This window comes from Pseudomonas sp. DWP2-2 (genome assembly GCF_049897065.1).
Taxonomy (GTDB): Bacteria; Pseudomonadota; Gammaproteobacteria; order Pseudomonadales; family Pseudomonadaceae; genus Aquipseudomonas; species Aquipseudomonas paracarnis.
Window position 1 is genome coordinate 56,212 of record NZ_JAFCVN010000014.1, and the last position, 56,867, is coordinate 113,078.

Below are 56,867 nucleotides of genomic sequence, written 5' to 3' on the forward strand. Positions count from 1 at the left end.
GCGAGCCGCCCATAGTCCAGGCGCCGGTAGATGCGCATGTCCGGCCCCTTCGGCACGCTGCTGGCACGCAGGGGCATGTGTTCGTAAAACGCCTGGTACGCCGCGGCCCGTTGCTTGAGAAACTGCGCCACCGCCACCTTCGGGTCCTGGGACCAGCGGTTGGCGTAGTCATTCTGTACTTCGTGATCGTCCCAGGTTACGACGCTGGGAGCCGCGGCGTGCAGGGCCTGCAGGTCTGGATCAGTCTTGTACAGTGCGTAGCGGTTGCGGTAATCACTCAGGCTTTGCGCATTGCCGCTGCCGTGAGAACGAAACACCTTGCCCGAATCCGCAGCATAGGAACTGTCGTAAATATAATCACCGAGGAAAAACACCAGGTCCGGCTGCTCGGCGGCAAGGTGTCGGTAGGCGCTGAAGTAACCGCGCTCCCAGTGCGAGCAGGACACAAACCCCAGCCGGGCCGAGGCCATGGCCTGCAGCGGCGGCATCGTGCGCGACTGGCCCACCGGGCTCTGCGCACCGAGCCCTTCAAACTGGTACCAATACGGCCGATCCGCCGCCAGCCCCGCCACTTCGACATGCACTGCGTGAGCAAAACGGGGCGTCGCCAGTACTTCGCCCTGCTTCACAATGCGCGTCATCGCCGCATCGCTGGCCACCCGCCAACGCAGCGGCACCGAGCGACTCAGGCCGCCACGGCCATCCGCGGCGTTGAACAACGGCGCCAGGCGCGTCCAGATCACAAAGCCATCTGGCAACGGGTCACCGGAAGCCACGCCGAGGGTGAACGGATAATCCACCCCGGCACTGCGCGCAAACGGGCTGAGAATCGAAAACGCGGTAGCGACCGCCAGCCCGCCAAGGACCCGGCGCCGGCCGTGGTCCACTTCGCCGCTCACAGGCAGCGCTCCCAGACATCACGCACGGTGGCAAACCCGAGCATGTCCTCATACACGCCGTTCTTTAAAAACGCCTGGCGCATGCAGCCTTCATAACGCAGGCCGATCTTCTCCATGACCCGCGCCGATTCCTTGTTGCGCGCGAAACACTGGCTGCCCACGCGCTGCAACCCTAGCGCCTCGAACCCGAAGTCCATCACCGCGCTCGCCGCTTCAGCCGCATATCCCTGGTTACGGCAGTGCGCCGCCACCCAGCCACCCAAGTGCCCATAGTGATGGCGAGCATTGATGCGCAGGCTGACCATGCCGACCAATTCGTCGGTGCCGCGCACATGCATCCCCAGGTTCAGCAGCTCACCGGTGCGGTACTTGTCAGCGATCCCCGCAATAAAATCCTGCGCGGTTTCCAAGGTGTAGGGCGATGGAATGTTCGCCGTGTTGTCGGCAATTTTCGGCCCGTTGGCAAGCGTGAAAAGCACCTGCGCCTGATGCATTTGCAGGGTGCGCAACAGCAGTCGCGGGGTCGTCAATTGAGGCAATGCAGTAGGCATGGAGGCCGGCTCTCAAGATAAATTTCTCAAGCATGGATGCCCCGAGTGTCAGTTTCATTACGCCCGAAAACTGACCGGTAAGTTTTCTGAAAGACGCGTCCTAGAGCCTCTAAACGGTCAATTAAAGTTAACCAATCGGTCATTTTTGGCTGTTAGCGTTTTGCCCCTAATTCAATGACGGGGTAACGGAATGAGAACCTGGGACGAACCCAAGAAACGCAAGGCGCACATCGAGCTGATCCCGATGATCGACGTGATGATGTTCCTGCTGGTGTTTTTCGTACTGGTGAGCCTGAACGTGATTCCCGCGCTCGGCATGAAGACCCAATTGCCCAGCGCCAGCAGTTCGCAGCAGCTCAAGCCGCAAAACAAATTCATCCTCACCCTGGGCCTGGAAGGCCAGTTGCAACTGGACGGCAAGGACCTGACGGTGGAGGCCCTGGTGCCGGCGCTGAAGGCGGCCGAAAAGCCCGATACCAAGTCGACGATCATCGTCAACAGCGACAAAGGCGTGGAGGTTTCGCGCCTGGTGGAAGTGATGGACACCCTGCGCCTGGGTGGCTTCACCTCCGTGTCCATCGCCACGCGTAAGTCCTGATCATGTACGTTCTGTTTCGTGCGCGTCAGCTGCTGGGCAGTGTTCCGGCCCTGATCGCCCTGGTGCTGATTGCACTGGGTATCCAGTCCCAGACGTTGAAGGTCGAGCCGGTGTATGACGAGTCGGCGGTCGAATTGGCCTTGGTTGAGCCGGAACCGGAAGTCATACCGGAACCGGTGGTGGAGCAAGAACCGCCACCGCCGGTGATCGAAGAGGAAGAGGCCGAGCCGGCGCCCCCGCCGCCACCGCCCAAGCCGCTGCCAAAACCCGAACCCAAGCCAAAGCCAAAACCTGTGCCCAAGCCTGCGCCCGTGGTCGCCAAGCCCGTGCCGACGCCGCCACCGGTGGCCGCCAAGCCAGCCCCGGCCGCCGTCACCCAAGCGGCACCGACGCCAGCCCCACCGGCGCCACCGAAGGTCGATGGCCAGGCCCTGGAAAGCGGTTACCTCAAAGGCTTGCGCAACGAACTGGACACCTACAAGCAGTACCCCACCGGGCGCCAGGCGTCCCTCGAACGCCCGAGCGGCGAGGTGGTGGTGTGGCTGCTGGTAGACCGTCAGGGCCGCGTCCTCGACTCAGGTCTACAAACCCAGGCCTCGAGCATGTTGCTCAACCGGGCAGCCACCAACAGCTTGCGTCGCATCAAGCAAGTCAAACCGTTCCCCGAGCAAGCCTTCGGGGGGCGAAATGAGCAGCGCTTCACCGCCACCTTCAACTACAGCGTGCAATAAGCACCCGACACCAGGACGACAGTGATGAAGTTCACCCGTATTCATCTGGCACTTGTGGCCGCGACCAGCATGAGCCAGGGACTGGTCATGGCAGAGACCAGCGACAGTGATGTCGGCACCATTGGGGTACAAGGCAAGGCGACCGCCGGGGGCGGTTACATGGTGCCGGAGGAAAGCATCAAGGGCCGCTCCACAGTGACCAAGGAAGCACTGGATAAACAGGCGGCCACCGGCAATGCCATCGACAAACTCAAGTACACCCCAGGCTTGAACATCTCCAGTGAAGACAACACCGGCCTGTCGGGCTTTCGCTTCACCATGCGCGGCATGAACTCCGACCAGGTGGGCATGTCGGTGGACGGCATGCCGATCAACGACTCCGGCAACTACGCGCTGTATTCCAACCTGCTGGGCGACCCGGAAAACATCGACCAGATCTTCGTCACCCAGGGCGCTTCGGAATCCGACGGCCCGCACATTGGTTCCAGCGGCGGCAACATTGGCATCGTGACCATTCGCCCGACCAAGGAAACCGGCGCCTTCGTCAAACAGGTCGTCGGCAGCAATGCCACGCGCAAGACCTTTGCCCGCCTCAATACCGGCGAAATCAACGGCCTGAGCAACTGGCTGTCGGTGTCCCATACCGAAGGTGAGATGTGGCGCGGTTCGGGCGCGGTACGCGCGGACAAGGTGGAGTGGAACAGCTTTTTCGACGCTGGCAATGGCAACACCGCCAACCTGATCCTCAAGTACCACGAGCAGGACAACAACAGTTACAGCCAGTTGACCAAGGCGCAGTTCCAGCAATATGGCCGCAAGTACGACCCTTATCCGGCAACACCCAGCGTGGGCAGCAACGGCAAGTACAACAGCTATTACGCCCTGGCGCAGAACCCGTTCCAGACATTCACCGCCGTGCTCAACACCCAGTTCAAACTGGCCGATAACCTCGCACTGTCGGTGATCCCGTATTACTACTGGGGCAATGGCAGCGGCGTCGGTTCATCCAGCTATGCCCTCAACCGTGGCTCCAACCAGGGCGGTGTGTTCGACCTCGGCAACCTGCCCACGGCCGCCCAATACAACGCCGACGGCACACCCAACAGCGGCGTGTACTACCGCCCTTCACGCACGCAAACCTGGCGTCCGGGCATCACCACCAAACTGACCTGGGACCTTGGCGACCACAGCCTGCAATTCGGTTACTGGTACGAGCGCGCACGCCAGAGCCAGACCCAGCCGTTCATTCCGCTCAAGAGCAACGGCAAGCCAGTGGATACCTGGCCAGATTCCAACAGCGCCATCGTCGATGCCAACGGCAACACCGTGCAGGGTCGCGACCGTTTCACCGTGACGCCAGCGCAAAAGGTCTGGGCCCAGGACACCTGGTACATCAACCCGGACTGGACCCTCATCGCAGGCCTGGCCTACATGAACGTCGAGCGTGAAGGCACCAACCACGGCAGCCTCAACGAACGCCCGGAAAAACGTAACCAGACCTACAACAAACTGCTGCCCAACGCCGGCCTGAAATACCAGCTGGACGAGCGTGACCAGTTGTTCTACAGCCTGTCGCGCAACATGCGGGTACCGCAGAACTACGTGCTCTACGACAAAGGCGCCGGCTCGATCGAAGCCGAACCGGAAACCAGTTGGAACCATGAACTGGGCTGGCGCTACAGCGGCGACGACATGAACCTGGCCGCCACCCTGTTCTACATGGACTTCAAGAACCGCCAGGTTTCGTCCCGGGACATCAACGGTGACTTTGCCGACATCAACGCCGGCTCCGTGGTCAACAAAGGCCTGGAGCTGGAGTGGAGCGGCCAGTTGCCCCACCACTTCAATTACTACACCTCCTACACCTACACCAAGGCCGAGCAGCAGGATGACCTGACCGTCTACAACGCCGGCAAACCCATCGTGCTGCCCACCAGTGGCAAGCAGTTCGCCAACGTGCCCAAGAACATGCTGGCGGCCAACATCGGGTATGACGATGGGCGCTTCTACGGCACCTTCGGTGGCAAGTACACCAGCAAGCTCTACGGCGACCTGACCAACGACGAGGCGATTTCCGGTCGCACCGTGTTCAACCTCGGCGCCGGTATTTACCTGCCGGTGGACAAGAAAGTGGTCAAGGACGCGACCCTGCGCCTGAACGTCGACAACCTGTTCGACAAGAAATACCTGGACGGCGTGTACACCACCAAGACCAACGCGGCCAGCTACAGCGGTTTCCGCGATGGCGACCCCGCGTACATCGTCGGCCTGGACCGTACCGTCACGGTTTCGCTGGAAGCGAATTTCTAAGACTCACCCCAAGAGGAACACCATCATGGATATGAACCTGCTCCACGACGTCACTTTCTATGTGATGTACGCGGCGATGGCCATTGCGATCTTCATCGCCATCGAACGCGGCATCTACTTCGCCTACGTACGCCGCCAGGCACGCGCATTGATCGACGCCCTGGGCGCCAATGTGCACGGCGAGCGTGACCTGCCGGACAACCTGACCCGTCGCGACAGCCTGCCGCTGAACATGATCTTGCCGGTGCTGGCCCAGAAGGCGACCCACGGTTCGCGCAAGGACCTGGACGACGAAATCGATACCCAATACCTGAAGACCCGCGCCCCACTGGCCCGCAGCCTGTGGATCATCGAGACCATCACCACCGCCGCCCCACTGCTGGGCCTGCTGGGCACCATTCTCGGCATCATCGACACCTTCAAGGCGCTGGCCACCGCGGGCGTATCGGACCCAGGGCAGATTTCCGGTGGTATCGGGACGGCCTTGTTTGCCACGGGATTAGGTATCGCCATCGCGCTTTTTTGCGTGGTGTTCCACAACTTCTTCCAGGACAGCCTGGAGCGCATCAACGACCAGTTGAAGATCCTGTTGATCCGCGCCGCCACCGGCGCCCGCGCACAGGATGAAGTGACTCATCGCGTGCCCACCCCGCTGCACAGCCGCACAGCCTGACCTGCAGGGCGGGCGCCTTGGGCGCTCGCCTTTACCTTTGGTGCGATGAGACGCTTATGTCCCTTTCGATAAAGTTGCGTATTGCCGGCCTGACCGGCTTGCTCCTCAGTCCGCTGGCCCAGGCGGACTTTTCCATTCCAGGTTTTGAATTGGTGCATACCGTGCCTGTGGACACCGCCCTGGGCACCGACGATTTGCGCCAGCCCGGCCCGGTATGGATCGAGCTGTTCGACGGCGCCAAAAGCCACATTGATATCGGCCAGTTCTACGCCGCGGACCACCCTGGCTCGGTGATGAACAGCGTGCTTGAACACCTGGAAGCCGCCGGCAAACGCGGCGTGAAGATTCGTTTCCTGCTCGAAGAAAAAGGCATCAAGCTGTCGGATGCCGCCACCCTGGAACGCTTGCACGCCATTCCCAACCTGACCTTGCGCGTGCTGCCCTACGGGCAACTGAGCGGCGGCATCATCCACGCCAAGTACCTGCTGGTGGATGGCAAGCAGGCGTTTGTCGGCAGTCAGAATTTCGACTGGCGCGCCTTGGAACATATCCACGAAACCGGGCTGCGGATCACTGACGAAACGGTGGTGGGCCAGGTGCAGGCGATCTTCGAGCAAGACTGGCAAGCCCAGGCAGCGCTGGAGGGTAAACAACCGGTGCCGCTACCCGCCAGCGGCCCGGCACCCGCACGTACCGGCAACTACCTGGTGGCCAGCCCGCAACGCTACAACCCGCCCGGCGTGGGCGACTCACAGCTGGAACTGCCGCGCCTGCTGGGCGAAGCCCAAAAAGAGGTGCGCGTGCAATTGCTCGACTACGCGCCGCTGTCCTACGGACCGGATCGAACCCGGCCGTACTACGCGGTGATCGACAACGCCGTGCGCGCCGCCGCAGCCCGTGGCGTGTCGATCAAACTGATGGTGTCCAACTGGAATACCGACCCGCTGGAACTGCCCTATCTCAAGAGCCTGGTGGTGCTGCCCAATATTGAGATCAAGATCGTCACCCTGCCCGAAGCCAAGCAAGGCTTTATCCCTTATGCGCGGGTGATACACAGCAAAACCATGGAGATCGACGGGCAAGTGGCGTGGGTCGGCACCAGCAATTGGTTGGGCGGCTACCTGGATAATTCGCGCAATCTGGAGGTGGTGATGCGCAGTGAGGCGATGGCCAGGCGTGTAGGCCAGTTGCATGAACAACTGTGGGATGGGCCTTACGCTAGAGCCTTGAGCGTGACGCAAGAGTATCCCGCGCCCCACCCTGGCCAGCATTGACCTTGGGCACCTGAGTAATGGTAGTGTGTGGAAATGTTTCTGTCTCTTCCGTCAGAAATCTCCTACTCACTACCTGCAAAGGAATGCCTTCAACCATGCACTTTCCACTTAAGCAATTGGCGGTTGCCACCCTGTTCGCCGCCAGCCTTTCGGCCGTCGCCACGCCCGCATTCGCCAACATCAGCGCGGACCAGAGCACGGCAATCCTGAAGCAGTTCAACGAGACCTCGGTTACCGATTTCCGCGGTTTCCTCGGCACTCTGGCCCAGGGCGAGCTGGGCAAAGCGGCCGACACCGGCCCGGCTATCAGCGCGTTTGTGGGCAACAAACCCCTGAGCGCCGAGCAACAGAACGAGATCAATCGCCTGCTGGGCATTTACACCCGCGTTAAATATGGCAAAGCCGCGCTCGAAACCTTGCGTGAACTGGTGGAAGTCCCGACGTTCAACGTAGACGGTCTGCCACAGTACAAAAACCCGGAATTCCTCAAGATTGCCGCAAAGATCGAGGCCCTGGCCAAGTCCTTCAACCTGAACTTCCGTAACGTCGACAACCGCGTGTACGAAATTTCCCTGGAAGGCAGCGGTGATGAAGTCGTGGGTGTGCACGCCCATGCCGATGTGGTGCCCGTTACCCCGGAAAACTGGGTGCTGCAAGACGGTACCAAACTCGACCCGTTCAAGGTCACGCTGATTGGCGACCGCATGTATGGCCGCGGTACCGAGGATGACAAGAACGGCATCGTGGTGGCGATGTACGCCATGAAAGTGATCAAGGAAGAAAAACTGCCACTGGCGCGCACGTTCAAACTGCTGGTAGACACCACTGAAGAAACCGCCGGTGATGCCATTCCTTACTACTTCGAACGCAACCCCGTGCCGCAATACAACCTGGCGCTGGATGGCGGTTACCCGGTGGTGATCGCCGAAAAAGGCTCGGGTACCGTGATGGCCACCTTCCCGGTGCGCAAGGGCGAAGGCAAAGGCGCAGAAATCATCGCGATGACCGGCGGCAAGGCGAACAACCAGATTCCATCGGCCTCGGTGGCCACGCTGGTCAGCGACACCCCCGCCGAACTGGCCGCCAGCCTGCAACAGGCCGGTGCCGACTATGCCAAGCGCAACGGTGGCGACTTCCAAGTGACGGCCAAGGTCGATGGCAAGGATGTCAAACTCACGGTTACCGGCGTATCCGCTCACTCTTCCGAGCCTGAAACCGGGGTCAACCCGGTGGCGCGCATGCTGGACCTGATCCACAGCCTCGACGGCAAGGTCGCCCTCCAGCACAACCACATCACCGATGCCGCGCGCTATGCCGCCGACAACTGGGGCCTGGATTACCTGGGCGGCAAATTGGGTGTGGGCTACGCGGATGATTTCATGGGGCCGTTGACCACCTCGCTGACGTTTGTGGGGCAGGATGACAAAGCCTTCAAACTGGCCGTGAACCTGCGCGCACCGAAAGGTAAAACCCCGGAGGCGCTCAAGGCGCAAATCGAGCAGAAGCTGAACGCCTGGGACAAGAACGCCAAGGTCAACGTGAGCTTCACTTACTCGCTGGACACGCCGATGTACCGCAACCCTGAAGGCGAATGGGTAAAAGCCTTGCTGGCAGTGGCCACTGAAAACCTGGGCATGGCGCACAAATTCGGCACCTCGGCCGGCGCAACCTCGGTGCACGACCTGCCCAACGGCGTGCAATTCGGCCTGGCCCGCCCGGAAGAGAAGTACACCGGGCACACCGACAGCGAATTCAAAACCGTCGACCAGTTCCTGCTGGACCTGCAGATCGTCACCGAAATGATGGGCCGCGTCGGGCAGTTGCCGAAGCTCTGACCCATCTGGTACCCAAGCGAGGCGGCGAAGGCAACGGCACAGGCACCCTCTTCAGCGCCTGAACCACCGCTTTCGCAGCCTCGCTAAAGCTCGACAGCTCCCACAGGGGATCGGCGGCGCTGGGTTGATGTCGGTTCACAGGGCTATCGCGCCAAATACAACTTCCGACAACAACACCGCCCAAATGTGGGAGCTGTCGAGCCCGGGCGAGGCTGCGATGGCGGCGGTACAGGCAAAATCTTCAGCGCCTGAGCCACCGCTTTCGCAGCCTCGCTGAAGCTCGACAGCTCCCACAGGGGATCGGCGGCGCTGGGTTGATCTCGATTCGCAGGGCTATCGCGCCGAATACAACTTCCGACAACAACACCGCCCCAATGTGGGAGCTGTCGAGCCCCGGCGAGGCTGCGATGGCGGCGGTACAGGCAATATCTTCAGCGCCTGAACCACCGCTTTCGCAGCCTCGCTAAAGCTCGACAGCTCCTACAGGGGATCGGCGGCGCTGGGTTGATCTCGGTTCACAGGGCTATCTCGCCGAATACAACTTCCGACAACAACACCGCCCAAATGTGGGAGCTGTCGAGCCCCAGCGAGGCTGCGATGGCGGCGGTACAGGCAAAATCTTCAGCGCCTGAGCCACCGCTTTCGCAGCCTCGCTAAAGCTCGACAGCTCCTACAGGGGATCGGCGGTGTGGGTGAGATCTCGCTTTGCAGGGGCCATCGCGTCAAACACAACTCGGCAACAATGACAGCTCTTTAGCCTTGCAACATCAGCATGTCTTCAAAGAACCCACCCACCGGCTCAGTGGGATGGCACAGCTGGATCTCCAATACCCAGGCCATTTCACTCGGTGGGATCTCCAGGTCAGCCAACTCCTTGCTTTCGAACAATGCATGGGGAAAATCCGCAAGGCGGTGCCCCGCCAGGTTGCGCGCCAGCCTCCAGCCCTTTGACGCAGCGCTGTGCTCGGCGAAGTCGTAGAGCTCACGCCCGGTCAGACCACGCAGCCACGCCTGGCGTGTTTCATCGAAGACTTCATGCAAGGCCGTCGTACAGGCCTGGTGCAACGGCCCATCGCCAAACACAAACGTATCGCCATAGTCGCCTTCGTAGCCATCCCACACCGGGCCAAGATCGACCACGGCAATGTCATTAGCGCGCAGCCTGCGCTGACGATCAATACCCTCGCGCGGTGGGCGCACAGTGTCGGCGCCAAAACGAATGTAGGTCGGATGCCAAGTGTGCGAAGCGCCCATGGCCTGCAGTTGCCTCGCGGCCATCTCAAGGGCCTCGCCGGTGGTCATGCCGACTTTCAACTGGCTGGCAATCGCCGCCAGGGCACGTATGGATTTTTCCCGCGCCGCCAGCATGCCGTCCAAGGAATAACGCGGGCCGACTTTCTCCCACACCGGGTCAAACGATAGGGAGACTGCTCCAGCACTCGACCGACCACTGGCGACAAACGCCTCCGCGATAAACCGGTGGCTGGGCAACCCCGCTTCAAGGCAGTGGATGCGTACCTGGCCGAGCATTGCACCGTTGCCGCACGCATAGACCTGGGCCTGTTCCCACTGATGCCCATGACTCATTGCAACCTCCTGAACCCTGCCCTCGGAGGACCGCACGGGATGCCAGCGAAAACGGGGATGCTCAAGCATCAGGTGGTCGAGGAAAGCGCTGTCATAAAAGTCCGCCGATTGCGCGCCGCCCCAATACAACGTCACGTCGACATCGCGCTTGAGCGCGGTCAGCAAGATAGGCTTGATGCCCGCGTAACCAGTACCCGTAGCGAATAGCACCACGGGCGCCGCCTCATCGTCCTGCCAGGTACAGGCACCAAACGGCCCTTCCACGTGCAGACGCTCACCCACGGCGAGACCACCCAGGATACCCTCGGAAAAATACCCGCCACTCACCCGGCGAATCTGGAAGACCAAGCGCCCATCGTCCTCATCGGGCAGGTTGGCAATCGAGAAGCAGCGCGTGTCACCGTCCGCCAGGTGAAACTTGAGGTATTGGCCAGCCCGAACCGCCACTGGGGTTTCGGGCATCAATACCAACTCGATCACATCGGGGCCCAGCGCATGCTTGCTGTGAACCTGCGCCGACACTACCAGCGCGGGCGTATCCAGCGACCAGCCGGGAATATGCAGGCGCATGTCGCCACAGGCGTGGCTCTGGCATAACAACATCTCATTGGCTGCCAAAGGATAAGAAGGCTGCGACGCACCCGGCACCAGGCGTTTGGCCCGGTACGCACCTTCGGCGACCACCACCTTGCACGAACCGCAGGCGCCACGGCGGCAGGAGAACGGCACGGCCAGGCCACTGGCGAGCATGGCGTCGAGCAACAATTCGTCACCAGCCTCAAAGGTTTTCCCCGAGGGCGACAGTTCGATGACATGACGTGTATTCATAACAACCTCGGGCTAAGTAAGGCTTGATTGTTGCGCTAGACTAGGCCCATTAAAACCTCCAGATTTGGATACTTCAGATGGTCCAGATGCGTAAATGGCGTCCACTGCTCCGGCTTGAAGAAGGTGCAAGCCAGGCGACTTACCGCAAGATCGCCGAAGGCTTGGTCAATGCCATCCTCGAAGGCCGCCTGCCGCCCGGGACGTTACTGCCGGGCACGCGGGAAATGGCACACTTGCTCGACGTCAACCGCAAGACGGTGATCCTGGCCTACGAAGAAGCCATGACCAAGGGCTGGCTGACCAGCGAGCCGCGCCGTGGCACCTTCGTCAATGTAAAGCTGACACTCAAACACCTGCCCAGCGTTACGCAACCGTCATTCGCGCCGCCGTTACTGGAGCAACCGCTGGTACCCTATTTCACCCATAATGCCCAAGTGGTCGCTCTACAGCATCGGCGCGATGCGCTGTTTTTCGACAACGGCACCAGCGACCACCGCCTGCTGCCCCAGGCAGTTCTGCACCGTTACTATCGCCATGCACTGCGCAACAGCTTTGCCTCCAATACCGTGCGCTACGGCAGCGAAGGCACCGGCTATCACTTGCGCTGCGCCCTGGCCGAAATGCTGCGCAACAACCGTGGGCTGACGGTCACTGCCGAAAATATCTGCCTGACCCAGGGCACCCAGATGTCCCTGTTCCTGAGCGCCAGCCTGCTGCTCAAGCCCGGCGACGTGGTCCTGGTGGAACGTCTGAGCTACCCACCGGCATGGGAAATTTTCCGCAAGCTCGGGGCGAAGTTGGTCACGGTCGACATTGATGATGAAGGTTGCCGCACAGACCAGATCGAGCGCTTATGCCGTGAGCACAAGGTGCGCATGATTTACCTCACGCCTCATCACCAATTCCCCACCACCGTGAGCTTGCACGCTGCACGCCGGCAGCACTTGCTGACGTTGGCCGCGCTGCATGACTTCTGCATTATCGAAGAGGACTACGACCACGAATACCATTTCAGTGGCCGCCCTTACCTGCCGCTGGCCAGTGACCGCGCCCAACGCCATGTGCTCTACATCGGCTCGTTGTCCAAGGTGCTGGGCTCGACGTTCCGCTGCAGCTATATCGTGGCGCCCACCTCTGTGATTGAAGCCCTGCAACGCAATGCCGCGCTGATGCTGGGCGATACCGACGCGGTCGCTCAAGCCATGCTGGCAGACCTGATCAATGAGGGGGAGTTGAAGAAGCATTTGCGCCGCGTGTCGAAAGAATATCGGGCGCGCCGCACGGTATTGCAAGATTGCCTGGATCAGGCGTTTGGTGCTCGCATACAAGTGCGCGAGCCCGAGGGTGGTTTGGCGCTATGGGTACGTTTCGAGGAAGAAATAGACGTCGATAAGTTGGCAAGCACTGCACTGGACCACGGCGTTGTGGTGCGCAGTGGTCGTCAGTTTTCCCCCAACGACCAACCGGTAAACGCGCTGCGCCTGGGCTTTGCCTCCCTCGACCGGGACGAAATCCAGCAAGCCACTCAGCGCCTGGCCCGGGCGATGAACGCCATGGGCAGGCGCTGAAAAACTTACCCTGCGGCCCCTAGAAATGGCAGCGCCAGGTACAACTTGATCACCACCGCGTTAGCGATATCGATGAAGAACGCGCCCACCATCGGCACCACCAGAAACGCGATCTGCGAAGGCCCGAAGCGCTGCGTCACCGCCTGCATATTGGCAATCGCCGTAGGCGTGGCGCCTAGCCCGAAGCCGCAATGGCCTGCCGCCAGCACCGCCGCATCGTAGTTGCGGCCCATCACCCGGAACGTCACGAAAATCGCGAACAGCGCCATCAGCAATGCCTGTGCGGCCAGCAGAACGACAATCGGCAAAGCCAGTGCCGCCAAGTCCCAGAGCTTGAGTGACATCAGCGCCATCGCCAGGAACAACGACAAACTGACATTGCCCAGCACCGAGACTTCGCGTTCGAACACCTGATGCCAGCCGAGCATCGACAGCCCATTGCGCAGCACCACACCGACGAACAATACGCACACGAACGTCGGCAATTCGAAAGCGGTGCCTTGGATGGCGGCATTCAACAAGTTGCCGCCCTGCAGGCTGATCGCCACCAGCGCCAGGGTCTCGATAAACGAAAACGCGGTGATCAGGCGCTCTTCGTTCGGTTGCTCGAACCCCTTGGCCAGGCTCGATTGCGGTTGCCCAATACCTGGAACCTCGACCCGCTTGATCAGAAAACGCGCCACGGGCCCGCCGATCAGGCCACCGAGCACCAGGCCAAAGGTCGCCGAGGCAATCGCCAATTCAGACGCAGACGCCACGCCATACTGCTCACTGAACACCGCGCCCCAGGCCGCACCGGTGCCATGCCCACCGGACAAGGTCACCGAGCCCGCGAGCAGGCCCATCAATGGGTCAAGGCCGAGCGCCGAGGCCAGCGCGATACCCATGGCGTTTTGCACCACCAGCAAGCCCGTTACCACCAGCAGAAACACCGCCAGGATCCGCCCGCCTTTCTTCAGGCTGGCAAAATCGGCGTTCAAACCGATAGTGGCAAAGAACGCCAGCATCAACGGGGTTTGCAATGAAGGATCGAAGCGTACTTCGATATCGGCAAACGCGCGCAACGCCAGGAGCAGCATGGCGACCAACAGGCCACCGGCTACTGGTTCCGGAATGTTGTAGGTACGTAAGAAGCCGATGCGAGCCACAAGCCCGCGCCCCAGCAATAGCACCAGTGAAGCGGCAACGAGGGTTGAATAGAAATCGAGTTGAAGCATCCGGTCAGTTCTCTGAAGTGGACAAGGAGAATGGGTGGCCAGAGTAGAGAGCACAGGGCGAAAAGGTATCGCCCCCACAAAAAACACAGACTTTCCCTACAAGCCTCACAATAATAACCTACAACCGCCTGCACCTCGCCCCTCCAGAGATACGCAGAGTAGACTTACCGACGACGCCTTCGCAGCAGAGGCCAGTTGGAGGCGATCTCCCCCGGCTCAGCGTCACGCCCTGCGATTCGCAGCAGGTCTGGAAACTCAAGCAACAGGGCACGATTGCCCCGGCCAATGTGCTCCATCACGGCCAGGGTAATGTTTTCACGCACCATGCCCGTCGAAACGTAATACATGGCCCAGGCTTGCTCTGGCGTACAGAGGCCGATCTGTTCTTCAATCTCTTTGTAGGCCTTGTAGTCGTCCGACTCTAAATAACGCTGATCACGACCCTGGCGCATGCTGTCTCCCTCCCCGACCCCGTCACGTACCGCTTTTGACCTTGGTCCAGACCCGTGTGCGAATGCGCTCCGCCTTCAGCGGCAAGGGCTCAAGCGGAACCAGTGTGGCCATGGTCTTTTTATCGGGATAAATCCAAGGGTTATCCCGCAACTTTTGCTCGACGAACTCAGTGGCATCTTTGTTGGCGTTGGGATAGAGCATGTAGTTGGACGTCTTGGCTATCACCTGCGGCTGCAGCATGTAGTTGATGAACGCCAGAGCGGCCTTTGGGTGGCGAGCATCCTTGAGCAACACCCAGTTTTCAGACCAGACCAAGGCGCCTTCGCGCGGCAGGCTGTAGGCAATCTTGCGGCCGCTGTTGGACTTTTCATTAATCGCCTGAGCGGCCAGCGCACCATTGGCCCAGCCGACGACTGCACAGATATTGCCGTCCGCCAGGTCGGCGTCGATTCTGGACGAGTCGAAATAGAGCACATAGGGACGGATTTTCAACAGCAGCGCCTGGGCCTTCTGGTAATCCTCTGGATCGGTACTGTTACTGGGCAACCCCAGGTAGTGCAAGGCGATCGAAATGATTTCGCTGGGGGAGTCGAGCATGGCTACGCCACAAGACTTGAGCTTGCTGATGTTTTCTTCTTTGAAGATCAGGTCCCAACTGTCCACCGGGGCGTCATCGCCCAGCGCCGCCTTGACTTTATCCACGTCGTAGCCAATGCCAGTGGTACCCCAGACATAGGGCACGGCGTAGCGATTGCCTGGGTCATTGACCGCCAGCAGGGAGAGGATGTCAGGGTCGATGTGCGAAACGTTACTCAACTGCGCGCGATCCAGCGGCTGCAGCACCCCAGCCTTGATCAAGCCGGGTAATACATTGGAGGTGGCCACGACCAGGTCATAGCCGGTGCGCCCAGCCATGACCTTGCTCTGCATGATTTCGGCGCTGTCGAAAGCATCCATATGCAGCTTGATGCCGGTCTCCTGCTGGAATTGCCTGGGCGTCTGCGGTTCAAGAAACCCGAACCAGTTATACAGATACACCGAAGATTCAGCGGCGGCTGCGGGCGTGCTGGTTGCAGCCCCCAGGAGCGAAGCTAAAAAAATAGCTCGCAAGTGTGCTCGACTCATATGACTATCCCTGTCCACACGACACGCCTTCATGGCTATCGTAAGCTCGGGGTGAATATACCGAGCATCAACGAATAGTAAATACCTACAAGTACTTAGCTCTGGCCTGCAAAGCCCTAACCCTAAAGGGGTAGAACATGTCGCTTGACCTTCATAGCCTGGCTTGGCACCGATCGGTTGGAAAACTGATCATGCAGCTCAATCGCCCGGAGTTCTGGAGTTCGTTGATTCGCGTATTGAATGAATATGTGCAGATAGATAATTGGGTGGTGCTGGTTTTTGGCGACCACGCGGTGCGCGTGATCAGCCTGCCCGAAGTAGCAGACAGCGAAGAAATCGACGCCTTTATTCACCGCTATGTGAAAGGCCTGTATCTGCTGGACCCGTTCTATATCGCTGATCGAGAAAACCCACAGAGCGGGTTCTTCCATCTGCTCGATATTGCGCCGGAACACTTCCGGGAAACCGAGTACTACCAACAATATTTCGCGCAATACATCTCGGTCGATGAGGCGCAATACAATGTACGGCTCGATGCCGGCACAACGCTGTGCATGTCGTTTGGCAGCAACCTGCGATTCACCCAGGCGCAGATAACAGTATTGGACCTGATCAAGCCGTGGGTGACGGCATTGATGCATCAACGCATGTTTTTTGAAACTGACCCGACGAAAAACCTCGCCGAGCCGGCCCCATGGGCCGAGGCACTTACTCAGTTGGAAACACAAGTAACGGCACGTGAAAAGGACGTGCTCAAGTTACTCCTCAGTGGGTTCTCCAACAAAGAGATCGCCGGCAAGCTGTCGCTGTCGACAGAAACCATCAAGGTCCACCGCCGCAACATCTACAGCAAGCTGAATATCAAATCTCAGTCCGAACTGTTTGCGCGTTTTTTCATGCCACGGCAAGAGATCCCTTCGACGCTTTGAACGGGGTGGTGCGCTGGCGAAGTAAATTGCGCACAAACAAAAACGCCGATCATCACTGATCGGCGTTTTCGTTAAATATGGAGCGGGAAACGAGACTCGAACTCGCGACCCCGACCTTGGCAAGGTCGTGCTCTACCAACTGAGCTATTCCCGCAAATGGCGTCCCCTAGGGGACTCGAACCCCTGTTACCGCCGTGAAAGGGCGGTGTCCTAGGCCACTAGACGAAGGGGACACGCTACTGAAACACATGGTGTGTGTTCCAGTGCCCAGAGGCCTTGTCCGAAGACTTGGTCCTGGTTTCACTCAATGCCGCCCGAAGGCCACACTGCTTGTAAATTGGAGCGGGAAACGAGACTCGAACTCGCGACCCCGACCTTGGCAAGGTCGTGCTCTACCAACTGAGCTATTCCCGCATATGGCGTCCCCTAGGGGACTCGAACCCCTGTTACCGCCGTGAAAGGGCGGTGTCCTAGGCCACTAGACGAAGGGGACACACCTACAACATTCACTCCCTACCGCGTTTCGCTGTGTGCTTTACGCTGTAAGTGGCGCGCATTCTATGGATGGATTGAAAGGTCGTCAACCCCCAAGGATAAATTTATTTAAATCAATGACTTCGCCATGGTTTCACGGCCTTCGCGGGCATTGGCACCGTCCGAGCCTTGGCGCCTATATTCTGGCGTTCGACAAGACGCTATAGTTCACCCTGACAAATGATGGCAATGTGCATCCATTCAGGAAGCGCCTACCTATATAGAAGAAATCACCTGGGCAACTGGTCGATCGGTCCTATCCGCCGGATGACCCAGTCACTACACTCCACAGCACACCCTATTAAAGAGGTCACACCGGTGACACCACTCATGATCACCCTGCTGGTAATAGCCGGGATCGTAATACTGATCGCCATTGGCTACATGAACCACGTGGTGGAAAACAACAAGCTGGAAAAGAAGCGTACCGAGATCGAGCTTAACGATCGGCTGCGTCGCTGCGGTGAAATCACCGAGACCTTCCCCGGCCAACTGATGACCCCAGCGCTCAAGCTGTTGCTGGCTCGCCTGGAACTGAACGTCAACCAGCGCCTGTTGAACCTCAACAAGTCCAGCACACCGCTCAAGGCCCGCATCAACGAACTGAATGCGCTGATCGCCCAAGGCGAATCGATTCCGGTGCCCAACCCACCGGCCCCGATCCAGACCGAAGCCAAGGCCAAGGACGTGCGCTTCCTACTCGAAGCCCTGCACGGCCAAGTCACCCGCGCCGCCCAGGATGGCTTCCTGCCGACCAACGAGGCCAAGCACTGGATCAAGGAAATCCGTCATATCCTGGTGCTGCTGCATATCGAGTTTTTCAACAACCTCGGCCAGCACGCCCTGCTGCAAGGCCAACCCGGCCAGGCACGCCTGGCGTTCGAGCGCGGCGTGCAGTACCTGCGCAAACAACCGGAGCCGGTGCTCTACAGCGCCCAGTTGCAACTGCTGGAGTCCCAACTGGCGCGCGCCAACTCCACAGTGCTGACCAACAGCAAGCCGGCCGAGGACGAAGTCAACGAGCTGACCGAGGGCTTGAAAGTCGTCGATGCCGACGCCGAGTGGAAGAAGAAAGCGATCTACGATTGATGGCATCGCGAACCCAATGCTCATAGCAACGAAGATCAAAGGTGGTGGCTTGCCTGCGAAGACGTCGGCCCAGCAAACATTGATGTTGACTGACACACCGCTTTCGCGAGCAAGCCCGCTCCCACAGTGGGATTGTGGGGTGTCAGGTAGGTGAGCATCGGCTGGCAGGCCTTCATCGCAGGCAAGCCAGCTCCCACAGTGAAATCATCACATGCCATCAATGTGCACCTATCCCCCCGCTCCCGACTAGCGTAAAAAAGTGCCCCTCACTCCGTGAAATTAGAGGCCTGTTATGCCTGTCGCCGTGATTGATGGACAACCGCTGCACTATATCGACCAGGGCGCCGGCCCTGTCGTGCTACTGGGTTCGAGTTACCTGTGGGCCAGCGACATGTGGGCGCCGCAGATTGAAGCGCTGTCGCAGCAATACCGCGTGATCGTCCCCGAGTTGTGGGGCCACGGTGAGTCCGGGCCGTTGCCAGCACCCACTCATTCCCTGGATGACCTCGCCCGCCAGGCCCTGGCGTTGCTGGATCATCTTAGTATCGAGCAAGCCAACCTGGTGGGCCTCTCGGTCGGCGGCATGTGGGGCGCACGCCTGGCATTGCAGGCTCCCGAGCGCATCAACAGCGTAGTGCTGATGGACACCTACCTCGGGGCCGAACCCGAAGCAACGCGCCAGTACTATTTCTCCCTGTTCAAGATGATTGAAGACGCCGGGGCGATCCCGGAACCGTTGCTGGATGTGATCGCACCGATCTTCTTCCGCCCGGGCATCGACCGCGAATCCGCGCTGTACCGGGATTTTCGCCAGTCACTGCAAGACTTCCCCAGAGAACGTTTGTTGGACAGTATCGTGCCGCTGGGCCGCCTGATCTTCAGCCGCGAAGACATCCTGGAGCAATTACCTGGCTTGGACGCCGACACCACCTTGGTGATGTGCGGCGAACAGGACAAACCCCGGCCACCTGCAGAATCCAAGGAAATGGCCGACCAGATTGGTTGCGACCTGATCCTGATCCCCGAGGCTGGGCATATCTCAAGCCGCGAGAACCCCGACTTCGTCAACGAGGCGCTGCTGACCTTCCTCGCCAACCACGCCTGATCGTCCTGCCCTCAGATCGCAGCGTCTACGCTGCGATCAAAGGCGGAAATGCCCCACCATCCCCTTGAGTTGCGCGCCCAACTGCGCCAACTGGATGCTCGAGGCGGCATTGCCTTGCATGCTCAACGCCGAATGATCGGCACTCGCCCGAATACTGGTGACGCTGCGGTTGATCTCTTCGGCCACCGAGCTTTGCTCCTCGGCGGCGGCGGCGATCTGTTGGTTCATCTGCTGGATCAATGAAACAGCCGCCGCAATGCTGCCCAAGGCTCCTTCGGTTTCCAGCGCATCACTGACCGCCAGCTTCACCAACTCGCCACTCTGCTGGATCTGCTGCACCGAGGACTGCGCCGCACTGCGCAGCGTGCTGACCAGCCGTTCGATTTCCTCGGTCGATTGCTGGGTGCGCTTGGCCAATGCCCGCACTTCATCGGCCACCACTGCAAAGCCACGCCCCTGCTCACCAGCACGCGCCGCCTCAATCGCAGCGTTCAAAGCCAGCAAGTTGGTCTGTTCGGCCACGCTCTGGATCACGCTCAAGACGGTACCTATATTCTGGATTTGCGCGCTGAGGCTTTCGATACTGGCGCTGGCACTGTTGCTGGATGTGGCCAGCAACTCGATACGCTGCAGACTCATGCGCACCACCTGCTGGCCGCTATCGACCTTGGCATCCGCGGTCTGCGCGGCCTGGGCAGCCTGCTCGGCATTGCGTGCCACATCGTGCACCGTGGCGGTCATCTGGTTCATCGCCGTAGCGACTTGCTCGGTTTCGTCCTTCTGGTTGCTGACTTCGGCAGTGGTTTGCTCGGTGACGCTGGACAATGAATGCGCGGAGCTGGCGAGCTGTTCGATCCCCGCCTGCAACCCGCTGACCATCTGGCTCAAGCTGTTGCCCATCTGCTGCATCGCCTGCATCAGCTGGCCGATTTCATCACGCCGGCTGATCTCCATGCGCCCACTCAGGTCACCCGAGGCGATCTGCTGAGCCACGGCGATCACCGCCCGCAACGGCGCAACAATCAAGCGGGTGATCACCCATGCAGCGATCAAGCCCACCAGCAGCGCCAGGGCAGATGAACCGATGATCAGCAGCGTGCTGTGCTGCAACTGCGTTTGCATGGACTGGTCTTCGGCGGCGTACGCCTGGTTGACCCGATTCACCACTTGCTCGGCGCGGTCATGCAACTGGGTGTAGACCACTTTTTCCTGGGCCAACAGCCCTGTGTATTCGCCGAGCTTTTCACTGAACGACGCGATATGCCCGGAGACTTCATTGAGCACGGTCTGGTAGCCGGGGTCCTTGACCGTGGTTTTGAGTTTCTCGACTTCAGCCAGGGCCTGGTCGGCTTGCTCGATCTTGCCCTGCCCGGCGTCGTCTGCGTCCGCCCTGCGGCTCTGATCCAGGCGCACCCGCGCCTCGTTCATGGCCTGCAACATCAGACGCGACACCTGGCTGACCTGCCCCGCCTGCTCGATAAACTCCGCGCCCTCCTTGCCTTGGCTTTCCTTGAGGCCATAGGCACCGTCGTCCGCCAGCCCGGCTTGCAGCACATCCAGGTTATTGGCCACGCTGGACACCGACCAACTGGCCATTTCCAGGGCGAGGTCCTTGGTCTGGGTCAACTCGACGAACTCATCGAATGCCTGGCGATAGGCGACCAAGGCTTGCTCAACGTCACCCATCACTCGCTCGTTGCTGGCAGACCGAGCCTTGAGACGCCTGGCCTGGGCCAGCAGCGCATCGACACTGGCATGCAGGGCATCAACGGCCTTGGGGTCGGCGTGCAACGCATAGTCCTGCTCGATCAAGCGCACCTTGAGCAGGTCGCTGTTGAGCGTGGACATCGACGTAAGGCCTTCGAAGCGCTGGCCGATGGTCTGCAGGGACCACACACCGATGGCCGCTACCAAGGCCGTCAGCAGCAGTACCAGGGTAAACCCCAAGCCGAGTTTTTTTGCCATACCGAGGTTGGCGAAACGTCGTTGCACGCCCGAAATCATTGCACTTGATCCTCTTGCAATGGCAAATGCCATAAGCCAGGTTTACAAGCAGCGAGATTCGCAACCCCGAGGCACTGAGCACAAGCCGCTGGCGCCGGAATAATGGCAAAAAGCTACATGCGCGTCGTTTTCAGAATGGTCGAGGTCGATCTTGCCGCGCCCATGGCTCGGAACAGCGTCAATGCGCGTTGATCAGCCGCGTAGGCCACATTGATGCGTAACCATTCGCTGCGCTCACCCGTGGGGCTGAACAATGCGCCGGGCGACAGCAACACACCCAGCCGCTGGGCGCAGGCTTGCAATCGCGAGGGGTCGGCCATGCCTGGTCGTGCCCACAGGAACATACCGCCCGCGGGTGCGGCAAATACCTGCCACTCTTCATCCTCCAGTACCTGCAACGTGGCGGCCATCTGCGCATTCAAGCGCTTGCGCAGGCGCTGCATCCACTTACGATAAGTGCCGTTACTCAGCAACGTCGCCACCATGGCTTCGGCAAACCGTGAAGTGCCGATGCCTGTCAGGGTCTTGAGCTGGGCCAATTGCGTAATGATCGCAGCACTGGCACACAGGTAACCCACGCGCAGGGCGCTGCTCAGGGTTTTGGAAAAGCTCGACACATAGATCACCCGATCATCATGGGCCAGCGCTGACAAGCGCGTGCAACTGGCATGCTGCAGGTCGCCGTACACATCCTCTTCGATAATCAGGAAGTCGAGTTCGCGGGCCAGCTCCAACAACCGCTCCGCCACCGGACGGCACAGGCTGGTGCCGGTGGGGTTGTGATACAGGCTGTTGATGAACAGGCACTTGGGCCGATGGGTTTGCAGCAGCGCTTCCAATGCCGGGATATCCGGGCCGCCATGGGCACGTGGCACTTGCAGCAGCGTGACCCCTCGAAAGGCCAGTTGGCGGTAGAGATTGCCATACCCGGGTGTTTCGACCACCACCTCATCACCGGGCTTGAGCAACGTGCGTATCAGCAGGTCCTGGGCATGGCTGGCGCCATGGGTGGTCAGGATACAGTCCAGGCTGGCGGGCACGTGAATCTGCGTCAGGCGCTTGAGCAGTTGTTCGCGCAACGCCGGCAGCCCCAAGGGTGTGCTGTAGTTGAACAGGCCACCAGTGTCGGTACGGCTCAGTTCACGGATCGCGTAGCTGATGTCATCGCTTTCGCGCCAAGTGTCGGGTAACCAACCGCAGCCCAACTTCAGCTCGCCCAGCGGGCTATCGGTAAATGCACCCCAGCCTTGTTCCGCACCTTCATACCAATGGTTTTCGTGGGCCGTGGCGGGATGCGCCACCACGAACCCCGAACCCTGCCTGGGAGCCAGCAGCCCCTGGGCCACCAAGCGCTCGAATGCCTCGATCACGCTGGACTGGCTCAGCAGGTTATCGAGGGCCAATTGGCGAATGGACGGCAAGCGTGTGCCAGGGCTCACCCCCTCCTTGCGAATCCATTCTGCCACCGCGCCGACGATCTGCTGAACAACCGGTACCAGGGCTTGTCGATCGATCCCTAAATCCATGAGCCACTCACTTAAACTGTCTGTTAACCCAAAACAGTTAAGCACAGAAGCCTAGTAAAACCGGTCGCCAAGTTTTATTAAAGTATTGATTTTATTAGATTATTTACCTTCGGAAACATATTCAGCCACGGCACTCTGCCAGCTATGGAAACGCCCCACATCACCCCGCGCTCTTTTCAAACAGCGTGCCAAGCGCGGTCCTAGATCGCCGTCGCGCCACCGTCCACCGCCAGGGCCAGACCGGTGGTAAACGCTGCGCCATCACTGCACAGGTACAACACGGCGCTGGCGATTTCCTCAACCTTGCCAATGCGTCCCACCGGGTGCATGGCTGCGGCAAACTCAGCCTTGCGTGGGTCGGCCTCATAGGCGCGACGAAACATGTCGGTATCAATCACGGCCGGGCAGACGGCATTCACGCGAATTTTCTTCTTCGCGTACTCGATGGCCGCCGATTTGGTCAGGCCAATCACCGCATGCTTGGACGCCGCATAGATGCTCATCTTCGGTGCCGCCCCCAGCCCCGCCACCGATGCGGTGTTGACGATGGCCCCACCGCCCTGGGCCAACAGCAACGGCAACTGATACTTCATGCACAGCCACACGCCTTTGACGTTAACCCCCATGATGGCATCAAATTCATCAAGACTGCCGTCGGCCAGCTTGCCCTTTTCGATCTCGATGCCGGCGTTGTTGAAGGCGTAGTCCAGGCGCCCATAGGTGGCGACGGTTTGTGCCATCAATTGCTGCACGTCCGTGTCGAGCGTGACGTTGCAGCGCACAAATATCCCTTCGCCACCGGCCTGGTGGATCAGTGCCACAGTGCCCTCGCCTCCTGCCACATCAAGGTCCGCGACCACCACCTTCAAGCCTTCGGCGGCGAATGCCAGCGCGGTGGCGCGGCCAATACCAGCAGCGGCGCCGGTCACCAAGGCGACCTGGCCGGAAAACGTCATGCTCATGGGAACTGTCCTGTGGGGGTTAGTAACGGTGGAGCGAGTCTAGCCAACGCCCGCAGCCGTGCGTCAGCACTATCAGAAGGCCGGTTGGCGCTGCATGAATCGCAGTGATAAAGCCGCCCGGCTGATTATCAGCGAAGCCTATTACCGGGCATTCGCCTGCTTTGCACACCCTTGCCCTTCTGCCACTGAGGGTCTATCACTCATGTTCCATTTCTAAAGAGTCCTTGCCATGACCGCCCAGACCAACCGCCAATTTCTGCTCGCCAAACGCCCGGTCGGTGCCGCCACGCGAGAGACCTTCACTTACCAGGAAGTGCCAGTGGGCGAACCCCAGGACGGCCAAGTGCTGGTGCGCAATGAATACCTGTCCCTCGACCCGGCCATGCGTGGCTGGATGAATGAAGGCAAGTCCTACATCCCACCAGTAGGCATCGGCGAAGTGATGCGCGCCTTGGGCGTAGGCAAGGTGATTGCCTCGAAGCATCCGAACTTCGCGGTGGGGGACTACGTAAACGGTGCACTGGGCGTGCAGGATTACTTCCTCGGCGAGCCCCGTGGTTTCTATAAGGTGGACCCCAAGCTGGCACCTCTGCCCCGCTACCTGTCCGCCCTGGGCATGACCGGCATGACGGCGTACTTTGCCCTACTGGAGACCGGCGCCCCGAAAACCGGTGACACCGTGGTGATCTCCGGTGCTGCCGGTGCCGTGGGTAGCATCGCCGGGCAGATCGCCAAGCTCAAAGGCTGTCGCGTGGTGGGGATCGCCGGTGGCGCCGAAAAGTGCAAGTTCCTGGTGGATGAGCTGGGCTTCGACGCCGCCATCGACTACAAAACTGAAGACGTGCCCGCCGCCCTCAAGCGCGAGTGCCCCAAAGGCGTGGACGTGTATTTCGATAACGTCGGCGGCGATATTCTCGACGCCGTGCTCAGCCGCCTGGCGCTCAAAGCCCGCGTAGTGATTTGCGGCGCAATCAGCCAGTACAACAACAAGGAAGCGGTCAAAGGCCCGGCCAACTACCTGTCATTGCTGGTCAATCGTGCGCGCATGGAAGGCTTTGTGGTGATGGACCACGCGGCGAACTTCGCGGCGGCGGGCCAGGAAATGGCCGGTTGGATGGCCCAGGGCAAGCTCAAGAGCAAGGAAGATATTGTCGAAGGGCTGGAGACATTCCCGGAAACGCTGATGAAGCTGTTCAATGGCGAGAACTTCGGGAAGTTGGTGCTCAAAGTCAGCTGACACACCACAAAAACAGATGTGGGAGCTGGCTTGCCTGCGATGCAAGCAACTCGGTCTCTAAGTGATACCGAGTTGATACTATCGCAGGCAAGCCAGCTCCCACATTTTTGCCGCTCTAAAAATCAGGCGATCTCGGCGACGACCGCTGCCAACGCCTTGGCAGGATCCGCCGCCTGGCTGATCGGACGGCCAATCACTAGGTAATCCGAGCCCGCATCCAGGGCCTGGCGTGGGGTCAGGATGCGGCGCTGGTCATCCTGGGCGCTGCCGGTAGGACGGATACCCGGTGTCACCAGTTGCAGCGAGGGGTGAGCGTTCTTCAGGGCCTGGGCTTCCAGGGCTGAACACACCAGGCCGTCGAGGCCGGCTTTCTGCGCCAGGGCTGCCAGGCGCAACACCTGAACCTGCGGCTCGATATCCAGGCCAATGCCCGCCAGGTCCTCGCGCTCCATGCTGGTGAGCACGGTTACACCGATCAACAACGGTTTTGGGCCGCTGCGCTGTTCCAGCACTTCGCGGCAGGCGCTCATCATGCGCAGGCCACCGGAGCAGTGCACATTGACCATCCACACGCCCATCTCGGCCGCGGCTTTGACGGCCATCGCCGTGGTGTTGGGGATGTCATGGAATTTCAGATCCAGGAACACTTCGAAGCCTTTGTCACGCAGGGTGCCGACGATTTCCGCCGCGCAACTGGTGAACAGTTCCTTGCCGACCTTGACCCGGCAAAGCTTGGGGTCCAACTGGTCAGCCAGCTTCAGTGCGGCGTCACGGGTGGGGTAATCCAGGGCGACGATGATAGGAGTCTGGCAGACGGACATTGGAATGGGCTCTCAGGCAAGTCGAAATCGGCGCGGATTGTAGCGCAAGCAGCGCCGTTGCGGGATCCGATGATCGGTAAATACCGATCAAGCGCCCAATATAGGCGATTCAGGATGATTGTTTCAGCGCCGATACATTCACGACATGCCCTCAATACGCCGTCCGGCTAGCCTCGCGCACATGACCGCCCGCCCAGCACTTCCAGCCCTGGAACTGGGCGCCTATGCTGACAGCCACAATCAGGCAGATGACCTCGCTATGCATACCCCTTGCGACCCTGTAAACGAAGCGCCAAAAGACGCGGTGATCGCCGAAGACAAGCGCTGGAACACCCGCGCGCTGATTGTCGACGACGACGTACCGATCCGCGAACTGCTGATCGACTACTTGGCACGCTTCAATATTCTCGCCTCAGGCGTCACCGACGGCACCGCCATGCGCCAAGCCATGCAAGCGGAGACCTTCGATGTGGTGGTGCTCGACCTGATGCTGCCGGGCGAAGACGGGCTGACATTGTGCCGCTGGCTGCGCGCCGAGTCGGACATTCCGATCCTGATGCTCACCGCCCGCTGCGAACCCACCGACCGCATCATCGGCCTGGAACTGGGGGCAGACGACTATATGTCCAAGCCGTTCGAACCCCGGGAACTGGTCGCGCGTATCCAGACAATCTTGCGCCGGGTGCGTGATGACCGCACCGAACAGCGGGCCAATATCCGTTTCGACAATTGGCGCCTGAACAGCGTGCTGCGCCAGTTGGTGGCCGATGATGGCCTGGTGGTGCCGCTGTCCAACGCCGAGTTTCGTTTGTTGTGGGTGTTCATCGAACGCCCGCGCCGTGTGCTGAGCCGCGAACAGCTGTTGGACGCGGCCCGTGGGCGCTCTATCGAGGCCTTTGATCGCAGCATCGACTTGCTGGTGTCGCGCCTGCGTCAGAAGCTGGGGGATGACCCCAAGGCTCCGCAACTGATCAAGACCGTACGCGGCGAAGGCTACCTGTTCGACGCCCGGGATATCGGTTGATGCGCGCGCCCTTCAATACGCTGTTCGGGCGACTGTTCGGCCTGTTGCTGGTGGCGATTGTGCTGGCCCATGTGCTGGCGTTCTTCTGGTTCCACCACTACGGCCCGCCGCCACCGCCCCGCGCGGCGTTCGTCGAACAACCGGACGGCAGTCTCACGCCCTTGCGCAAGGCGCCTCGCCCCTGGTTTGGCGGCCCGGTGGTACCCCTGACATTTCAATTTATCTCGCTGATCATCGCCGCCTGGTACGGCGCCAAACTGCTGAGCCGGCCGATCCAGCGCCTGAGCGCGGCGGCCGAGCGCTTGAGCGTCGACCTCGACAGCCCGCCCCTGGTGGAATCCGGCCCTCGCGAAGCGCGCCAGGCGGCCTCGACCTTCAACCTGATGCAAAAGCGCATCCGCGAACAAGTCAGCCAGCGCGCCCGCATGCTCGGCGCGGTCTCCCATGACCTGCGCACCCCCCTCTCGCGCCTCAAGCTGCGCCTGGAACAGATCGAAGACCCCAAGTTGCAAGGTCAGATGCGCCAAGACCTGGACGACATGATCGGCATGCTGGATGCCACCTTGAGCTACCTGCACGAACAGCGCACCAGCGAGACACGGCATTGGCTCGACGTACAGGCATTGGTGGAATCCCTGAGTGAAAACGCTCAGGACCAAGGCCGCGACGTGAAATTTTCCGGCACCTGTACACCGTTGCAGGTACAGCCGATGGCGCTGCGCTCATGCCTGAACAATTTGATCGACAACGCCCTGCGCTATGCCGGCACCGCCCGGGTAGAACTGGCCGACAGCCGCGGCGCCCTGGTGATACGGGTGATCGACCACGGCCCGGGAATCGCCGCCGATAAGCGCGAAGCGGTGTTCGAGCCGTTCTTTCGCCTGGAGGGTTCGCGCAACCGCAATTCCGGAGGGGTCGGTTTGGGGATGACCATTGCCAGGGAGGCCGTCGAGCGACTCGGCGGCCACCTGAGCCTGGAAGATACACCGGGCGGTGGGTTGACGGCGGTGATGTGGTTGCCGAGGGTCTAAGCACTCCCATTTACCTGACGCGCCGCGAACCAAATGTGGGAGCTGGCTTGCCTGCGATTGCGCAGTGTCAGTCGATGAAGTGTTGGCTCGCCCACCGCTATTGCAGGCAAGCCAGCTCCCACAAGTACCGCGGCGCACCACAGTTAGGTACACCCATCAGTTACAGGGTTTGTCTTCACGACGCACTTGCGCCTGGCTCGCGCTCCAGTCTGTCAACAGGCTGTAGGCCACCGCCAGCAACGTCGGGCCAATAAACAGGCCGATAAAGCCGAACGCTATCAACCCACCAAACACACCCAACAGCACAATCACCAACGGCAGGTTGCCGCCACGGCTGATCAGGTACGGCTTGAGCACGTTATCCACGCCGCTGATCACGAACGTGCCCCATACGCCCAGAAATACCGCGTAGGTGTAATCGCCCTTCCAAGCCAGCCACGCCGTGGCCGGAATCCACACCAGCGGCGGCCCCATGGGAATAAGGCTGAGCAGGAAAGTCACGATACCCAGCACCAGCGCGCCCGGTACGCCAGCGATCAGAAAGCCGATCAGGGCCAGCAGCGCCTGGGCCGCAGCGGTGCCGATCACACCATTGACCACCCGCTGCACCGTGCCGGCCACCAGTTCGATGTAATAGCCAGCGCGCTCGCCAATCAGGCGCTCCAACAGGCGGTGCACAAACATCGCCAGGCGCGGCCCGTCACGGTAGAAAAAGAATACGAAGACCAGGCTCAGGGTCAGCTCAAGAATGCCGCCGCCAATTTGCGCACTGCGCGCCAACAACCAATTGCCGACCTGGCCCAGGTACGGCTTGATGCTCACCATCAGCGCCGCGCCTTGTTGATCAATGCTGTCCCAGGTCGCCACCAGGCGCTCGCCTACGAAGGGGATCGACCCCAACCAGGTCGGCGCCTCGGGCAAGCCGTCGACCTGGATGTCCTTGATGAGAGCCACCGCATCACGCACATGGTCAGCCAGGTTGAACCCAAGCCATACCAATGGCACCGCCACCAGCAACATCCACCCCAACGTCAGGATGCCAGCGGCCAGGGACTCTCGGCCGCCGAGCCAACGGGTGAGCAAACGCATCAGCGGCCAGCTGGCAAATGCCAGCACCGCGCCCCAGAACAGCGCCGACCAGAACGGCGCCATGACCCAGAAGCTGGCACCAAACAGCACCAGCAGCAGGATTTGCACCAGCAGGCGATCGTTATTGAGCATCGGGTATCTCGAAAAGAAGGCTGTAGGAAGAGAGCTTAGGCGAACGGCACGGGTCCGTTCGCCCTGTGGTGCTTAGCGTATCAGATGCAGATGCAGCCCTTGGGTTTCACCGGTGCCGGTTTCCAGACGGGCGGTGCGCACGCCCTTCTCCACCAGCGCCTGGCGCCAGGCCTCGGCCTGCGGCCCGCTCAGGCTCACGCGCAGGGTGGTGTCGAGGTTCAAGGCTCGGGATATCAAGGTCAGCCAGGTGTCGTCAGGCTCGGCGCCCAGCGCGGGAAAATCCAGCTCGCCGGTACTTTTGAGTTCACGCAGCAGGGTGGCCGAGGTGGGCAGCAGTTCGCCCAAGGGCGCGCTGGCGTCGAGTTGCTCCACATGCAGGTAGGCGCGGCGGTTACCACGTGTGATCCCGTACAGCGCGACCAGGGAATTGTCCTGCGGGGCGGCCAGGCGTAGCAGCAGGTATTCCTGTTGGCCGTCGGCGCCCACCAGCTTGGCGTTGCCAAACACTTCGTTGGCCCACAGGCTGCTTTCGCCACAATCGCGGGCCTTGCACCAGAACAACAACTGCGCACCCTTGGCCTGCAAAGCTTCGCGCGTTGCGGTAAAGGCGGCGCTGGAGCTGTGTTCGGCGGGCAATTCATAGGTGATTGCAGTGGCTGGGCCGCGTGCGATGGCCTGGCCTTCATAACGCAACTGGCCGCTGATCTTGCGGATCGCGCCCATGGGGTAAATGCGTTCCTTATCTTCAGCGGGGCGGTAATCGACGATTTGCGCATCAACCTGACGGGCTACCGCCGGTAGATCCTGGCTGCCGGGCAGATCGGCGGCAAATACCAGGGGGCTGAAACAACAAAGGCCCAGGGCACGGATACATCCTTTACCCAGGCTCATCGGATCAGTGAGCCCTGGCCAATGTTGGTCACAGCGATATCGAGTGTGTTCATGGTTGACTCCCTTTCAATCCGCCCAGCCTCGGCAGTTGACCCCGCCAAGTCAAGGCGTGGAGAAGAACCGATTGAAACAGTCTGCAACAAGAGCCGCACCGGGCTCGTCATTCAGGTGTAAATGATGGCCGCCTGGCAGCGTGGTAACCGTGAAGGGTAGCTGAGAAAGCAATTCGGAATGTTTCGCCAGCATGCCGTCAGCCGCGACCACCAACTGGGTAGGGCACCCTACCCTTCGCACGAAAGCCATGGCTTGTTCGTCGGTCAGGCGCATCGGCGACGCCAGGGTCAGGCGGCTATCGCTGCGCCAGGTGTAACCGCCTGGTACGGGCATCAAACCGCGCTGGGCCAGGAGCTGCGCTGCTTCACGGCTGACCGCGACCACGCCTTTCATCCGCGCCTCGACCGCTCGATCAAGGCTGTTGTAGACCGGCTTGCGCTTGTCCTGCAGGCTCAATTGCGCCTGCAACGCCATGCCCAGGCGCTCGGCCGCGTTCTCGCCACTGGCGGTCGGTGGGATCACGCCGTCAATCAGGCCCAGGTGTGTCACCCGCTCCGGCAAGGCCCCGGCCAATACCAGAGAGACGATGGCGCCCAGGGAGTGGCCAAGTAATGCAAAACGTTTCCAGCCCAGTTGCTCAGCCACCTGCAGCACGTCATAGACGTAATCCCACAAGGCATAACCGGCGCCAGCCGGGCGATGCGCCGAATGCCCATGCCCCGCCATGTCCAGGGCGACGATGCGCAACCCTCGCAGCTTGGGCGCCAGGCGCGCAAAGCTGTTGGCGTTGTCCAGCCAACCATGGAGGGCAATTACCGGCAGGCCGTCCTCGGGCCCGAACAGATGCGCGGCCAGTTCGATGTGCGGCAGGCTCAGGCGTACCTCTTCGACGGGCGTACTCATGCGCAACTGCGCTCACGGGCCTGCCAGCGGGCGAACAGGGTCTTGATCAAGGCAGCAGTGTCCTGAGGGCGTTCGAGGGGAAACATATGGCCGCCGGGCATGGTGAGCATTTCGCCCATGGGCAAGCGGTCAACACCGCTGGCATGGTGACGCATCACCACCCGGCTCTGGCGGCCACGCACCACGGCCAGCGGCACCTTCAACTGGCGCACCTGGCCCGGGCTGGTGTGGGGCACGCCGCGATAGATGCTGATTTCGGTGGCTGGGTCGAACCGCAGGCGCAGGCGATCGCCCACTTGCTGCAGGCCATGTTGCAGGTACGCGTCAAAGCAATCGGGGTCAAAGCCACGGAACAGGGTCTTGCCGGCGAAATAGCTGCGCGCGGTGTCCAGGTCGGTGAATTCTTCGCGCCGGCCAAGCGTGCGCCCAGCCGGGGTGAGTCGGTCGATAAAACCAAAGCGCTTGGCAGCGCGGATCACCCAGCGGTCTGCGCGGGTGAGCACCGGCGAATCCAGCATCACCACGCCCCGGTACAGCTGCGGGCAGCGCATGGCCGCGTGTAAATGCAGCACGCCACCCAGGGAATGGCCCACGCCCCATACCGGCTCTGGCTGCTGCTCCAGATGATGGATCAGCTCGTCCACCAGGTTTTGCCAGTTATCATCCACCGGGAACCTGGGGTCGTGACCGTGCTGCGGCAGATGGGCCACCGCATATTCCGGGGCCAGGGCGGCAAACAGCTTGCCGTAGGTGGCCGAAGGGAAGCCATTGGCGTGGGTAAAAAACACGTGCTGCGACATACAGGTTCCATCAACAAAAACAGAGGGGGATTGTCACCATGCCCGGCCCCTACAGCAATGACTGTAACTGCCAGGAATGATGACACTCACGCCACGCCTATCGCGCCGGCGGTTGTTCACCCAGCGGCACCACGGCCATGGTCAGGCGCGAGACACAACTGGCCTTGCCCTCGTCGCTGCTCAGGCGGATGTCCCACACCTGGGTAGTGCGCCCGATATGAATAGCCTTGGCCACCGCAGTTACCCGGCCGCTGCGCACGCCGCGCAGGTGGTTGGCGTTGACCTCCAGGCCCACGCAATAGAACTTGCTTGCATCAATGCACAAGTAGGCGGCCATGGAGCCGACACTTTCGGCCAGCACCACCGAGGCGCCGCCGTGCAGCAGGCCGTAGGGCTGATGGGTGCGGTGGTCGACCACCATGCTGGCGGTAAGGGATTCGTCGTCGAAGCTTTCGAAACGAATATCCAGCATTTCACCGATGGTGTTTTTCTGGATCGCGTTGAGGTGTTCGATATTCGGTTGGGTACGCCACAGGCTCATACGGTTGTCCTTGTTGGTTTTATTACGGCCCTAATCCTGCCACAAAACGGTTTCGGCGCGTGCGCTCCATGCTTGCAATTGTGGCCCGTACGTCGACTCGATCACGTTGCGTTTGATCTTCAAGGTCGGCGTGAGAAAACCGTTTTCCACCGCCCATTGGTCTTTCACCACCACCAATTGCCCCATGCGTTCGTGCTTGTCCAGGCCTGCGTTCACCTGTGCCAGCCAGCGTTCAAGACCACCGCCGAGGGCTTGGCGGTCCTCGCCGGGTGCCGACAACACGCACAGCCCTATCGGCGCACTGAGCCCCTCGCCGACCACACACACCTGTTCAATACGTGCATGTTCGGCCAGGCGGTTTTCAATCGGCGCCGGGGCTACGTATTTGCCTTTGCTGGTCTTGAAGATTTCCTTGAGACGTCCGGTCAGGCGCAGGCGACCGTCCGCGTCCTGCTCGCCCTTGTCACCCGTCCGCAGGAAGTCATCTGCGGTGAGCGTATCCGCGGTTTTCTGCGGGTCCTTGAAGTAGCCCAACATGGTCGCGCCACTGTGTACCTGCACTTCGCCTGACGGGTCGATACGCACTTGCACGCCTGGGCAGGGCTGGCCGATCCAACCGAGCGTTTGCCCACCTGGGCGACACACATGGGAATAGCCGCAGTTTTCGGTCATGCCGTACACCTCCAGCACATCCAGGCCCAGGCGCTGATACCAACGCAGCAACGCCTCGGGCACCGGCGCGGCGCCGGACAGGGCGATGCGCAGCGCATCCAGCCCCAGGCCGGCGAGAATTTTATGGCCGACGCGTTTGCCGATAAAAGGCAGGCGTAACAGGGTATCGAGGCGTGTTTCCGGGATTTTGGCGTAGACGCCCAGTTGGAATTTGGTCCAGATGCGCGGCACGCCAAACAAGGCCGTCGGCCGCGCCCTGCGCAGATCGGTGAGGAAGGTTTCCAGGCTCTCGGCGAAAAAAACGGTTTGCCCGGTATAGATCGACGCCATTTCTACAAACATCCGCTCCGCCACATGGCACAGCGGCAGGTACGACAGCAACCGGTCGCCCTCCCCCAGGCCAAACAGCTCAGTACCGCCCGAAGCAGCAAACCCCAAGGCGCCGAAACTGTGCATCACCCCTTTAGGCAGGCCGGTCGTACCGGAGGTGTAGATGATAGTGGCCAGGCTGGCGGCATCCGGTAGCGGGTTGTCCTGGATCGGTGAACAGGCTTGCAGGTCCGCCCAACTGAAATCGAAAGTCTCTTCAGGAGGGCACAGCGGCAGACTGATAGTCGGCACACCCGCAGGAACGCCAGGCGCCATTGCCGACCAATCATCCAGCTTGCCGATCAGCGCCAACCGCGCCTGCGAGTGAGTCAGCACATGGGCGACTGAGTCCGCGGTGAGGTTGGGATAAAGCGGCACCGACACGTGCCCAGCCATCCAGATCGCCAGGTCGGCGATGATCCAGTGGGCGCAGTTTTTTGAAATCAAGGCAATATGCGAGCCCTGGGGCAACTCCCGCGCGCGCAGCCAGTGCGCGGCGCAACGAGCCTGGTGGCCGACCTCGCCCCAGGTGAGGGCCTGCACCTCACCGCCGCCGATGGGCTGAACGAGGAAGACTTTGCGCGGGTGCCGCGCTTCACGCTCGAAGAAGACCTGCAACGGCAAACGAAAAGCGACAGGCATGGGACGCGCTCCTTTGTGATCCAAGATACAGCCAACCAAGCACTTGCTTGGTTGACTGTATAGCACAGGAGAAGGAAACGGCCTGCCGCTAACCACGATGCGAAGCGAGACGCTCTTGATCTGCTCTCGATCTTAGGCGCCCCCCCAAATCACTGGCGGATTACGGGCACACCGAGCCTGGGCGAGGTGCCGAGTGGTGGGGCAAGAGCCCTTTGGTTACTTTGGGCTGGGCCGGCATTCCGGCTTTGCCAAAGTGACCCGCCGTTCAGGGCGGAACCCTAAGTGGCCGTTACCGCAGGAATGGATATGTACTCGGTATAACGGTGTCGACTGTGAGGCCGTCTTCGCGAGCAAGCCCGCTCCCACAGTGGAATCGTTGGGGCGTCAGCGAGATAGGCGTCGGCTGGCAGGCCGCCTTCGCAGGCAAGCCAGCTCCCACAATTGGATCGCGGGGCGTCAGCAAGATAGCGCCGGCTGGCAGGCCGTCATCGCAGGCAAGCCAGCTCCCACAATTGGATCGCGAGGCGTCAGCGAGATAGGCGCCGGCTGGCAGGCCGTCGCGGGAGCAAGCTCCCTCGCCACAGCGTCGCACGATGCCTAAGGATTCTTCACATCCACCAGACTCATCAAGCCAGCCAACGGAAAGTCACCCTCAAGCTCCGCCAGGCTGGCCGTGTACATCGGCTGTGGCTGGCGCTGATGCCCATGCTGCAGAAAACTGATCAGGCTACCCACCAGCGGTTGGTGGCTAACCAACAGCACGTTGTCATCGGTGTCGAGTTTCTCCAGCACTCGCTGGACATGCCCATCGGGCGTCAGCCACGGCACCGTGCGGATCTCAGGCTCAAACCCCAGCACATCGCGCACCAACTGCGCCGTCTGCTGCGCCCTAACATAAGGGCTGGCAATGATGGCGCCCAAGGGCTGGCCAATCAGGTGCGCAGCACTGCGCAATACTTCAGCACGCCCATGCTCGGTAAGGTTGCGCTCGGCGTCCGTGCGCGCATGCGCTTGGGCCTCGCCGTGACGCAGAATCCATACTTTCATAGCTTCGGCTCTTCATCACGTACCGGGTGCGGTGCCGGCGGTACGCTGTGGGCCGCTTCGCCTTCGGGGGCGCGTGGGGTTGGCCAATCGGCGAACGGCCAGGGCTTTTGTTCGGTGTGGAAGCTGCCGAAGCGGCCAATCTGCGCCAGGAACTGGCTGAGGCTGTCGCCAAAGTTCATCAGGCCCAGGTTCGGTGCGCCGTAGATCAGCCGGTAAACCAATTGCACCACCACCAGCGCACCGAGCAGGAATTGGGCTACCTGCCACACCAGCGCAAACACCAGCATCCACAGGATGCGCAAGACAATCGACTCGTATGGGGGGGCAGCTTTGGGATCGTTCATGACGCGTTCCTCAGTTGAAACCACTGGTGGAAATAAAGTCGACATCGGTCTTGGGCTCGGCCCGCATCAGCAGCTCGATGACCTGGTTCAGGGTGCGCCCTTCGAACAGGATCGCATGCAGGCCGGCGACCAGCGGCATGTACACGCCCACTTCCTGGGCCTTGGCCTTCAAGACCTTGAGGGTGTTGACCCCCTCGGCCACTTCGCCCAGACGCGTCACCGCTTCCTCCAGGCTCAGCCCTTGGCCCAAGGCGAACCCGACCTGGTAGTTGCGGCTTTTGGGCGAAGAACAGGTGACGATCAAGTCCCCTACGCCCGCCAGGCCGAGGAAGGTCATCGGGTTGGCGCCCTGGTTCACCGCAAAACGTGTCATCTCGGCCAGTGCGCGGGTAATCAGCATGCTCTTGGTGTTTTCGCCCATGCCCAGGGCCACGGCCATGCCAGCAATGATCGCGTAGACGTTTTTCAAGGCCCCGCCCAATTCGACGCCGAAGCGATCGCCGCTGGCGTAGACCCGGAAGGTACGGCCGTGCAACACGGCCTGGACGCGCTCGCACAAAGCCTCGTCCTCACTGGCGACCACGGTGGCGGTCAACGCGTGCTCGGCGACTTCCCGCGCAAGGTTTGGCCCGGACAGCACGCCAATGCGCGCCTGAGGGGCGATTTCGGTGAGGATTTCACTCATCAACTTGAAGGTGTGGGCTTCGATGCCCTTGGTCAGGCTGACCAGTAACTTGCCGGCCAAGCGTTCGGCGTGTGGCGCCAGTACCGAGCGCAAGGCGCTGGAAGGCAGCGCGACAAAGCACAGGTCGCAGGCCGTGAGGGTTTCCAGCAGGTCGGTCACCGGCTCGACGGCGGGATGAATCTTGATACCTTTAAGGTAACGAGGGTTTTCGCGATGCACGCGAATGGCTTCGGCCTGCTCGGGGTCGCGCATCCACTGGCGCACCGCGTGACCGTTCTCGGCCAGCAGGTTAGCCACGGCGGTCCCAAAACTTCCGCCTCCCAGGACCGCAATAGGGCGCTGTTCAGTCATATGCAATCCGTTAATCCATACCAGTGGCGATGGCGGCATTATACGGGGCGCCCCGCTTGCGGCCAGCCCCCGTATCAATTCGCGCGAGTCAGAAAATGCCAGAGGCGTGCGAAGTAAATGCAAGTCCGACGACTGGCAAACAGCCGCACCTCGGTTAACATGGGCGGCTATCCGCAATTAACAAGGCCGTGCCGTGTATCTGGGCCCTCCTCCTCGCTCATCATTGTTGTTGGTGCTGTTGTGCGCTACCTGCTCGCATGCCGACGATCTGTTCCTCGACAGCCAGCCGCTGCCGCAGGTCTTGACCGCCACGCGTCTCAAGCAATCGGCCGCCGCCGTGCCCGGCAGCATGACGGTGATCGACAGTGAGCTGATCAAGGCCAGCGGTGCCCGGGACATCTCGGAACTGCTGCGGCTGGTCCCGGGGATGATGGTCGGCTACACCAGCGGCAACCAGGCGTCGGTGAATTACCATGGCACCAGCGCCAGTGACGCACGGCGCATGCAGGTGCTGATCGACGGTCGCTCGGTCTACCGCGCCGGCCTGGCCACGGTGGATTGGAGCGATATCCCAGTGGCCATGGAGGACATCGAGCGCATCGAGGTCTTTCGCGGCCCCAACACCGTCAGCTACGGTGCCAATGCGCTGATGGCGGTGGTGAATATCCTCACCCGCTCGCCAGCCAACAGTCACGGCTCGCGGGTAAAGGTCATCCGTGGCGAGCGTGGCATCAATGACTTCTATGCCAGCCAGGGTGTGGGCTGGGAGACCGGCGATTTGCGCTTGTCTCTGTCCGGGCAACAGGACGATGGTTTTGACAGCGACGCGGTCGGCGCCGACCGCCGTGACGGGCGTCGCCTCAACCGTTTCAGCCTGGCGGTGAGCCAGGCCTTGAACGCGCAACAAAGTCTCGATTGGCAACTGAACGTCAAGGAAGGCACCAACCAGCGCCCTTATACCTACACCCCGGTGTTTGCCGGAATTACCGAAGGCGGCACTAATTCCGATGTCACCGCCAAGGACTACGCAGGCTCCCTGCGCTGGAACTTCGACTTCAACCCCGACCACAGCCTGTATATCCAGGGCTCGGCACAGCAATGGGACCGCAAGCAAATCTGGAAAGCCTGTGACGCCAAGGCCTCGTTCAGCCCTGAACTGACCCAGTTATGGCAGCTCAACCCCAACTATGCCGAATTGCTGGCACGGCACATGGACACCTACAGCCAAGGCTCCGCCCCACCGGGTAACGCCGCCGAACAGGCCTTGGCCAACCAGGTGCTGGACCAGTGGCGCAACGGTGCCAACCAAAGCGTGTGCGGCGATATCGACCAAAGCACCCGCGAAAGCCGCTACGACGTGGAGATCCAGGACACGCTCAGCCTCTCCGACAGCCTGCGCCTGGTCAGCGGTATGAATTACCGCTATGACCGCGCCGACTCCGAAACCTACTTCAATGGCACCCTGGACGACACCACCTGGCGCCTGTTCGGCCACCTGGAATGGCGCGCCAGCGAGCACTGGCTGCTGCAAGGTGGCGCCATGTACGAAGACACCCACCTGAGCGGCAACTCGCTCACGCCGCGTGTGGCGGTCAATTACCTGATCAATCCTCGCCACGGCTTGCGCGCGGTGTACTCCGAGGCAATCCGCTCGCCGGACATGTTCGAGAACAACGTCAATTGGAGCTACCGCGTCACCAATCTCAGCTCCCCGACCTACGGGCAAAACGCCGGTCAATATTTTGTCGTGACGCGCGGCCCTGGCAACCTCGACAAAGAGTTGATGCGCTCGCGCGAACTGGGCTACAACGGCTTCTTTGCCGAGCTGGGGCTGAATGTCGACGTGAAGCTGTTCTATGACGAAATCACCGACATGATCAGCTCGCCGCTGCGCAACAACCAATACATCGCCAGCAACGCCAACAGCTCGCGTTTTAGCGGTGCCGAGTCGCAGTTCGACTGGCGCGTGAGTGACGCCGACCGCCTGCGCCTGACCTATGCTTATGTAGACGCCACCTCCAGCAACCCGCTGGACAAAGCGCAAACCGCGCGTAACAGTGGCTCGGCCGGTTGGCTGCGTGAGTGGGGCCAGGGTTGGTCCAGCGCCTTGTTCTACTATGGCGACGACGCTCTCAACCAATATCGCTTCCAGCGGGTCGACCTGCGGGTGGCCAAGCGCATTGCCGTAGGCAAAGCCAATGTGGAGCTGGCGGGCATGTTGCAGCAACGCCTGGATGACCAGCCCACCACCTGGGCCGACAACAACTACGACCATCGCCACGTTCTCTACTTCAGCGCCGAGCTGGACTTCTGACATGGCCGACCAGTCACGGATGACCCTCTTGTTGGTTTCACGGTTTTGGCGCCGCGGCCTGCTGCTCGCCTGCCTGTTGCTGACAGCGCCGGCGTGGAGTGCCGACATTCTGCTGACGGCCGCCGAAGACAGCGCCGGCGTGCGCGCTTTTACCCAGGCCCTTGCCCAACAACGCCCCGAAGACCAGGTCAGCTTCACGCCACTCAAGCAGTTGCCAGCGCCCAGTCACCTGCCTGCCAGCACACGCCTGATTCTCCTTGACCTGCCGGGTCTGGACTGGCGCCTGCAGGATGCTCAGGGGCCACCAACCCTTGTGCTGCGCATCAGCCGCCTGCAGGCCCGACAACGCCTGGGCAATTCCCACCCGGCAAAAATCAGTCTGCTATGGAGCGACCCGCCGCTGGAGCGTCAGCTGCGCCTGATCGCCAATATCCTGCCCCAGGCCCGGCGCGTCGGCGTGCTGTACGGCGTCGATAGCGAATTCCTGCTGCGCGAACTGATCCAGTTCGCCAAACCCATGGGCCTGGAAATCATGCCCCAGCCATGGGACAACACCAGCGACAGTCGCCCGCTGCAAACCCTGTTCAAAAACAGCGACGTGCTACTGGGCCTCGACGATCCGCAGCTGTACAACCCCAAGACCGTAAAAAACCTGTTGCTGAGCAGCTACGCCCAACAACTGCCGTTGGTGGGGCCCAACGCTGGGTTTGTGCGGGCCGGCAGCCTGGCCAGCACCTACAGCGATCAATCCGATTGGCTCGCGGTGCTGGACCAACTGCTGGACCAGCCGCCGGCCAGTTGGCCCAGCACGCTCTACCCGCAGCACTTCAAAGTCGTGGGCAACCCACAAGTCGCGCGCTCACTGGGCATCGAACAGGTCGATGAAATCGCCGTTGCCGCCCGCCTGGCCGAAGGAGAACAACGCCCATGACCTTGCGCCGTCGTTGGGATATCAACACCCGCACCCAGCTCATTACCCTGGGCCCCGCGCTACTGTTGACCCTGCTGCTTATCACCTTCTTCACCTTCGTGCGCATCCAGGACTTGCGCCAGGAGCTGGACCACACCGGTCAATTGATCGCCAACCAGCTGGCGCCTGCCACTGAGTACGGCGTGATTTCCGGCAACAACGATGTGCTTGAAACCCTGCTACGTGCGACCTTGGCCACACCTCATGTGCGCTTCCTGGAGATCCAGGACAGCGCCGAGAACATCTTGGTGTATGTGGAGCAGCCGTCCGAGCGGCATGACCGTTCGCTGTCGGTGAAGGTGTTCCAGGCACCGATCCGCCTGCAACACATCCAGCTCAACAATGACTTTTTCCAGGACAACCTCAGCGAACCCAAGGCACCCCGCGCGGACTACCTGGGGCGAGTGATTGTGGGTATGTCCAACGACGCTTTCAGCCAGCGCCAGCAGGAAATCCTGTTCAAGGCAGGGGTCCTGGCGCTGTTTGCCCTGCTGTTTACCTTCCTGCTGGCGCGACGCTTGTCGGCCAGCCTGTCACAGCCGATCAGCGCCATGGGGCACGCGGTCAAGGCCATCCAGCAAGGCGATTACAAGACGCCACTGCCCATCGTCGATGACTCGGAATTGGGCGACCTCTCGCGGCATATCAACAACCTGGCCGAGGGCCTTCAACAGGCCAGTCGCGAACAGCAACAAGCCATGGCGCAGTTGATCCAGACCCGTGAAGAAGCCGAGCGGGCGAACAACGCCAAGTCGGATTTTCTGGCGATGATGAGCCACGAACTGCGCACGCCCATGAACGGCGTGCTGGGCATGCTGCAACTGCTGGAAACCACGGAGATGACCGAGGAGCAGACCGAGTACGCGGCGCTGGCGTGCGAGTCCACCGAGCATTTGCTCAAGGTGATCAATGACATCCTCGATTTTTCACGCATTGAACGCGCCGCCCTGGAACTGGAACATATTCCGTTCAACCTGGCCGATCTGATCAACAGCTGCGCCCAGGCTTTCCAGCACAGCGCCCAGCAGCGCGGGCTGAGCCTGGAACTGCCCATTCCCATGGGCATGGAGGCTCTGCGTGTGCGCGGCGACCCGACGCGGATCCGCCAGATTCTGGTGAACCTGATCGGCAATGCATTGAAATTTACCGAACATGGCAGCGTGACCGTCGAGCCCCACTGGCAAACCCTGGACCATGAGTTGGTGTGGTTCACCTGCACCGTACGCGACAGCGGTATCGGTATTTCCGCCGAACGCCTGGATTTGATGTTCGATGCATTCCAGCAGGCAGACAGCTCCATTTCCAGGCGTTACGGTGGCACGGGCCTGGGCCTGCCGATTGCGCGCACCCTGGCCGAACGTATGGGTGGCACCTTGCGCGCCCAGAGCGAAGAAGGTCGAGGCTCAGTGTTCACCTTGGAGATTCCGCTGGCCATTGACCAGCAGCATGTGCCGGTCACCGCACCTGATGCGCTTGGCAAAGCCAACGCCGGCGATGGGCGCCACGTACTGTTGGTAGAGGACAACCCGGTCAACCGCACCGTGGTCGAAGCGATGCTGCGCAGCCTGGGCTTTGAAGTCAGCCTGGCCACGGACGGCGCCGAAGCGATCCGCAGCGCCGAGAGCCTGATTTTCACCGCTATCCTGATGGATTGTCGCCTGCCCTTGATCGACGGCTACGAAGCCACACGGCAGATTCGCCAACTGCCCGGTTGCGCCGATCTGCCGATCATCGCCCTGACGGCCAACGCCTTGCAGGGCGATCGCGAAGCCTGCCTGGCAGCCGGAATGAACGATTACCTGGCCAAGCCGTTCAAACGCACGGATTTGCAGCAAATCCTGCAGCGCTGGGTGCAATAGCGCCGCGCCATCAGCCAACTGCGACTGGCGTGAAAGACGAAAGTGCGGCAGTCTTAGGCACCCGAACGGGCTGATAAACAGGCCCGGTTTAAAATTTCAGTGAACAAGTGTACATTCAGTGCCTTGCCGCTGTGACTTTCACTACAACGCAATAGTCTATGTGTAGGCTGCCGCTATGAGGCATGAACGCTTCATTCGGTTCGGGAAGATTTGCCCTACCCTGCCGCATGGGATTATTGAGGAGCTCGCATGACCAAACAAAACGCCTTTACTCGGGAAGACCTGCTGCGCTGCAGTCGCGGTGAGCTGTTCGGCCCAGGTAACGCGCAACTGCCCGCCCCGAACATGCTGATGGTGGATCGCATCACCCATATCAGCGAAGAGGGTGGCAAGTACGGCAAAGGTGAATTGGTCGCCGAGCTGGATATCACCCCTGACCTGTGGTTCTTCGCTTGCCACTTCGAAGGCGACCCTGTGATGCCAGGTTGCCTGGGCCTTGACGCCATGTGGCAACTGGTTGGCTTCTACCTGGGCTGGCAAGGCCTGCCGGGCCGCGGTCGCGCCCTGGGTTCGGGCGAAGTGAAGTTCTTTGGCCAGGTACTGCCGAGCGCCAAGAAAGTCACCTACAACATTCAAATCAAGCGCGTCCTCAAGGGCAAGCTGAACCTGGCCATCGCCGACGGTTCGGTGACTGTCGACGGTCGCGAGATCTATACTGCCGAAGGCCTTCGGGTCGGCGTATTTACTTCCACTGACAACTTTTAAGGGTTATCCGCATGCGCCGCGTCGTTATCACTGGTCTGGGCATCGTTTCTTGCCTGGGCAATGACAAAGAGACCGTCACCGCTAACCTGCGTGCAAGTCGCCCTGGCATCCGCTTCAACCCGGAATATGCCGAAATGGGTCTGCGTAGCCAGGTTTCCGGCTCCATTGACCTGCCCCTCGAAGAACTGATCGATCGCAAGATCTATCGTTTCGTCGGCCACGCTGCCGCCTACGCCTACCTGGCCATGAAAGACGCGATCGCCGACTCCGGCCTGAGCGAAGACCAGGTTTCGAACGTACGCACCGGCCTGATCGCCGGCTCCGGCGGCGCATCGACCCTCAACCAAATGGAAGCGCTGGACATCCTGCGCGAAAAAGGCGTGAAGCGCGTCGGCCCTTATCGTGTCACGCGGACCATGGGCAGCACCGTTTCCGCCTGCCTGGCTACGCCATTCCAGATCAAGGGCGTGAACTACTCGATCTCCTCCGCATGCGCCACCAGCGCCCACTGCATCGGGACTGCCGTTGAGCAGATCCAACTGGGCAAGCAGGACATCGTATTTGCCGGCGGCGGTGAAGAAGAGCATTGGAGCCAGTCGTTCCTGTTCGACGCCATGGGCGCATTGTCCACCCAGTACAACGAAACCCCAGAAAAAGCCTCCCGCGCTTACGACGCCAAGCGTGACGGTTTCGTCATCGCCGGCGGTGGTGGCATGGTGGTGGTCGAGGAGCTGGAACACGCCCTGGCCCGTGGCGCGAAGATCTACGCGGAAATCGTTGGCTACGGCGCGACGTCCGACGGCTACGATATGGTTGCGCCAAGCGGTGAAGGCGCCATCCGCTGCATGCAGATGGCAATGTCCACCGTCGATACCCCAATCGACTACCTGAACACCCACGGCACTTCGACCCCGGTCGGCGATGCCAAGGAAATGGAAGGCGTGCGCGCGGTATTTGGCGACAAGGCTCCGAAGATCAGCTCCACCAAGAGCCTGTCGGGTCACTCCTTGGGCGCCGCTGGCGTTCACGAAGCGATCTATTGCCTGCTGATGATGGAAGGCAACTTCATGGCCGGCTCGGCCAACATCGACGAGATTGATCCGGTTGTGGCCGATATGCCAATCCTGACCAAGACCGTTGAAAACGCCAAGATCGACACCGTGATGAGCAACAGCTTTGGTTTTGGTGGCACCAATGCCACCTTGGTACTCAAGCGCTGGCAGGGCAAGTAAGCTCGCAGGTTGATCACACGAAAAAGCCCCGACTGGTTCGGGGCTTTTTTTTGCGTTTGATTTGAAACCGCGTCGCCTTCATCGCAGGCAAGCCAGCTCCCACATTCGACCGCGTTCATCCTGGAGGAATACGGTCCAGTGTGGGAGCTGGCTTGCCTGCGGCTGGGCCAACTCGGTTCCCCGCCCTACACCGAAAACCGCGCCACCATCGAATTCAGATCCACCGCCAACCGCGACAACTCCTGACTCGCTGCACTGGTCTGGTTGGCCCCGGTCGATGTCTGGTGCGCGAGGTCGCGGATATTCATCAGGTTACGATCCACCTCCCGAGCCACCGCCGCCTGCTGCTCCGACGCGCTGGCAATCACGAGGTTGCGTTCGTTGATCAAGGTGAATGCCGAGGCAATCTCTTCCAGGGCCATGCCCGCCGATTTGGCGAGATCCAATGTAGAGCGCGCCCGTGTATTGCTCTGCTGCATCGAGCTGACAGCCTGGTCGGTGCCCTGCTGAATCCCGCTGATCATCTGCTCGATTTCCTGGGTTGACTGTTGCGTGCGATGGGCCAAGGCCCGCACTTCATCGGCTACCACCGCAAACCCGCGCCCGGCATCCCCCGCTCGCGCCGCTTCAATCGCCGCGTTCAGTGCCAGCAAGTTGGTTTGCTCGGCAATCGAGCGAATCACATCCAGCACTGTGCTGATGCCATAGACCTTTTGCGCCAGCGCTTCGACCTGGGTCACATTGGCGGTCACATCGGTCGCGAGGGCTTCAATCGACACCACCGTCTGCTGCACCTGCTCACGCCCTTGCTGGGCAATCCGGTCGGATTCGCGAGATGCCTGGGACGTGGCCACGGCATTGCTCGCCACCTCCTCCACCGCCACCGTCATCTGATTGACTGCCGTGGCCGCCTGTTCGATTTCTTGGTTCTGCTGGTGTAAACCACGGGTCGCATCCTCGGTGACGCAACTGAGCTCTTCGGAAGCCGACGCCAATTGGTTCGACGATTCTGATATGCGCCGGATAGTGTCGCGCAAGCTCTCCTGCATGCGTTTGAGCGCCTGTTGCAAGCGCGCCGGCTCGTCGCTGCCACTGAGCCTGATGTCGCCCGTCAAGTCGCCACTGGCAACGCCCTGGGCCACTTTCAACGACTGTGCCAGCGGCAGCACGATGCTGCGTGTCAGCCACACCGCCAGGCCAATCGTGACCAACGCCGTGACGCCAATCATGGTCATCACCCAGACCCGCGACTGGCTGAACACCTGCTGTGCCAGCCGGGCGGCCTCGTTGGCGCTGGACTTGTTCAGATTGACCAAGTCACGCAGCGTCACGGCCATCTGGTCAGCCATCTGATTCATTTCGCCATTGACCACCGCAATGGCCTCCTCCAGCCGATTGGCCTTGGATAAGCCCACCACCTGCTCCTGGCGTTGCAGGTACTGCTGCTCCTCGACCTTGAAGCGATCAAACAGCACGCGCTCCTCAGGCAAGACGATCAATGCCTCGTACACGCCTTCAGCGTGGTGCAAACCGGTTTTTATTTCGGCAATTTTCTGCTCGTTCTGCGCCACCGCCTGGGGGTCGCGGTTGACCAGCAAGCGCAACGTCAGCGCCCGAATGCGCAACACATCCTGGTTCATCTCCCCCACCGCCATCACGCTGGGCAGCCAGTTGGTCTCCACCTGGTCCGACTGCTGGCGCATATTGGCCATCTGCAACAGGGCAAAGCCGCCCAAGACGAACACCATCAACGCCAGCACACCAAAGCCCAGGCCGGCGCGAGGGGCGATATTCAAACTGCGGATATTCATGCCAGGGTTCCTTCCAAAAGTACTGCATCCACCTGCAGCGGGTCTCTTGGACGTTATCGGCACCTCAGGTCATTGGCGTAAGATCAAAACGCGATATCAAGGCGCGTCGCCATCGCCATGCGGCTTGGGCAGGATGGCGAGGAAGTTGTCGCGCGCAACCTTGTGGGCAACGTCTTCGGGCAACGCATCGAGGAAAGGATCGAAACGGCGCATCTCCTTGCCCAACTTATTGAAGCGCCCCACAGCATCGGAGCCGAGCATGAAGCGATCCGGGAAGCGCTCCACCAGCGCAACCCATTGCGGCCGTGGCTTGCCGGCGTCATCCAGCAGATAGGGCGTGAGCATGCTCCAGGACAGGTCGATATACAGGTTGGGGTACGCCTCAAGCAGGCGCGTCAGGGTAGGCAACAAAAAGTCCATCTGCACCTGATGACGGTGAATTTCCTTGCTGGTACCGGCATGAGCCCAGATAAAACGCGTGTGCGGGTGATTGCGTAACGGCTGCTCGACTTCCGCCAGGTACAGCGGGTTGCGCTCACGTTTGGAGGTGATGTTGGAGTGCAGCATCACCGGCAGGTCGTTTTCGGCCGCCAGGTGGTAAATGCGCGTCATGGCTTCGTTATTGGCGCGCGGGGTGTCACCGGAGGTCAGGGCGGTAAGGTCATCGTGCCGGGTGAACACTTCACCGATGCCCTGCCACAGCCCTGGGTTGAGGTCGAGCATACGCTGGATGTGGGCGGCGGAGTTTTTGTCGTTGGGATTGAAACCGGCGAGGAAGGGATGAAAGTGCTGGCGTTGCTCGGGGGAAAGTTTATTGACCGCCGCCGCGACGATCACATCCGTGGCGCTGTACCAATAGGCATCGGCGTCGTCACCGGCGTAATAGCGCGGGCGCTTGGGCTCGTCTTCGTGCCATTTCTTGGCCACGGGAATCCCGGAAATCATGACGTGCTCAATGCGGTTGTCCGCCATGGCCTTGAGCAGCTTGTCCATGCCGGCGGTTTCCTGGAAAAAATCCACGTAGTGCAGGTGCGCGTCGCTGTAGGCATAGTCACGGGCCTGCACGACAAGGCTGCTGGCGGCGAGCAACAAGGCAAGACTCAGGCGGGCTCCAGACACGGTAAAACCTCAATAAGGGTTGATACGGGTAGACCTTGCGCCAGCCTTCAGGGTTCAGCATGGAAAAAACCGGAACACTGGGGTGCCGGCATGCTCTATAACTGCATGACCTTCATCCTGCGCCCTTATGAGGTTTGCCATGCCTGTTACCGTTAATACGCTGAACGCTGAAAACTTCCGTCACAGCGTGAATATCAATAATCACGAGCTGTTTACCGACCTGCCCAAGAGCCTGGGCGGTGACGATTCGGCGCCCTCCCCCCACGATTATTTCGATGCTGCGCTGGCGTCGTGCAAAGCTTTGACCGTGAGGCTCTACGCGCAGAAAAAAGATATCCCGCTGACCGGCGTGACCGTGGAGGTCACTCACGACAGCGACGAAGAGCAAAAGGGTAAATACAAACTCAACGTCAAGCTGACCCTCAAGGGCGTACTCACCGACGCCCAGCGCGATGAACTGCATCGCGTGGCCGATAAGTGCCCGGTACATAAGCTGATGACCACCGCCGAAGTCACTATCGAGACGAAATTGTCGGAAGGCGCCTTCAGCCAATAGCCCCAACTTCCCATCGAGCGGGTTATGCTCAAAGCATCCAACCCGCTCAGACTGGGATGCCCATGACCACCCTCACCGTGATTCGCCCTCGCCCCGAAGATGTAGAAGGCCAGCCTATCCTGCGGCCCCTGCCCTCGCGTGAATGCCGCAGCGTCGGTCCCTTTGTATTTTTCGACCATATGCTGCCGACCCGCTACGCACCGGGTAACGGCATGAATATCCGCCAGCATCCCCACATCGGCCTGTCCACCCTCACCTACCTGTTTGAAGGCACCTTGCAGCACAAGGACAGCCTTGGCTCGGACCAGGTGGTGCAAGCCGGCGATGTCAGCTGGATGACCGCCGGCAGCGCGATTGCCCACGTCGAGCGCACACCAGAAGCGGTCAAGGCCAGGGGTTTCAACCTGCATGGCCTGCAGGTGTGGCTGGCCTCGCCCAAGGACCACGAGACCGGGCCCGGACACTACAGCCATCACCCAGCCGCAAGTTTGCCGATAAGCGATAACCTCGGCGTGCAGGTGCGTTTGATCGCCGGTGATGGTTTTTGCCTCAGATCACCGGTGCCGGTGCTGTCGCCGACGCTGTATGCCGAAGTACAGATGCAAACCGCCACCACCCTGTTGATTCCTGATGAACATGAGGAACGCGCGGTGTATGTGCTGGAGGGTGAGGTGCAATTGGACGGTGAAACCCTGGAGGTCAACAGCTTGGTGGTATTGCCGACTGGGCAGGAGATGACTCTGTATGCCGAGAGTGATTGCCACCTGATGGTATTTGGCGGGGCACCGCTGGATGGGCCACGGCGGATCAACTGGAATTTTGTGGCGAGCGACCCGGCTGTGATCGAGCAGGCGAGACAGCGTTGGGCGGCTGGGGATTGGCCCGCTGTGCCGGGGGAGTCAGAAAGAATCGAGTTGCCTGTTAGATAGCATTCGCGAGCAAGCCCGCTCCCACATTTCGATCTGTGAACGCACTCAAATGTGGGAGCGGGCTTGCTCGCGAAGAGGCCCGAACAAGCGCCGAAGCATCAGCCCTTGAACACTTCATCCAACAAGTTATGCATCGACTGGAAAGCCCGTGCGGCGGTCTTGGCGTCGTACATCATCTTGCCCGGCACATTGGCATGGGGGTCGGTGAAGGAATGCACCGCGCCGCCGTAGCTGAGCAACTGCCAATCCACACCCGCCGCGTTCATTTCATCTTCGAACGCTGGCAGTTGCTCTTTGGGCACCAACGGGTCCGAGGCGCCATGCAGCACCAGCACTGAACCCTTGATGTTCTTCGCGTCTGCGGGGTTCGGTGTATCCAGAGTGCCATGGAACGACACGGCAGCCTTCAGCGGCGCGCCGGTACGGGCCAGTTCCAGGGAGCAGCAACCGCCAAAGCAGAAGCCGAAGGTGGCCAGTTTGGACGTGTCCACCGCGGCTTCAACCTGGCCTTGCAGTTGCTCGAAGGCGGCTTGCATGCGCTTGTTCAGCAACGGGCGATCATTCTTCAACGGCATCATCGCCGCGCCCGCTTCATCGCCATTTGAAGGACGTACGTTTTGCCCGTAGAGGTCGGCAATCAGCACCACGTAGCCTTTGCCGGCAACGGCCTTCGCAATCTCTTCGGCCCCCGCACTCACGCCCATCCAGTTCGGCGCCATCAGCAGTCCCGGCAACGGGCCCTTGTGGCTGGCATCGAATGCCAGACGGCTTTCATAAGACTGGCCATCAATCTGATAGACCACGGAACGTACAGTGACTTGGCTCATCATTTTCTCCAATTCAGATGGATTGACGATGCTCCCTGTAGGAGCGAGGGGGACGCCTAGTTCTTGCTCGCGAAAAACGTGAGATCACCGCGCTCATTCAGCATTTGCGCGTTATCGTTGACGTTCTTCGCGAGCAAGCGCGCTCCTACAGTAGAGCCAGAACGAAAAAACCCGCCGAAGCGGGTTTTTCTACAACGGTGTTAAACCGACAATTCAACCAACAGCTTGTTCAGTCGGCGCACATACGCGGCCGGGTCCTTCAAGCTGTCGCCGGCTGCCAGGGCGGCCTGGTCGAAGAGGATGTGCGACAGGTCGCCAAACCGCTCTTCGCTCTGCTCGCCATCGAGTTTCTCGATCAGCGGGTGAGACGGGTTGAATTCGAAGATGGGCTTGGAATCCGGCACTTTCTGGCCGCTGGCTTCGAGGATCTGGCGCATCTGCATACCCAGGTCCTGCTCGCCGATAGCCAGGATCGCCGGGGAATCGGTCAGGCGGTGGGAAACCCGCACTTCACTCACCGCTTCACCCAGGGAAGCCTTGATGCGCTCAACCAGGCCCTCTTTGGACTTGGCGACTTCTTCGGCTTCTTTCTTCTCTTCTTCGGAGTCCAGGTTACCCAGGTCCAGGTCACCACGGGCCACGTCGACGAAGGTTTTGCCGTCGAACTCGGTGAGGTAGCTCATCAGCCACTCATCGATACGGTCGGTCAGCAGCAGCACTTCGATGCCTTTCTTGCGGAAGACTTCCAGGTGCGGGCTGTTCTTGACCTGGGCGTAGGTTTCGCCGGTCAGGTAGTAGATCTTGTCCTGACCTTCCTTGGCACGTGCCAGGTAGTCAGCCAGGGACACAACCTGCTCGCCGTCTTCGCCTTGAGTCGAGGCAAAACGCAGCAAACCGGCGATTTTTTCCTTGTTGGCAAAATCTTCCGCCGGGCCTTCTTTCATGACCTGGCCGAAGTTTTTCCAGAAGCTCTTGTATTGCTCAGGCTCGTTCTTCGCCAGCTTTTCCAGCATGTCGAGTACGCGCTTGGTGAGCGCCGACTTCATGGAGTCGATGATCGGGTCTTTCTGCAGGATTTCCCGCGACACGTTCAGCGACAGGTCGTTGGAGTCGACCACACCTTTGATAAAGCGCAGGTACAGCGGCAGGAAGGATTCCGCCTGGTCCATTACGAACACGCGCTGCACGTACAGCTTCAGGCCTTTTGGCGCCTCGCGCTGGTACAGGTCGAACGGAGCACGGGCCGGTACGTAGAGCAGCGAGCTGTATTCGAGCTTGCCTTCAACCTTGTTGTGGCTCCAGCTCAGCGGGTTCTCGTAGTCGTGCCCAATGTGCTTGTAGAACTCCTGGTATTCCTCGTCCTTGATCTCGGTACGCGGACGGGTCCACAGGGCGCTGGCGCGGTTGACAGTTTCCCACTCCACCGCAGGGGCTTCTTCGCCTTCGGCAACGGTCTGTTCCTTGGGCAACTCGATCGGCAACGCGATGTGGTCGGAGTACTTCTTGATGATGTTGCGCAGACGCCAGCCATCGGCGAATTCGTCTTCACCGGCTTTCAGGTGCAGCACGATGCGCGTACCACGGTCAGCCTTGTCGATAGTGGCGATTTCAAATTCGCCCTCGCCCTTGGAAGCCCAGTGCACGCCTTCGCTGGCGTCAAGGCCGGCGCGGCGGCTGAATACTTCAACCTTGTCGGCGACGATGAAGGCCGAATAGAAGCCCACGCCGAATTGGCCGATCAGGTGAGAGTCTTTCTTCTGGTCGCCCGACAGGTTCTTCATGAAATCTGCGGTGCCGGACTTGGCGATGGTCCCCAGGTGGGTGATCGCATCGTCACGGCTCATGCCGATACCGTTGTCTTCGAGGGTGACGGTCTTGGCGTCTTTGTCGTAGCTCACACGGATCTTGAGTTCCGCGCCGCCTTCCAGCAACTCAGGCTTGGACAGGGCTTCGAAACGTAATTTATCGACAGCGTCAGAGGCGTTCGAGATCAATTCGCGAAGGAAAATTTCCTTGTTGGAATACAGCGAATGGATCATGAGGTGCAGCAGTTGCTTCACCTCGGTCTGGAAGCCCAGGGTTTCCTTTTGAGTTTCCACACTCATGGTCATCAAACTCCAATTGGATGGCAGTGGCCGCGCCCTTGAGGGTTGGCGGCGGGTTGTCATCAAAGTTGGGGACTAAGACCAGGATTTCAAGGGCGGACCAATTCCTCAATTTTGAAATGTGCCCGGGCAGTGGCAATCGGTTCGGCCGGCGTGCTCTGCCAAGCGGTAATCGCCACGTTGGCCACGCGCCGGCCCTGGCGCCATACCTGACACTTGGCATAGGTGTCCCGAAACTGGCCGGCGCGCAGGTAATCCAGGGAGAAGTCGATGATTTTCGGCAGGCCCGGAGCGCCAGTGAACACCAGCAGGTGCATGGCGGCTGCCAGCTCCATGAAGCCGGCGATCACCCCGCCATGCAACGCTGGCAATATGGGGTTACCAATATTGTCCTTGCTGGCCGGCAGGCGAAACAGCAACTCATCCCCCAGGCGAGTGCATTCGATGCCGATCAGCCTGGCATAGGGCACCAGCTCGAGCATCGCATCGTAGTTGCCACGGTCGAGGGCTTGCTCCAGGCGCGTCTTGAACCGATGCGTCATGCCTGTTCTCCCTTGATGACAGTGCCCAAGCCTTGAGTGCCTTTGAGGCGCTTGCCCATGCGCATGAACGTGCCTACCACATGGGCGATAGGTTGTTGCGGGTCATCCTGATAGGCAACGCCACGGGTGAAGATCACGTCGGTGGTGACCCGGTAGCATTGCGCGAAGCCATACACCGGCTTATGGGGTTCGGCGGGATGCATGTAGTCGATACGCAGGTCCAGGGTGGGGCACACCTCGAACTCGGGCAATACGCACAGGGTCGCCATGCCGCAAGCGGTGTCCATCAAGGAGGTCAGCGCGCCGCCGTGGATCACCCCGGTCAGGGGATCACCGACAATATGCGGCCCATAAGGCAGTACGAGGGTCATGCCCTCCTCGCTGGCTTCATGCACCGCCACACCCAGCACCTGGCAATGGCGCAGGGCCGAAACGAAGCGCACGGCACGCTCCAACAAAGGGTTTACGGTCATTGTTTTTAGACTCTTATTAGTGTGAATTCGGCGGATTGGAATGACTGGGTAAAGTTCCTGTACGAAACATGCTATATATCTGTGGGACATAAGGAACTAATGCTGGCCCCTTGGGTTCGAAAGGCCAGTAGATATCTTCAATAAGGAGAAACACCCCATGCGTAAGACATTAGCTATTTCCATGATGCTGGCCGCTGCTCTCGGTCTGGCTGCCTGCGACAAGAAATCCGAAGACAAAGCCCAAGACGCTGCTGCACATGCTGAGCAAGCTCAGCAAGATATGGCTAAAGCACAGGATAAAGTGAACGACGCTGCGAAAGAAAACGCCGAAGCTGCCAAAGCTCAGGCCGAATCGAACGAAGCTGCTGCAAAAGAAGCTGCACCTGCCGCACCTGCAGAACCTGCCAAGCAGTAATCGCAGGGTTTGAAGCTGTATTGCAGCAAAAAGAAAGCCCGCTGACCAAGCGGGCTTTTCTTTGTCTGCGATTTACTGCCAGCGCTACGATGCGCCCTCTTTTACAGCGTCGACTGCTGGCATATCGGTCGGGGTATACACCATCACCTGCAATACATCGGAATGGAACTCGCGGCGGTACAGCACCAGCACCACCCCGCTGCTCATCAACATGAACAACCAGGGGCTGACAAACCAGGCCAGCATGGTCATGCCGAAGTAATACGCACGCAGGCCAAAGTTGAACTGGTTGGCCGCCATCGAAATCACCCGTGCCGCCCGCAAGGCAAATGCATTGCGCTCCTGCTCCGACACATGTCGTTCACCAATCATCGGCGCCGAGCCCACCAGCACCGCCGCGAAGTTGTACTGACGCATGCACCAGCTGAAAGTAAAAAACGCATAGACGAATACCAGGGCCAGGCACAGCAACTTGACCTCCGACATGCCCTGGGACGCCTGCTGCACCATCGGAATGTCTGCCAGCAACGACACCGCCCGCTCCGAAGCACCGAGCACGGTCAGGATACCCGCAAGGATGATCAAGGTACTGGAGGCAAAGAACGAGGCATTACGCTCCAGGTTGCCGATCACGCTGGCATCGGCGATGCGGTTATCGCGCAACAGCATGCGGCGCATCCAGTCTTCACGGTACAGGTGCAACACGCTGGCCAGGCAGGCCGTATCTCGAGCTTTCCAAGTGGCGTAACGGGTATAGCCACCCCAGCACAGGATGAACCACAGGGCGGCAAGCAGGTGGACTTGATTGGTTTCGACGAACGACATGCGGGTCCTTCTAAATGTGAGCCCGGTGAGTTGTGCAACAAATATCAAAACCCCGACCGTACTACCTGTCTTTTATGAGAATTCCTGTTTCCAGATGTACATGAGTTCGGCCTCGGAACCAATAGGACGCCACCAATCACTTAGTTGGCCACAAGGCACGAAGCCTCGATCATTTCTCAGGCGGAAGGAACTGCATATCTATCCTTAGGATGTTAAATGCGCTCAACGTCTCTCTCTGTCAGCCAAACACCTGCGCCGCAAGCGATCCAACTGTCCGTGGACACAGCCTCTGAATCGACAACGCAACACCCACCTTTATCGCATCACCCTCAACCCAAGCCGTTGGGACTGGACACGGATGATCGGATCAAAATCCAGGTAGCCGGCATAAAGCCAGTCGTTGCCAATGATACAGGGCCGAACGCAGTCGCCGCGCAATCCCAATTGATTGAGCAGCATCAGGCGTACAACCAGAAAATTATTGATTTACTCAGTCAGCAGATGACATTCCAACGCTTCACCCAGGCTCAGTTGAAAAAAGCCTTTCCCCAGCTCACATCAATCGACCCGAACATTATCCACGTCAACACCTATCGAAAACAGCCGCCGGCAGAGCCCGTGCTGATTTCTACGCAAATCTTATCGGAGGCATTGCTCGAAAAAGTCGCGCAAGTCCACATAAACGCCGTCACTGGCACGCCCAACACTGAAGAGCACAGTGCCGACATACAAACGGGCTTTTACATTGACGGACCTGCGGGTGCTCCCCAAACCAGGTTGGAGCATCAGGGTTCCCTGCTGACGCTTGCACACGATATCGCAACCCGCTTTTCAGGCGCGCTCAGTAGCTACTGGAAAAGATCACCCGTAGGCTCCCCCAAGCAGCCATCACGATCAGCCCAACTGCTCGCCCTGCATCGGCAAATGCTTTCCACCGAGGCAGCCCTGCGGGTTGAAGACGGAACCCTCAGCGAGGCTGGCAAAAAGCTGATCGACACCGCCTTTCAGTACCCCACCCTTGAAGCACGCGAGCGCGAACTTCCCGCAGGGGATCGGCCTGGGGTGTATCCGATCCGGATAGATGACAACTCCTCCAACGGCGCATTTTTAGCCGGTTGTTTTCTTATCACTCGCAGCGACGGCTCGTCGGCCGAGGCACCTTACACCGCAAGTGACACCCGTAATATCGGGCTGGATGACACCACCGGGCCTGTAGTGCTTTATACCCCCGGGGACGGTTTCGAGGAGTTCGCGAGCCCTGGCAAAGCCCGCGAAGCATTGATGCAGAGAATCGATAATGATGACGAGAAGGCCAACCTGCTACTCAAAAGTCTACCGGTGTCGGTAGAGCACAGTCGAAACCCTCCGTGGGGTGATGATTTAATGCTGGGATTCGCCCCCGTCTGCGGCGACGTAGTGGCACAAACCTTTCCCCAGTTGTTGCAGCGACAGGCTGACGAGGTCAATGAAACCATGCAGGCCGGGTTCGCCCAAGCGCAAGCCGAAGCTGGCTCCTCTCGCACACCGTCGTTGCTCTCTGCCCAAACTGTCGAAACCATCAATGATGCAGCGGATCTTTCACTGCATTTCGATGGCAGTAATGCCCTGCTCGCACGCAATGAGCAACTGCACAACAAACTGCAGCCACAATGGCTTAAAGAACTGACTCCCCAACAAGAAACGAGCTATAGGGAGCTGGAGGAAGCACAGGATACAAGCCTTACGCACTTGCAAGCGCTATTGGCAAACATCCCGGCCCCCAACATTTTCGCCAAACAGTTGCTGGCCCAGGCGTTGAAAGCCAAGCTGCCGGACCGCTACCGGCACGAGGAAATAGACCCTGACCACGTGATGGTTCAGATGACCACACAGCAGTCGAGCAATCGCGGCCTTTTAGGTTCCGCAAACGCACCAAAGCCGAAGATCCACACCCGATCGCTTACCGACCTGACGCTCATGAACACAACGCCATGGCATGAACGCTCGCCGACGAGCACCTGGGCCGCTCGCGTCGTAAGTGCCAATGGAAAATACCTGCTGACCCTGGATAAGCCGTTTCTCGAGGACCTGATCAGCCAAACCGATGTGGGCGGCAAATACCTCAAACTACTGGATGACAAACTCAGCCCCACTGCCACCTCCGACGAAGCCAGGGTGCTGCCCGACGCGTGGAAAAACCATCTGAAGGCAAGGATGGCCAAGGACGCGTTCATCACCAGCCTGGATCCCGACGCCTATCTGAACAGGCAAAAAATCGCCGAACAATGGATCGAAGCGACGCTTGAGCATAGCGACTCCACCACCTGGCCAATCGTGAATGGTGCGTCCATCGTCTCGCATAGAGTGGTCCTGAACGGCAAACCCGTCCAGGGCATGATGGTCATCAAACCGACCAACCACCCCTCGCTGGTGCTGTACAGCCCGGATGCTCCCGACGGACGTCCTTTCAGAGAAATTGTGGACGAGGATCAACTTAACACGCTGCTGAACACGTCCGAGTGGATGTCCTACATGGATCAGCGGGTATCACCTGTTGATCGATACAATATTCACGACACCCTGTTTTTGCCTCAGCTCGGCACGTGGCTCAAGAAATTCGCGGCCGACCATGAAGCGGGCATCCGGCTGAAGCCGTTCAAAGGTAGCATCACTGAAAACCTGTACATGCAGGAGGTGGGGTTACTCAGAGGGAGAGCGTCGGTTGGGATGATAACCAGCGCAGAGGTATCGGCCCGATCCGCAGCCAACAAATTAATGTTCGCCGCAGACATAGCCCAATTCGTTCTAAGCCTCATCCCGGTCAACGCTGGTATGTCAGCCACCAACAGGCTCTCCAAGGCTGCGCTAAGAACGTTGCGTACACCCGGACAAAGCCTGCCCAAGCTCCTCACCCAACCGGGACGCTGGGGGGCGGTGTACAACGACTTCGCCATGGCTGCGTCGGGTATCCCTTTACTCAAAAGGACCCCGTTGCGCCCAGTGTTCAGAACCCCTGGGCGCACGCTCCAACAGCGACTGACAATCACGGCAGGTACAAACGGTACGCCAAGCGGTCACGTCGTACCGGTTCCGGGTACGTCGATATCGGCCGGCCGCCCCTCAAGCATCCCGACTCAATTGCCGAACCCGGCCCACCCTGTACAGAACCGTGGGGACCTCGCCGCGCACGCACTGGATAATCAGCTACTGGCAGGAAAACCGCTCAGCGCCACCGGGCCACAACAAGTCGGTGAAAAATGGTTGATCCGTTACACCGATAACTCAGACGTGAGCAGGGTCTATCAAATAAGCCCAGCGTTCAAATTCGAATCAGGATTTGTAAACGTTATAAACCCCGAGACAAAGCGTCGGGTGGCTACGCTTTTGAACAAAGGGAACGGCGAATGGGTGCTAACCGGTTTGCCGGGAGGCGCCAAACTACCTCAAACGCTAGCCCCCCTACCGCAGCCTCATTCTGCCTCCTCGGCGGAAAACCTAGTGCCTGCAAGCAGCTCCACCACCTCCGGCAGTTCGCGAATAGAGCCGCCCATTCGAAAACCACTTGCAGTGCTGGTCAATACCAGGGCTCGTGACCTGAACGCCGAGCTGCATCTGGCCGGAGCGGCATTGAACCCCCGAGCGGCCCGAGCGGAACTGGTTCGCATCACAAAGCCGGATGACCTGAAGGTTGTATTTAAACCCGATACAGTCAGCA

Annotated in this window: 48 protein-coding genes, 4 tRNA genes and 2 pseudogenes (2 of these 54 only partly in view); 22 read left to right on the forward strand and 32 right to left on the reverse strand. The window is 60.2% G+C overall.

The window, feature by feature from the left end:
- On the reverse strand, positions 1-899 hold the 5' portion of the coding sequence (locus ACP7CZ_RS23555; protein ID WP_072448106.1) for an alkaline phosphatase D family protein. 673 nt of this gene lie to the left of the window's left edge; the window shows 899 of its 1,572 coding nt (coding positions 1-899); its start codon is at positions 897-899; its stop codon lies off the left edge, out of view.
- On the reverse strand, positions 896-1,450 hold the full coding sequence (locus ACP7CZ_RS23560) for a GNAT family N-acetyltransferase (RefSeq protein WP_054921698.1): 555 nt from the start codon (positions 1,448-1,450) through the stop codon (positions 896-898). Before ACP7CZ_RS23560 ends, ACP7CZ_RS23555 begins: the two co-directional genes overlap by 4 nt.
- Positions 1,451-1,640: 190 nt before the next feature.
- Between ACP7CZ_RS23560 and ACP7CZ_RS23565 the strand changes: the two genes are divergently transcribed.
- The 6 genes from ACP7CZ_RS23565 to ACP7CZ_RS23590 all read left to right on the forward strand — a co-directional run bounded on the left by ACP7CZ_RS23565 (position 1,641) and on the right by ACP7CZ_RS23590 (position 8,871).
- Entirely contained in the window at positions 1,641-2,048 is a 408-nt protein-coding gene (locus tag ACP7CZ_RS23565) for an ExbD/TolR family protein (RefSeq protein WP_014717774.1), read from the forward strand.
- A 2-nt stretch (positions 2,049-2,050) separates the two neighbouring features.
- Positions 2,051-2,779, forward strand: coding sequence for an energy transducer TonB family protein (locus tag ACP7CZ_RS23570; protein ID WP_054921700.1), 729 nt, complete (start codon positions 2,051-2,053; stop codon positions 2,777-2,779).
- A gap of 24 nt (positions 2,780-2,803) precedes the next feature.
- Positions 2,804-5,089 carry a TonB-dependent receptor gene (locus ACP7CZ_RS23575; RefSeq protein WP_252951112.1) on the forward strand — a complete coding sequence of 762 codons (2,286 nt, stop codon included), beginning with the start codon at positions 2,804-2,806 and terminating at the stop codon, positions 5,087-5,089.
- 25 nt (positions 5,090-5,114) lie between these two features.
- Positions 5,115-5,762, forward strand: coding sequence for a MotA/TolQ/ExbB proton channel family protein (locus tag ACP7CZ_RS23580; RefSeq protein ID WP_054897855.1), 648 nt, complete (start codon positions 5,115-5,117; stop codon positions 5,760-5,762).
- 56 nt (positions 5,763-5,818) lie between these two features.
- Positions 5,819-7,036 (forward strand): phospholipase D-like domain-containing protein, encoded by a 1,218-nt coding sequence (locus tag ACP7CZ_RS23585; RefSeq protein WP_252951111.1) that lies wholly within the window; start codon positions 5,819-5,821, stop codon positions 7,034-7,036.
- 95 nt (positions 7,037-7,131) lie between these two features.
- Positions 7,132-8,871 carry a dipeptidase gene (locus ACP7CZ_RS23590; protein ID WP_127881408.1) on the forward strand — a complete coding sequence of 580 codons (1,740 nt, stop codon included), beginning with the start codon at positions 7,132-7,134 and terminating at the stop codon, positions 8,869-8,871.
- A gap of 753 nt (positions 8,872-9,624) precedes the next feature.
- Here the strand turns inward: ACP7CZ_RS23590 and ACP7CZ_RS23595 are convergent.
- On the reverse strand, positions 9,625-11,286 hold the full coding sequence (locus tag ACP7CZ_RS23595; protein WP_054898858.1) for a M24 family metallopeptidase: 1,662 nt from the start codon (positions 11,284-11,286) through the stop codon (positions 9,625-9,627).
- Positions 11,287-11,363: 77 nt separating this feature from the next.
- Here ACP7CZ_RS23595 and ACP7CZ_RS23600 point away from each other — a divergent pair, with 77 nt between their 5' ends.
- The gene (locus tag ACP7CZ_RS23600; RefSeq protein WP_034127221.1) at positions 11,364-12,854 is read left to right on the forward strand and encodes a PLP-dependent aminotransferase family protein; all 1,491 of its coding nucleotides are present in this window, start codon (positions 11,364-11,366) and stop codon (positions 12,852-12,854) included.
- 5 nt (positions 12,855-12,859) lie between these two features.
- Here ACP7CZ_RS23600 and gltS read toward each other — a convergent pair whose 3' ends face one another.
- The 3 genes from gltS to ACP7CZ_RS23615 form a co-directional block, all read right to left on the reverse strand.
- On the reverse strand, positions 12,860-14,071 hold the full coding sequence (gltS, locus tag ACP7CZ_RS23605) for a sodium/glutamate symporter (RefSeq protein ID WP_034127220.1): 1,212 nt from the start codon (positions 14,069-14,071) through the stop codon (positions 12,860-12,862).
- Positions 14,072-14,235: 164 nt separating this feature from the next.
- Positions 14,236-14,523 (reverse strand): hypothetical protein, encoded by a 288-nt coding sequence (locus ACP7CZ_RS23610; RefSeq protein WP_054920042.1) that lies wholly within the window; start codon positions 14,521-14,523, stop codon positions 14,236-14,238.
- 22 nt (positions 14,524-14,545) lie between these two features.
- Positions 14,546-15,649 carry a polyamine ABC transporter substrate-binding protein gene (locus tag ACP7CZ_RS23615; protein WP_057978149.1) on the reverse strand — a complete coding sequence of 368 codons (1,104 nt, stop codon included), beginning with the start codon at positions 15,647-15,649 and terminating at the stop codon, positions 14,546-14,548.
- A gap of 137 nt (positions 15,650-15,786) precedes the next feature.
- Between ACP7CZ_RS23615 and ACP7CZ_RS23620 the strand changes: the two genes are divergently transcribed.
- A complete protein-coding gene (locus tag ACP7CZ_RS23620) occupies positions 15,787-16,578 on the forward strand; it encodes a helix-turn-helix transcriptional regulator (RefSeq protein WP_054898854.1) in 792 nt (263 codons plus the stop codon).
- 78 nt (positions 16,579-16,656) lie between these two features.
- Here the strand turns inward: ACP7CZ_RS23620 and ACP7CZ_RS23625 are convergent.
- The 4 genes from ACP7CZ_RS23625 to ACP7CZ_RS23640 form a co-directional block, all read right to left on the reverse strand.
- A tRNA-Gly gene (locus ACP7CZ_RS23625) sits at positions 16,657-16,732 on the reverse strand.
- A 3-nt stretch (positions 16,733-16,735) separates the two neighbouring features.
- Positions 16,736-16,811 (reverse strand) — tRNA-Glu (locus ACP7CZ_RS23630).
- Between the two features lie 105 nt (positions 16,812-16,916).
- Positions 16,917-16,992: transfer RNA gene (locus ACP7CZ_RS23635), tRNA-Gly, on the reverse strand.
- A 3-nt stretch (positions 16,993-16,995) separates the two neighbouring features.
- A tRNA-Glu gene (locus tag ACP7CZ_RS23640) sits at positions 16,996-17,071 on the reverse strand.
- Between the two features lie 359 nt (positions 17,072-17,430).
- Between ACP7CZ_RS23640 and ACP7CZ_RS23645 the strand changes: the two genes are divergently transcribed.
- The gene (locus tag ACP7CZ_RS23645; protein WP_034127216.1) at positions 17,431-18,201 is read left to right on the forward strand and encodes a hypothetical protein; all 771 of its coding nucleotides are present in this window, start codon (positions 17,431-17,433) and stop codon (positions 18,199-18,201) included.
- Positions 18,202-18,493: 292 nt separating this feature from the next.
- Positions 18,494-19,306: an alpha/beta fold hydrolase gene (locus tag ACP7CZ_RS23650; RefSeq protein ID WP_294156088.1), complete on the forward strand. Its 813-nt coding sequence runs from the start codon at positions 18,494-18,496 to the stop codon at positions 19,304-19,306.
- A gap of 36 nt (positions 19,307-19,342) precedes the next feature.
- On the opposite strand, the gene ACP7CZ_RS23655 is transcribed toward ACP7CZ_RS23650, so the two are convergent.
- The 4 genes and pseudogenes from ACP7CZ_RS23655 to ACP7CZ_RS23670 form a co-directional block, all read right to left on the reverse strand.
- A complete protein-coding gene (locus ACP7CZ_RS23655; protein ID WP_370721009.1) occupies positions 19,343-20,224 on the reverse strand; it encodes a methyl-accepting chemotaxis protein in 882 nt (293 codons plus the stop codon).
- Positions 20,201-21,343 (reverse strand): annotated as a pseudogene (locus ACP7CZ_RS23660) (HAMP domain-containing protein); the annotation flags it as partial. The gene ACP7CZ_RS23655 and the pseudogene ACP7CZ_RS23660, both read right to left, overlap by 24 nt.
- An 80-nt stretch (positions 21,344-21,423) precedes the next feature.
- A complete protein-coding gene (locus tag ACP7CZ_RS23665; RefSeq protein ID WP_054898851.1) occupies positions 21,424-22,836 on the reverse strand; it encodes a PLP-dependent aminotransferase family protein in 1,413 nt (470 codons plus the stop codon).
- Between the two features lie 200 nt (positions 22,837-23,036).
- On the reverse strand, positions 23,037-23,798 hold the full coding sequence (locus ACP7CZ_RS23670) for an SDR family oxidoreductase (RefSeq protein WP_262020438.1): 762 nt from the start codon (positions 23,796-23,798) through the stop codon (positions 23,037-23,039).
- Positions 23,799-24,027: 229 nt separating this feature from the next.
- Here ACP7CZ_RS23670 and ACP7CZ_RS23675 point away from each other — a divergent pair, with 229 nt between their 5' ends.
- Entirely contained in the window at positions 24,028-25,035 is a 1,008-nt protein-coding gene (locus ACP7CZ_RS23675) for an NADP-dependent oxidoreductase (protein ID WP_089042713.1), read from the forward strand.
- 122 nt (positions 25,036-25,157) lie between these two features.
- Here ACP7CZ_RS23675 and pyrF read toward each other — a convergent pair whose 3' ends face one another.
- Complete coding sequence (gene pyrF / locus ACP7CZ_RS23680) at positions 25,158-25,856, reverse strand: orotidine-5'-phosphate decarboxylase (protein ID WP_003190068.1); 699 nt, start codon at positions 25,854-25,856, stop codon at positions 25,158-25,160.
- A 259-nt stretch (positions 25,857-26,115) separates the two neighbouring features.
- Here pyrF and ACP7CZ_RS23685 point away from each other — a divergent pair, with 259 nt between their 5' ends.
- Positions 26,116-26,880 (forward strand): response regulator, encoded by a 765-nt coding sequence (locus ACP7CZ_RS23685; protein WP_034127268.1) that lies wholly within the window; start codon positions 26,116-26,118, stop codon positions 26,878-26,880.
- Positions 26,880-27,911, forward strand: coding sequence for a sensor histidine kinase (locus ACP7CZ_RS23690; RefSeq protein ID WP_089042712.1), 1,032 nt, complete (start codon positions 26,880-26,882; stop codon positions 27,909-27,911). Before ACP7CZ_RS23685 ends, ACP7CZ_RS23690 begins: the two co-directional genes overlap by 1 nt.
- Positions 27,912-28,067: 156 nt before the next feature.
- On the opposite strand, the gene ACP7CZ_RS23695 is transcribed toward ACP7CZ_RS23690, so the two are convergent.
- The 9 genes from ACP7CZ_RS23695 to ACP7CZ_RS23735 form a co-directional block, all read right to left on the reverse strand.
- Positions 28,068-29,132: an AI-2E family transporter gene (locus tag ACP7CZ_RS23695; RefSeq protein WP_003190063.1), complete on the reverse strand. Its 1,065-nt coding sequence runs from the start codon at positions 29,130-29,132 to the stop codon at positions 28,068-28,070.
- 72 nt (positions 29,133-29,204) lie between these two features.
- The gene (locus ACP7CZ_RS23700) at positions 29,205-30,023 is read right to left on the reverse strand and encodes a DUF4892 domain-containing protein (protein ID WP_054920057.1); all 819 of its coding nucleotides are present in this window, start codon (positions 30,021-30,023) and stop codon (positions 29,205-29,207) included.
- Between the two features lie 102 nt (positions 30,024-30,125).
- Positions 30,126-30,980, reverse strand: a complete 855-nt coding sequence (locus ACP7CZ_RS23705) for an alpha/beta hydrolase (protein ID WP_054920059.1) — start codon at positions 30,978-30,980, stop codon at positions 30,126-30,128.
- Entirely contained in the window at positions 30,977-31,780 is an 804-nt protein-coding gene (locus tag ACP7CZ_RS23710) for an alpha/beta fold hydrolase (protein ID WP_057976723.1), read from the reverse strand. The genes ACP7CZ_RS23705 and ACP7CZ_RS23710 overlap by 4 nt, the downstream gene beginning before the upstream one ends.
- 97 nt (positions 31,781-31,877) lie before the next feature.
- Positions 31,878-32,321: a hotdog fold thioesterase gene (locus ACP7CZ_RS23715; protein ID WP_014717751.1), complete on the reverse strand. Its 444-nt coding sequence runs from the start codon at positions 32,319-32,321 to the stop codon at positions 31,878-31,880.
- A 30-nt stretch (positions 32,322-32,351) separates the two neighbouring features.
- On the reverse strand, positions 32,352-34,004 hold the full coding sequence (locus tag ACP7CZ_RS23720; protein ID WP_294156148.1) for an AMP-binding protein: 1,653 nt from the start codon (positions 34,002-34,004) through the stop codon (positions 32,352-32,354).
- 597 nt (positions 34,005-34,601) lie between these two features.
- On the reverse strand, positions 34,602-35,051 hold the full coding sequence (gene sixA, locus ACP7CZ_RS23725) for a phosphohistidine phosphatase SixA (protein WP_072448129.1): 450 nt from the start codon (positions 35,049-35,051) through the stop codon (positions 34,602-34,604).
- Positions 35,048-35,395: a DUF4389 domain-containing protein gene (locus ACP7CZ_RS23730; protein ID WP_054899024.1), complete on the reverse strand. Its 348-nt coding sequence runs from the start codon at positions 35,393-35,395 to the stop codon at positions 35,048-35,050. Before ACP7CZ_RS23730 ends, sixA begins: the two co-directional genes overlap by 4 nt.
- Positions 35,396-35,405: 10 nt before the next feature.
- A complete protein-coding gene (locus ACP7CZ_RS23735) occupies positions 35,406-36,431 on the reverse strand; it encodes an NAD(P)H-dependent glycerol-3-phosphate dehydrogenase (RefSeq protein WP_034127205.1) in 1,026 nt (341 codons plus the stop codon).
- Between the two features lie 193 nt (positions 36,432-36,624).
- Between ACP7CZ_RS23735 and ACP7CZ_RS23740 the strand changes: the two genes are divergently transcribed.
- The 5 genes from ACP7CZ_RS23740 to fabB all read left to right on the forward strand — a co-directional run bounded on the left by ACP7CZ_RS23740 (position 36,625) and on the right by fabB (position 43,571).
- On the forward strand, positions 36,625-38,745 hold the full coding sequence (locus tag ACP7CZ_RS23740) for a TonB-dependent receptor plug domain-containing protein (protein WP_082423475.1): 2,121 nt from the start codon (positions 36,625-36,627) through the stop codon (positions 38,743-38,745).
- Between the two features lies 1 nt (position 38,746).
- Positions 38,747-39,676 (forward strand): ABC transporter substrate-binding protein, encoded by a 930-nt coding sequence (locus ACP7CZ_RS23745; protein ID WP_096142946.1) that lies wholly within the window; start codon positions 38,747-38,749, stop codon positions 39,674-39,676.
- The gene (locus ACP7CZ_RS23750; RefSeq protein WP_294156159.1) at positions 39,673-41,574 is read left to right on the forward strand and encodes an ATP-binding protein; all 1,902 of its coding nucleotides are present in this window, start codon (positions 39,673-39,675) and stop codon (positions 41,572-41,574) included. The genes ACP7CZ_RS23745 and ACP7CZ_RS23750 overlap by 4 nt, the downstream gene beginning before the upstream one ends.
- A gap of 249 nt (positions 41,575-41,823) precedes the next feature.
- Positions 41,824-42,339 carry a 3-hydroxyacyl-[acyl-carrier-protein] dehydratase FabA gene (fabA, locus tag ACP7CZ_RS23755; protein WP_003190035.1) on the forward strand — a complete coding sequence of 172 codons (516 nt, stop codon included), beginning with the start codon at positions 41,824-41,826 and terminating at the stop codon, positions 42,337-42,339.
- An 11-nt stretch (positions 42,340-42,350) separates the two neighbouring features.
- Positions 42,351-43,571: a beta-ketoacyl-ACP synthase I gene (gene fabB / locus ACP7CZ_RS23760; RefSeq protein WP_003190033.1), complete on the forward strand. Its 1,221-nt coding sequence runs from the start codon at positions 42,351-42,353 to the stop codon at positions 43,569-43,571.
- A 185-nt stretch (positions 43,572-43,756) separates the two neighbouring features.
- Here the strand turns inward: fabB and ACP7CZ_RS23765 are convergent, their stop codons facing one another.
- The 3 genes and pseudogenes from ACP7CZ_RS23765 to ACP7CZ_RS23775 all read right to left on the reverse strand — a co-directional run bounded on the left by ACP7CZ_RS23765 (position 43,757) and on the right by ACP7CZ_RS23775 (position 46,501).
- Complete coding sequence (locus tag ACP7CZ_RS23765; protein WP_405647825.1) at positions 43,757-44,620, reverse strand: methyl-accepting chemotaxis protein; 864 nt, start codon at positions 44,618-44,620, stop codon at positions 43,757-43,759.
- Positions 44,612-45,382 (reverse strand): annotated as a pseudogene (locus ACP7CZ_RS23770) (MCP four helix bundle domain-containing protein); the annotation flags it as partial. The pseudogene ACP7CZ_RS23770 and the gene ACP7CZ_RS23765, both read right to left, overlap by 9 nt.
- Before the next feature lie 96 nt (positions 45,383-45,478).
- Positions 45,479-46,501 (reverse strand): amidohydrolase family protein, encoded by a 1,023-nt coding sequence (locus ACP7CZ_RS23775; RefSeq protein WP_294363360.1) that lies wholly within the window; start codon positions 46,499-46,501, stop codon positions 45,479-45,481.
- Between the two features lie 139 nt (positions 46,502-46,640).
- Here ACP7CZ_RS23775 and ACP7CZ_RS23780 point away from each other — a divergent pair, with 139 nt between their 5' ends.
- Entirely contained in the window at positions 46,641-47,057 is a 417-nt protein-coding gene (locus tag ACP7CZ_RS23780) for an OsmC family protein (protein WP_034127200.1), read from the forward strand.
- A 62-nt stretch (positions 47,058-47,119) separates the two neighbouring features.
- The gene (locus ACP7CZ_RS23785; RefSeq protein ID WP_294156191.1) at positions 47,120-47,986 is read left to right on the forward strand and encodes a pirin family protein; all 867 of its coding nucleotides are present in this window, start codon (positions 47,120-47,122) and stop codon (positions 47,984-47,986) included.
- 98 nt (positions 47,987-48,084) lie between these two features.
- On the opposite strand, the gene ACP7CZ_RS23790 is transcribed toward ACP7CZ_RS23785, so the two are convergent.
- The 4 genes from ACP7CZ_RS23790 to ACP7CZ_RS23805 all read right to left on the reverse strand — a co-directional run bounded on the left by ACP7CZ_RS23790 (position 48,085) and on the right by ACP7CZ_RS23805 (position 51,933).
- Entirely contained in the window at positions 48,085-48,813 is a 729-nt protein-coding gene (locus tag ACP7CZ_RS23790; protein ID WP_054898384.1) for a dienelactone hydrolase family protein, read from the reverse strand.
- Between the two features lie 200 nt (positions 48,814-49,013).
- Positions 49,014-50,918, reverse strand: coding sequence for a molecular chaperone HtpG (gene htpG, locus ACP7CZ_RS23795; protein WP_014717738.1), 1,905 nt, complete (start codon positions 50,916-50,918; stop codon positions 49,014-49,016).
- Between the two features lie 89 nt (positions 50,919-51,007).
- Complete coding sequence (locus tag ACP7CZ_RS23800; RefSeq protein ID WP_054920079.1) at positions 51,008-51,460, reverse strand: PaaI family thioesterase; 453 nt, start codon at positions 51,458-51,460, stop codon at positions 51,008-51,010.
- Positions 51,457-51,933 (reverse strand): PaaI family thioesterase, encoded by a 477-nt coding sequence (locus tag ACP7CZ_RS23805; protein WP_014717736.1) that lies wholly within the window; start codon positions 51,931-51,933, stop codon positions 51,457-51,459. Before ACP7CZ_RS23805 ends, ACP7CZ_RS23800 begins: the two co-directional genes overlap by 4 nt.
- A 157-nt stretch (positions 51,934-52,090) precedes the next feature.
- Between ACP7CZ_RS23805 and ACP7CZ_RS23810 the strand changes: the two genes are divergently transcribed.
- A complete protein-coding gene (locus ACP7CZ_RS23810) occupies positions 52,091-52,348 on the forward strand; it encodes a hypothetical protein (protein WP_034127196.1) in 258 nt (85 codons plus the stop codon).
- 84 nt (positions 52,349-52,432) lie between these two features.
- On the opposite strand, the gene ACP7CZ_RS23815 is transcribed toward ACP7CZ_RS23810, so the two are convergent.
- Positions 52,433-53,173: a DUF599 domain-containing protein gene (locus ACP7CZ_RS23815; RefSeq protein ID WP_034127195.1), complete on the reverse strand. Its 741-nt coding sequence runs from the start codon at positions 53,171-53,173 to the stop codon at positions 52,433-52,435.
- Between the two features lie 216 nt (positions 53,174-53,389).
- Between ACP7CZ_RS23815 and ACP7CZ_RS23820 the strand changes: the two genes are divergently transcribed.
- On the forward strand, positions 53,390-56,867 hold the 5' portion of the coding sequence (locus ACP7CZ_RS23820) for a dermonecrotic toxin domain-containing protein (RefSeq protein ID WP_294156196.1). 284 nt of this gene lie beyond the right edge of the window; the window shows 3,478 of its 3,762 coding nt (coding positions 1-3,478); it begins with the start codon at positions 53,390-53,392; its stop codon lies off the right edge, out of view.

Bases quoted from the DNA above. Each gene is read 5' to 3' on its own strand.
- fabB (WP_003190033.1), top strand. From the start codon at position 42,351: ATGCGCCGCGTCGTTATCACTGGTCTGGGCATCGTTTCTTGCCTGGGC.
- ACP7CZ_RS23805 (WP_014717736.1), bottom strand. From the start codon at position 51,933: ATGACCGTAAACCCTTTGTTGGAGCGTGCCGTGCGCTTCGTTTCGGCC.
- ACP7CZ_RS23620 (WP_054898854.1), top strand. From the start codon at position 15,787: ATGTCGCTTGACCTTCATAGCCTGGCTTGGCACCGATCGGTTGGAAAA.
- ACP7CZ_RS23800 (WP_054920079.1), bottom strand. From the start codon at position 51,460: ATGACGCATCGGTTCAAGACGCGCCTGGAGCAAGCCCTCGACCGTGGC.
- ACP7CZ_RS23570 (WP_054921700.1), top strand. From the start codon at position 2,051: ATGTACGTTCTGTTTCGTGCGCGTCAGCTGCTGGGCAGTGTTCCGGCC.
- ACP7CZ_RS23610 (WP_054920042.1), bottom strand. From the start codon at position 14,523: ATGCGCCAGGGTCGTGATCAGCGTTATTTAGAGTCGGACGACTACAAG.
- fabA (WP_003190035.1), top strand. From the start codon at position 41,824: ATGACCAAACAAAACGCCTTTACTCGGGAAGACCTGCTGCGCTGCAGT.
- ACP7CZ_RS23585 (WP_252951111.1), top strand. From the start codon at position 5,819: ATGTCCCTTTCGATAAAGTTGCGTATTGCCGGCCTGACCGGCTTGCTC.
- ACP7CZ_RS23575 (WP_252951112.1), top strand. From the start codon at position 2,804: ATGAAGTTCACCCGTATTCATCTGGCACTTGTGGCCGCGACCAGCATG.
- sixA (WP_072448129.1), bottom strand. From the start codon at position 35,051: ATGAAAGTATGGATTCTGCGTCACGGCGAGGCCCAAGCGCATGCGCGC.
- ACP7CZ_RS23665 (WP_054898851.1), bottom strand. From the start codon at position 22,836: ATGGATTTAGGGATCGATCGACAAGCCCTGGTACCGGTTGTTCAGCAG.
- ACP7CZ_RS23675 (WP_089042713.1), top strand. From the start codon at position 24,028: ATGACCGCCCAGACCAACCGCCAATTTCTGCTCGCCAAACGCCCGGTC.
- ACP7CZ_RS23650 (WP_294156088.1), top strand. From the start codon at position 18,494: ATGCCTGTCGCCGTGATTGATGGACAACCGCTGCACTATATCGACCAG.
- ACP7CZ_RS23685 (WP_034127268.1), top strand. From the start codon at position 26,116: ATGCATACCCCTTGCGACCCTGTAAACGAAGCGCCAAAAGACGCGGTG.
- ACP7CZ_RS23745 (WP_096142946.1), top strand. From the start codon at position 38,747: ATGGCCGACCAGTCACGGATGACCCTCTTGTTGGTTTCACGGTTTTGG.
- ACP7CZ_RS23700 (WP_054920057.1), bottom strand. From the start codon at position 30,023: ATGAGCCTGGGTAAAGGATGTATCCGTGCCCTGGGCCTTTGTTGTTTC.
- ACP7CZ_RS23590 (WP_127881408.1), top strand. From the start codon at position 7,132: ATGCACTTTCCACTTAAGCAATTGGCGGTTGCCACCCTGTTCGCCGCC.
- ACP7CZ_RS23790 (WP_054898384.1), bottom strand. From the start codon at position 48,813: ATGAGCCAAGTCACTGTACGTTCCGTGGTCTATCAGATTGATGGCCAG.
- ACP7CZ_RS23750 (WP_294156159.1), top strand. From the start codon at position 39,673: ATGACCTTGCGCCGTCGTTGGGATATCAACACCCGCACCCAGCTCATT.
- ACP7CZ_RS23720 (WP_294156148.1), bottom strand. From the start codon at position 34,004: ATGCCTGTCGCTTTTCGTTTGCCGTTGCAGGTCTTCTTCGAGCGTGAA.
- ACP7CZ_RS23600 (WP_034127221.1), top strand. From the start codon at position 11,364: ATGGTCCAGATGCGTAAATGGCGTCCACTGCTCCGGCTTGAAGAAGGT.
- ACP7CZ_RS23670 (WP_262020438.1), bottom strand. From the start codon at position 23,798: ATGAGCATGACGTTTTCCGGCCAGGTCGCCTTGGTGACCGGCGCCGCT.
- ACP7CZ_RS23695 (WP_003190063.1), bottom strand. From the start codon at position 29,132: ATGCTCAATAACGATCGCCTGCTGGTGCAAATCCTGCTGCTGGTGCTG.
- ACP7CZ_RS23810 (WP_034127196.1), top strand. From the start codon at position 52,091: ATGCGTAAGACATTAGCTATTTCCATGATGCTGGCCGCTGCTCTCGGT.
- ACP7CZ_RS23580 (WP_054897855.1), top strand. From the start codon at position 5,115: ATGGATATGAACCTGCTCCACGACGTCACTTTCTATGTGATGTACGCG.
- ACP7CZ_RS23710 (WP_057976723.1), bottom strand. From the start codon at position 31,780: ATGTCGCAGCACGTGTTTTTTACCCACGCCAATGGCTTCCCTTCGGCC.
- ACP7CZ_RS23690 (WP_089042712.1), top strand. From the start codon at position 26,880: ATGCGCGCGCCCTTCAATACGCTGTTCGGGCGACTGTTCGGCCTGTTG.
- ACP7CZ_RS23730 (WP_054899024.1), bottom strand. From the start codon at position 35,395: ATGAACGATCCCAAAGCTGCCCCCCCATACGAGTCGATTGTCTTGCGC.
- ACP7CZ_RS23655 (WP_370721009.1), bottom strand. From the start codon at position 20,224: ATGCAGGCGATGCAGCAGATGGGCAACAGCTTGAGCCAGATGGTCAGC.
- ACP7CZ_RS23815 (WP_034127195.1), bottom strand. From the start codon at position 53,173: ATGTCGTTCGTCGAAACCAATCAAGTCCACCTGCTTGCCGCCCTGTGG.
- gltS (WP_034127220.1), bottom strand. From the start codon at position 14,071: ATGCTTCAACTCGATTTCTATTCAACCCTCGTTGCCGCTTCACTGGTG.
- ACP7CZ_RS23785 (WP_294156191.1), top strand. From the start codon at position 47,120: ATGACCACCCTCACCGTGATTCGCCCTCGCCCCGAAGATGTAGAAGGC.
- ACP7CZ_RS23735 (WP_034127205.1), bottom strand. From the start codon at position 36,431: ATGACTGAACAGCGCCCTATTGCGGTCCTGGGAGGCGGAAGTTTTGGG.
- ACP7CZ_RS23780 (WP_034127200.1), top strand. From the start codon at position 46,641: ATGCCTGTTACCGTTAATACGCTGAACGCTGAAAACTTCCGTCACAGC.
- ACP7CZ_RS23565 (WP_014717774.1), top strand. From the start codon at position 1,641: ATGAGAACCTGGGACGAACCCAAGAAACGCAAGGCGCACATCGAGCTG.
- ACP7CZ_RS23705 (WP_054920059.1), bottom strand. From the start codon at position 30,980: ATGAGTACGCCCGTCGAAGAGGTACGCCTGAGCCTGCCGCACATCGAA.
- ACP7CZ_RS23715 (WP_014717751.1), bottom strand. From the start codon at position 32,321: ATGAGCCTGTGGCGTACCCAACCGAATATCGAACACCTCAACGCGATC.
- pyrF (WP_003190068.1), bottom strand. From the start codon at position 25,856: ATGTCCGTCTGCCAGACTCCTATCATCGTCGCCCTGGATTACCCCACC.
- ACP7CZ_RS23765 (WP_405647825.1), bottom strand. From the start codon at position 44,620: ATGCAGGAGAGCTTGCGCGACACTATCCGGCGCATATCAGAATCGTCG.
- htpG (WP_014717738.1), bottom strand. From the start codon at position 50,918: ATGAGTGTGGAAACTCAAAAGGAAACCCTGGGCTTCCAGACCGAGGTG.
- ACP7CZ_RS23615 (WP_057978149.1), bottom strand. From the start codon at position 15,649: ATGAGTCGAGCACACTTGCGAGCTATTTTTTTAGCTTCGCTCCTGGGG.
- ACP7CZ_RS23595 (WP_054898858.1), bottom strand. From the start codon at position 11,286: ATGAATACACGTCATGTCATCGAACTGTCGCCCTCGGGGAAAACCTTT.
- ACP7CZ_RS23560 (WP_054921698.1), bottom strand. From the start codon at position 1,450: ATGCCTACTGCATTGCCTCAATTGACGACCCCGCGACTGCTGTTGCGC.